This window comes from Bradyrhizobium sp. CCBAU 45394 (genome assembly GCF_028128655.1).
In the GTDB taxonomy this organism is placed as follows: domain Bacteria; phylum Pseudomonadota; class Alphaproteobacteria; order Rhizobiales; family Xanthobacteraceae; genus Bradyrhizobium; species Bradyrhizobium diazoefficiens.
In genome coordinates, this window is record NZ_LBIX01000160.1 from 1 (window position 1) to 55,564 (window position 55,564).

Sequence of the window (55,564 nt, forward strand, 5' to 3'; positions counted from 1 at the left end):
ACACCCGCCTCGATACGCCGCCTATCTCACTCCGTCATCACCCAGCTTCCCGCATAGCTCTGCGCAGGCTGGTTCACTCCTCTCCCCCCTCCTCCATTACTAGAACGTTTTTGCTTGTGAGCGATGTGAGCCTCCCCGAATGTCATGGTTCCAAGGTCAGGATCATCGTTCCGCAACTCCTCCGGCGGCCATGACGATTCTCTCCACTCGAACATCATAGGTCGACGGCCCTAAAGCCGCGCCAAGCCTCTCAGAGGGCCAGCGGAGGCCGTGGAGTCGCGTTCTAAAATGTCTGGGGCGGGGGGTGAGCCGCGAGAAAGACGCATCAGCGGACTCCGCAGGAGTCTGGAAGGGGCTGCGTAAGATCTCAGTCGAGGTCATTATCTGCCGTCCTGCATCGTGCGTTTCACCGGCTCAGAAGGCTGTGCAAGCATCGGCCCTACGATGCTCGCGCCACACAGCAAACGACGCGCCGACGGGATCACCCTCTTTCACACTGCTCATGGCCCTGATACATAGCCGAAAAGAGCGATACGATTTCGGTGATCCGTTGCGGCACTGTGCGGGAAAACCGCTCCGTTCGGGGGCCATCTGGCCATTCCAGCACATGCTGCCGTAGCTCAGTGGTAGAGCACTCCATTGGTAATGGAGAGGTCGACAGTTCAATCCTGTCTGACAGCACCAGTTTTTCCCCGAAAGATCAATAGACTATTGAAGGTCTTGAGGTTTTCGGACCGCTCCCTGATACACAGGGATGCTGCATCTATGGTCCTGAGAATGACGTCGCCGACAAGAAGAAAGGCTCCGACAACTGGTACTACCGCCGCACGATCCCCACAGACATCCCGCGATACTGGAGAAGCTGCCAAAGGGTCGCAGGCCTCGTGGTTGGTACAAGACACACAAGACACACATCACTCTCTCACTGGGCACCGCTGACAGGACAGCGGCCAAAGGCAACTACGCAGACGTTGCAGCGCAAGTTGAGCGACAGCTGAAGGCTCTTCGCGATCCGCGCGTTCAGCCCAATCATGCGTGGTGATACACATTCAAGACCTACGGGCACGAGGCGGGGTTGAGCGAACTAACGCTCGATGCGATTTGCGGACACGCCGCCAAAACAAAAGGACAGGACTACACGAAAGTCACCCTGAGGACGCGCAGCGAAGCAATGAGTAACTTCCCCCGGTACAAATTAGGCAGCACTGAGACCACTTCCTGAACGGCGCCCCTGCACTGATCATCGTGTAGCATCTCCTCCAACCCACTACCGACATGGCAAAGAAGTATTCGACTGAAGAGTTCATTATCCTCGCGAGAGCCGTTCACGGCGATCGCTACGATTATACTGCGACACAATACAGAAACCGAAACCAGCCCGTTAAGTTTCTATGCGTCGAGCACGGGGAAATCTCTCAGAAGCCCCAATATCACTTGCGCGGAAGCGGCTGCACTGCATGTGGCTATGCGAGCAAGCGGAGCAAGACCCAAGTTTCGACAGAAGAATTCGTGTTACGAGCGAAGAAGGTTCACGGAGAAAAATATGACTACTCCGACACCACTTACGTGATCAAACGCCAGCCTGTTACGATCAGCTGCCGCCAGCACGGACCGTTCACGCAAATGCCGGGCAATCACTTGTCTGGTCACGGCTGCCCCGCGTGTCACCGGGGTACTGCGAACAACCACAAACTAAGCAAAGCTCAGTATATCGCCAGAGCCAAGAGCGTTCATGGGGACACATACGACTACTCCAAGACCGAATACGTGCACAGCCAGACGTCTCTAGCGATCATTTGCCGGACCCACGGCATCTTCCAACTGAACGCCGCCTATCATCTGCAAGGAAGAGGCTGCAAAGCGTGCGCCCAGCTCCGCAGACGGCCTCCAACGAAGGTCGACATTGAAGAATTTATCAGGCGCTCCAATGAGCGACATAACCGCAGATATGACTACAGCCGTGTGCAGTTCATAGCTGTGAAGGACCTCGTTACGATTGGCTGCCCAGATCACGGCGACTTCGTTCAATCTGCACGGTCCCATTACCAAGGGAATGGATGTCCACAGTGCGGCCGGATGCGAAAGAACTTGATCAGCATCTATCGCGAAGAATTCGTCCAAGAGGCACGTGCGATTCACGGGGAGCAATTTGACTACTCCCGCGTGATATTCAAATCGAAGAGGAACCACGAAAAGGTCGAAATAGTCTGCCGCCACCATGGCGTTTTTCTACAGAACCCAATGAACCATCTTCGAGGTAGCGGGTGCCCTCAATGCGCAGGCAACGCTCCAGGAACGACGAATTCATTCGTCAAATCGGCCCGACAAGTTCACGGCGAGAAATATGACTATGGAAACGTCATCTACATTACCAGCAACTTTCCTATACGCATCACTTGCCGCAACCATGGGGATTTTGTCATGGGGCCCGCGATGCATCTTACGGGCAGGGGATGTCGACAATGTAGTGACGAACGACGCACTGAGCTGAGCCGCACGACAACCGAAGAATTTGTCGCCGCAGCAAGGGGAGTGCATGGAGATACATTCGACTACTCCGACGTCAAATACATTAACAACAACGAAAGAGTGATCATTCGGTGCCGCTCTCACGGGGTGTTTGACCAACTGCCTCGGAGTCACCTTTCTGGGATTGGTTGTGCCCGCTGCTCGTCGTCAAAGGGCGAAGGAAAAATTCGCACCATCCTTCAACAGCTAAAGATCGACTTTCGAGAGCAGGTAAATTTTCCCGATCTGATCTTCCCTGAAACCGGAGGACGACTTCGGTTTGACTTTTACGTAGATGCGACGCGAACGGCCATCGAGTTCGATGGGGCCCAGCATTTCGAACCAATTAACTTCACCGGCCTCGACGAGTCAGACTTGCAGCTGTCGTTCGAACAACTGCAGAAGCGCGACGCATTCAAGACCCGATACTGTGAGACGAATGGTATCAGGCTAATCAGAATTCCTTACACGGAGATTGAGGCGATTGGCGAACTCCTAGAGGAGCTATTTGGACCGAACCTTGTGGTCGCCGATTAGCGCTTATCCTCTCGTTGCCACGCAGCAGCAAGCTCGGCGGCCTGTCGGCGAATTGAACGACTTCGCCCCTCCCTTGCTAAAGCCGACAGCCGAGCAAACGTCTCCTTTGCATCAAGAAACCGCCCAACGACTTCGTCGCGCAGCGGATGCGTCACACCCGTATCGGAACTATTCTGCCACCCACGCATCGCCTCAAGTGCTTGCAGAAGCCCCTTGTCATCCTCGACAGCTGCAGCAACGTGCTGCCTCACAATTGCCTCATCGCCAAGCTGGACCCAGCAATGGAGTGCATCAAGAGGGCTGGGGAGATTGAATATCCTTTTCACTCCAAAACTCTCGTACCGAGTCGTCACCTGACGGATTGATTCATCAAGATCGTCCCGACTGAGCCACTGGCTATCGGGATAACTACGATCTCCCTCGGGGAGCCCATGCGCGAAGCCCTGGTCTCGGATCACATGTGAGATCCAGTTGATAGCTCTGGCCTTCGGAACGACATCGACAAACTGCGACGGCCTTTGTCTCTGCAATAAAAGGCTACCCTTTCGCCAAAGCTCACTCCTTCCGAATTCTTCAATGCCCTCTGACTTACGGGCCAAATCATCCATCGCCAGTGAAAATGCAGCGAGCATGCCATCTGCGGCCGTCAAGGAAAGTGACCCCGCAGGCAGATCAAGAAGCCGATCCAATAGCAAATCCACGAAGTGCCCCGGTTGCTCATGGGGACGCTCTAGCAAGCCCCAAAGAACTGCCTTCGCGTTTGTGGCGCCCTCTACACAGGCCTTGAGAAAGGCGCCAATGTCGCCATCCTTAAGCGCGTACGAGGGCGCTTCAAATGAGAAATATTGTCGCCAATGGCTAGGACTCCCTAACCTGCGACTAGCTTCGAACATCGACAATTCATCGCGAGAAAAGTCAAAGACCTTTCGCTTCTTCTCGTCATCGAGCGCGAATGAACCAACACCCGGAAGAAAGCTATTAATGCCAGTGATATAGGCTCGGCTGGACCAACCATACTTGCCCATCAATTTTGCGAGTGATCTAGCCATCTCTCCCGGTTGGGTATCTCCGGCCCGGCCACCGTCGCGGTAGGCGCCAACGTTTTGGAGATACTCACGGGTCCACACGTAGAGTTCGTGTGATTTAAGCTTCAACAACTGAAGCCAAAGAAAGTCACAGAAATCCGAGCGCGGTGGCAGCAATGGCCAATTCAAAATCACCGAATCGAACAGCCGCGAAACGTCTCTAGGCGTTGTAAGAAATTGTCCGGCCCAGACATCAAACAGCAAGTGCTCGCGATACTCGGCATCCCGATCGCCTCGAATGCTCTCGAATTCCCGAGGAAAGGCTCGCTTAAGCTTCGCCTTTAGTGCCCGACGCAGAGCAAACGGCTCTTGTGGCGGGATGTGAATCACCTCCTGAAAAATCTTTTCGGTGTAGCGACGACCGTCTTTGAGCTGAAGCGAGCGACGTACCTGCTCGGACAAGACATTAGAGTCGTGGCAGATCAAGTAAGTGATGCAGGGAAAGTCAGCTACCTTCTGAACCATTCGCAAAATTTCGACAGCCTCCTCCGGCGGCAGACGATCAACATCGTCGATAATCACATTGAACCTTATGTCGGGGTTCGTTCGCTGCAATTCCTTCAGTCCCGCCACGATTTCGGACTTTAGCTTTTCGAGAGGCTCAGTGTTACCGAACAGGCCGGAAAGCCTTCCCAGACTAGTAAACCCGGTTGCCGCGAGCCCAACCGCGCCTGTAGGATCGAGCGAGGCCGCCTTGTCCACCGAGCCTGCAAGAGCAGCAGTGTACTTTCCATACTTCCGAATCGCGCCAGAGAGCTTCTTCTTTGCTCGGAGCCGCTGCCAAGGCGTGAACGATGACCCGAACTCAGATGACTGCTCAATCTCGTCAATTTCGGTCGCCAGTAGACTAAAGAAGGCGGCAATCAGCATGCCTTTGTCGCCGATCAGCCAAGGCTCGAAGCGGAGCACGTGTTGACCGGACACCTTCTCCAACTTCTCTGCTATGAAATTGACGAACGTGGACTTACCGCTCCCCCACGGCCCTTCTATTCCCAGGGCGTACCCGTCACCACGTATCATTTTAGCTAGCGCATCTGACAGTCGTGAAATTGTCTCCCCGAGGCCAAACTCGTCGTCATCTATGGAAAGGAGCGCTTTATCGCCATTCAAGGCTAGATACGCTCCTCGCACTTCATCCCTCACATTCATGAGCAATCTCATGCGCCTAGTTGGTCAATTCATGATTTGAAATCGCGTCACGCGGCGACAAGTGAAAAATCCCGCGCACTTCTAGTGGAGTGGCAGCCACCCCTCCGAAACTGATCTCTGGGGAGGGGGACGGTACCCACTGTCGTAGAAGCTGATAGCAACGGGCTTCACCGCACCCCAAACCAATTCGACGATCTCTGCGAAGTCGTTCCTCATCTGTTTGTAGTCTGCCGCTGCGTTGGGAGGGTCAACGCTATCGAACTTGGCTATCCTATTTGGATACGGAGGATGCCTTTTTCGCGGCTCAGTGGCGTCGTTTCCACTTTCCAAAGTTGCTCTAGTACGGCGCACGAGATCGAGCATCCCTAGCATTACGACACCTCCAACACCGCTACTCGCGTAGAAGTTAAAGGGATCGTCTTGTCCGCCGAGAACCATGCATACCACACGAGCAAAGAGATCGGCCTCTTGCTCATCTTGGAAATGATTGCCTTGATCTTCAGATGACTCGGAAAGGCCATGCGCCAAGACATGATGTCCATATTCATGAGCCACGGCAAATTCCTCCATCGCCTTTAGAATAAGAAAGCGCGTGAGCTGCCCGGCGCGTTCGGGCGCTGGAGTGGGGCGACCCGGAGCACCAAACGAGGCGAAGTGAATTAAGATGCTCGCCCATTCGGCTTGCAGCTCGGGAGACGCCTGGAGACGAGCCCTTATTTGCATCGGATCGAAACAAACCTTGACCTGAGGCTCTGGGCTGACAGGGCCGGGTTCATGGATGAGGGTTCGGGCAAGCACCTTGCTGATCAGGTTGCAGAAGGTCACGAAATGAAGACTGAAGCTTAAGATGCTTACATCCGTCATCATCACGGAAGTTTGGGTTGCGACTACTCCCATTTCCGGTGCGATCCCGAAAACAACGCCACTGCGAATTTGAACTCTGAGGGCTTTACAGACCTCTTCGACCCGATCGATGATCCCCTTAAGGATCGTTCGGGCATGCAGGTCATCTAATGGCGATCCTACTGGCGTCCGCTTAATTGTCGTCTTGTAAAGTTCTATGAGAGCGGGCGCTTTCTCCTCACTAACCCCATTGGCAATCGCGATACCAAGTACTTTCTCTCGATTCTTATCCATCCATTGGTACACATCCGTAGGGTTAGGATAGGAGAATCCGCTTTTTTGGGCATCGGCCGCTTGCCGATCTTGACGGTATTGCTCGGCCGCCTCTCTCTCTTCGTCCTGCATACTAGGCGCTCGCTTTCGAATTCGATCACACTCAATTCACCTTTGGAGCTGCCCGCAGTACACCGCGACTACTTCCAATACGCTTTCTCAAAGAGCTATCGACGCAACCGCATAGTGTTTCTTTTTCTCAATTTGTGCTGATCCGACGCCTAGTCTCTCCATTTTTTCCGTTAGCTCTTTCAAGGCCTGATTACTTGCACTCTTCCGGGTATTCTTCGCTTCCACGACGACAATCTCGAGCAAGCCTCGGTTGAAGCGGAGAAAGACGCCGTCAAACTCAGCAATCGTTTTGTGGTTGGCATCCTCGACGATGACAGCACGAGTGGCGACCATTACCGTTCCGACCAAAGCGCCGCGTACCTCGCGCCTTAAGCACTCGATCTCCCACGCTCTATCTTCGTGTATCTTTCGTCTTCTTGTCTCCCAAGCAGCCTCCCTGGACCAACTGCTTCGCTTGGCTTTCTGGTTGATTACGTCGATCGAATAGTCCGAAAATCCACCTCGCCCATCGAGCCGCAAGCGTAGGGCCTTTGGCAACCCCCGGGAGAGCAAATATCTAAAGAGATCTGACGTAGACTCGTCGGAAATCCACGCGAAGACTAGTGGTAGTCGGAAATGAGTCGCGTAGCAGCGCCTAATGAAACTAAGCAGCGCCTTGGCAACGCGCCCCTCATCTGCTCTTTTGATGGTATCGTCGCACTCATATAAATCGACGAGGCAGTTTGAGCCCTGCGGCCCAGCATAGCTGGTGACGAAGATTTTCCAGTGAGAGCCGTTCACTTGGTCCGCAAATCGCGTCGCCTCTGTCAGCGGCTTTATGGCGTCGGGCCCGAAGTAGCCATCAGACAAAAAGCGGAGACGAAGTCGATGGTGCCAATTCAGTGTGCCTGCTCGGTAGCCCCAGAATTCGGCGGCTTTCGCGCCAAGTATCCAATTTACAAAGCGTGATTTTGAACTGGCAGGAGTTCTGTTTGCGTTCTTCAAACTTTTGTCGAGACTCTCAATCAGCCCGCCTATGCGATCAAGCTTGTACTTGTTAGCGGATTCGGACGCGTAGATTTCTTCTTGGAGATAATCAAGCAGGCTGGAGATCAGGCGCGTCGCGGAATTCGAATCACTCTCGATGAAATCAGATGGACGCTCGATGATCCGCTGCAGCAACACCGCTGGGTGAAATTGAACGTAGGTGGGCAGGTTGGTTAGATCGAGGTAGATATGAGCCAAACGTCGAATCTTAGCGAAGTATGTCCTGGCTCTTAGCAAAGGCTCATTCTCTGAAGGCGACACCAGTGCATTCACGAGTTCGACCGAAAAGCTAATGGTCTTTGCCTCGCACTGGTACTTGCTTAGGGACCCATATAGGTCGAGCGAAAGCCAGCTAATGGCCCTATGCAGAGACGGAACATTTTCATCACGAATGACCGATTCTGCGAACTCTTTGGCTCGTTGCTCAGAGAAGCTATTGACGAACAATTGGCGCAATGGCGGACGAGAAACGAGAGCTTCCAAGAGAAAGCGTTCTGCTTCGTAGGTCCCCTTCAGGTGACCGAACTCTTCCAGAAACGCCCAGCACTTGAGTAGCTCTTCGCCACTTGACACGCTTAGCGTCGGCGTGAGCCAGATTTTTGAGGAGAGGCCGAAACCTTTGGCTCGGTCCTTGAAGAAATGCACGAGGTAAAGTTGTAGAATAAGATATTCATATCGAGAGTGCTGACCGCACCGAAGCACTCGCCTGAGTTCCCCCAGATGATCAAGCCTCTGCCAGTGTTCGGGCCCGGACATCGGAAACCAGCTCAGGAGCTTGAATATCTCGGCGCTCTCGGCATGGAGGGGAATTTTGACCCGCCCTATGACGGGAAACGAGTGCTCTAAGACAGTTCGTGCACTCGCTGGCCCGGCGATCACGCTGCCAGCCTGCGAAGCATTCAACCCGGTCATCGCCCGCCCCCCCTAGTGTTAGCATTAGGCGGCACAACTAGAGCGGAGGCAACCCCACCCTTCGTTGACGGCTGAGCCGCGAGGCTGAAAATCCAGCAAAAATGCGAGGCGGTGGAGCGAGATCGCTACCGTCAGTTTCCCCCATATGGGCGTCCTCAGATTCCGGTGCGGAAAACGGCGTTCTAAGCCAGGTCCGAATCGTCATCGCGTGGGGGCTTTGCAAGCTTCACGTTGCTCCGGTCCTTCCGTCTTCGTCGTTCGCAGAGCACCGTAGCTGCCGCGCGGTCCAGACGTTGCTTGAGCGAGAGCAACTCAAACTGCTTCCCCGCTAAGCGCTCGATTTCCGGAGAAATGGCGTACTAGACCAATTCGAAGGGTACAAAGCATCGGAGAAAATTTGGTTCTCCCGCAAGGTGCGCGCCTCTCAGATGCGGCGGCGCCGCCTAACGTTGGAAATGGTTGTCGTCCAATCCGTCCCATGAGACGTTCACTGTTGATGGTCTGGCTACGCGCACTAGCTCGTTTGTTACCTCACCCGTTACTTTTAATGTGGGGGCCTAAGGTTGGATCGACCTAAGTTATTGATTTCGCTGGTACAGTTGGGTGGGCTCGAACCACCGACCTCCTGTTCCACAGACACAGCAACAACTCCGCCGGTGCTACGCCAGCCTCGCCATTTCTACTATAATCTCAATATTATCAACGAATAAGCCCGCCGCCTCTCGCCTTACCTGCGCTACAATTGGCGCTATGGTGGTAGCTACGTGGTAGCTACAGAGATGATCTATGGCTGTTTCGAGTATTACGATCCGCGCAGTGCAAGCCCTTAAGCCGGGCGAGACTCTTTGGGACGCAGGCCACCGCCAAGCGGTGCGGGGCTTTGGTGTTCGGCGTCAACGCGATCAAGCGACTTACGTTCTCAAGTACCGAGTGTTCGGTCGGCAGCGCTTCGTGACCATCGGTCCTCATGGTGCCCCTTGGACACCAGAGCTTGCACGCAAGGAAGCCAAGCGGCTTTTGGGCTTGGTTGCGAATGGTAAAGACCCGGCGGACGAGAAAGCCAAAGCACGACTGCAGGCGGCCGACACGCTCCGGACAGCCGTGGATCAGTATCTCCGGAACGCCAAACAAAGGCTGAAGCCCCGGACCTATTCGGAAATTGAACGATATCTGTTGGTCAGTTGGAAACCCCTGCATCCGGTTTCGGTCTTCCAGATCACCCGCCGTCATATCTCGGCTCGTGTCACTGACATTGCATCAACTCACGGGGCGGTCTCAGCAGCCCGCGCCCGGACAGCCCTGTCCTCAATGTTCAACTGGGCAATACGCGAGGGCCTCGACATTGCTGCGAACCCGGTTCTCGGCACCAATCGACCTGCGCAGCCGGGAAGCCGCGAGCGGGTCCTAACGGAGACCGAGCTATCAGTGATCTGGCGGGCCTGTGGCGATGACGATTACGGACGCATCGTGCGTCTGTTGCTGCTCACAGCCCAACGCCGCGATGAAGTAGGTAGTATGCAATGGGCCGAACTTGACACCAGTTCGGGGCTCTGGACACTGCCAGGCACCCGGACCAAGAACCATCGCGAGCATTTGCTGCCATTGGTTCCCGCCGCTCTGGCCCTACTCCCACCCCGCCGAGATGGTCGAGACTTCCTCTTTGGTGACGGACCCCGACGCAGCGGTGACCCGCATCGCGGGTTCTCCGGCTGGTCAAAGTCGAAGTCGGCGCTTGATGCCCGCATTGCAGAAGCCTTGGGTGAACCCCTACTGCATTGGACCGTTCATGATCTTCGCAGATCGGCATCCACTGTGATGGCCGACCGGCTGGGCGTGCTGCCGCACATCGTGGAGGCGATCTTAAACCACGTCAGTGGCCACCGGGCGGGCGTTGCTGGTGTATATAACCGCGCGCGATACGCAGCCGAGATGCGCGAGGCGCTCGAACGTTGGGCAGAGCACATCGCGGCCTTACCAGCGCAAAAGGCAGGGCGTGCTGGCGCCGGCTCTCGTCCGGATTTCTACCACGAGGCAACCGGGTTCCATTCCTAGTTCAAAACAAGCTGCCGGAGGTGTGACGCCGACGAATACGACAACGACGCCGAGAAGATCGCCGGCCTGCTCCGTCGCTTGTGTCAGGTCCCCGATGGCGCCATCCAGGATCTCACCGCGCTGGTCTAGAAAGCCGGCATCCTAATGGTACACGACCTGGGCGGCTCGAACGTCTCGGGCGCGCGCTTCTCCGTGCCGGGCATGCCGCACATCATCGTGCTCAACCGGCAGCAGTTTGCGGACCGCATGCGATTCACTCTGAGCCACGAGCTCGGCTACGGTCATGCACGGATATCCGACGCCGAACATGGAGGAAGAGGCTGATACCTTCGCTTCGTGTTTCCTGGTTTCCACCGATGACGTCAAGCCGTACTTCGCCGAGCGCCGTGTTGATTTGCGCCTGCTCGCGGCGTTGAAACCAGAATGGAAGGTTTCGATGGGCTCGCCAGTGCTCGCCGCCAAGCGTGCGGGCGTCCTGAACGAAACCGAGGCCCAATACATCTGGAAGCAATTCAACATACAAAAAATAAGGCTGCGCGAGCTGCCAGAACTCGACGTCCCGGTCGAGGAGCCGCGTACGCTCTCCGACCTTATCTCGCTGCAAGATATATTCGATCGATCTCCCCGGCCAAGAGAAAGGGCCGTGCATCCCACTTTCGCATCATACAATGATGCGGCTGACGCTAGTCCCAGCCTGCTTCGGCTTAGCGAGTTTTGCGCTCGCCGCCCGGCGCTTTTTTCGGTGAGGTAGGTATCAAGTCATCGTGAATATGCTGATTATCCGGAAAGCATGCGTGCGAACGAAGGTGGGACCGACGCCATCGAACTCGCGTGCAAGAGCCTGAATATTTCTTTCGACGAAAAGCTGGCGCGTATTATGAGCTTTGAGTGGCAGACGGCCGCTCAGATCCAGCGTTTGTCGGGTGGAGGGACGCTTGAGGTTGTCAAAGCGCTCGATCGTTTATGGGATGCCGGTCGGATCGATCGGGAGGCGCAGGCGCTAAGCATCGGGGTGCGCCGCAAGGGCGGAGGAGCCCAGTTCCATCGCATCAGGTATCGGCGTAAGCCCACCGTCCCGTAGTGCAGAGCCAGGGGCCAACCCACAAGATAGAGGCGATTGCCCAACATATCGCCTTGCGGGAAAATACTCCTCAGGCATCATGGGCCGCGGGTCCTTGGGGCGACACCGGCGTCGCACCGCCGCCTCGCCCCATCCACCTTCAGCCCCGTCGATCCGCTTCGGCGGGGCGAATGTTTTCCGGACAGCACCGCTTCGCTATCCGGCTATCGGAGCCGACAGCGTCAGGAGTCCCGCTTCGATTGCGACTATGTCCTGCTCGACCTGGGTGATCGACGCGCGACAGTCGATGCCTGTCCTGGCCTTGAGATCGACCGCAAGCCGCCTGCGGTGCATCCTCAGCTCTTCGAGCGACTGACGGTCCTTCAGCCGGGCGTAGCCCTCTACAATTAACTCAATTGCACTCGACATAACGTCACCCCACATGAAATGCATTTCCCAATGAGCGGCAGTCTAAGGCAAACCGTTACGCTTATGGAGTCATACGATCGGCCAATTTGGTCCCGTACCTCGCCTCTCCATCTGTCGCAGCTTCGCCCTGAAATAGCGCAGACGGTCACGAACGGCCATCCGCGACCCGCGACCTAAGAGATGAGCAATCCGGTCGGTCGGGATCCCGCGCCTTGAGAACGATCAGCTTTAGGTCGTCTTCAGGGGTCCAGCGTACGCTTCGCATCGGTAGCCTCCAACGGGGATGCCGGCCAATCAATAGGTTTGCAATGACGTCCCCGGCGGTTGATCTCGCCAAGTAAGCGTTCCGCGCGCTGCCGTGCCGGTACACCTACCAGCCGCGTTCCGGCGGCAACGTCAGCCATGACCTGATCACGGATGAACTCATCCGCAAGATGAAATGATCGGACAGGCCTTCGAAACCGTCCGTGGGTGGTTTGGCGTTCAATGAAAAACCCATGTGATCAGACTCCAGGTCACCCAGACTATCGCGGCGATCCAGGCAATCATTGCGGTGCCCGCGGCGCCAAGGAATGCCACAGGCAGGAGGTAGTCGCCGATCCGGCGATGCTCGTCGGCTGCCAGGGGAACGTCGTGCGTTCTACCAAGCATGACCGTGGGCATAGCGGACAAGGCCGACCACGACAATTGACGGCCGCGGTTAAGTCAGCCGACCGTGACCGGACGCCGCTTTTCCAAACACGCGCTAAGATTTGGCGCTTACCGGAGTTTGTGCGCAGCGATCTCAGCGCTTTAAGCCTCGTTTAGGCGGCAACGCATGAACTTCCGAATGGCGGAATCAAAACCTGCTTGATTATATAGTGATTTCAAGGCGCATTTGGAAAAAATGGTCGAAACACGCTCCAGTAATTTCAGTAGGTTGGCTACTGTTTCCAAATGAAAATGGGGCAGCTAGCGATCGATCGAGCGAACGTCACCGTCGCCGTGAGCCGATTTGGTTCACCGCAGCGTCCCATGGCGTCGGCGATGCGAAGACATCTGCGAGATGGGCAATGAAGGCCTTCACATTGGGGCTGCCCCGCCGGCTCTCGGGCCAGAGGGCCGTGATGCTGGAGCGCGGCCGTAGAAATTCGCTCAGAAGCGGAACGAGCTCCCTTCGTCGCACATAGGGCGCGGCCACGAAGGTAGGCGTGATGCCAACGCCGCCCTCCGCGGCGATTACGGCGGCTACGGCGTCGCTATTATCGGTGACAATGCCGGCGTCCGGAATGAATTCCAGCGGACGCTCACCTCTCATGAAGGGCCAGCGGAAGGCTTGACCCGAACTCTTGAATCGGAAGTTCACGCAGTCATGTTTCGTGAGATCCTCGGGACGCTGCGGCGCGCCACGCCGCGCCAGGTAACCGGGCGCGGCAAAGGCACAAATACTGTGCGGCGCTAGTTGTCGGGAAATCAGCCGGGAATCTTCGAGGTCTCCGACGCGGATCGCCACGTCGACGCCCTCGCCGATCAGATCGACGAACTGGTCGCCGAGGCGCAGGTCGACGGAAAGCTTGGGATAGCGCTCGCGAAAGCGTGGCAGGGCGGGTGCAACGATGTGAACGCCGATCGGCAGAGGAACGGTCACCTTCAATACGCCGGCCGGCTCCGACCGCGCTGCGACCGCGGCCTGCTCGATCGCCTCCGCCTCCTGAATCAGCCGCAAGGCGCGCTGGTGCAGTTCGCGCCCTTCCGGGGTCAGCGTCAGCGAGCGGGTCGTGCGGCTAAAGAGCTTCAGACCGAGGTGCAGCTCAAGCCGCTGCACGCTTTTGCTCACGGCGGAGGGAGAGACGCCGACCGCTCGGGCTGCGGCGGTATAACTGCCGAGCGATGCGGCGCGAGCGAAGGCAATGACGCCGGTGAGGCGGTCGAGGCTGATTTGTGCCATGGTGGAATAATAAAATCGAATATGAGCCGCATTATCAACCAAAAATCCGCGAAGTAGGGTCCGTTTCAGCGGCACCACAAGAGGGCGGCGCCTCACGGAAAGGATCCGACAGCCATGACCGGCTTTGCTTCGAATTTGCTCAAGGACCGCAGCGTCGTCGTCTTCGGCGGCACCTCCGGCATTGGTCTCTCGGCCGCCCAGCAGGCTAAGGCCGCCGGCGCCCGCGTGATCGTCGTCGGCTTCGACCCCGTCGGCGCCGAGCGCGTCGCGGCCGAGAACGCCTTTGCCGGCTGGCGCGCTGCCGACGTGACCAGGCCCGAGACCATCACCACGGCGCTTTCCGACATCCCCCATGTCGATCATCTTGTGCTGCTCGCCGGGACCTTCGTCGCCGGGAAAGTGCTGGAGGCGGATGTCGGCCATCTGCGCCGCGCCTTCGACGAGCGCGTATGGGCGGCAATCCACACGCTGCGGGCGTTGGGCGATCGTCTCGCCGCCGACGGCTCCGTCACCTTCATTTCGGGCGTGCTTGCCGATCGTCCGAACGCCTACGGCACTGCCGTGCTCGCCTCCGCCTCCGCTGCGATGGAGGCGCTGGCCCGAGGTCTGGTGCTGGAATTGGCGCCGCGCCGCGTCAATACCCTGTCTCCCGGCACCACCGATACGCCCCTGCTCGCGCGCACGCTCGGCGAGGGACGCGATGCTTACGTTGCGGCGCTGAAGGAGAAGCTGCCGCTGCATCGGCTCGGCACCCCCGAAGAAGTCGGTGCCGCCGTGGTGTTCCTGATGAGTAACGGCTTCATGAACGGCGAAACCCTCCACGTCGATGGCGGCTCTCGCCTCATCTGATCGGCCTTCTCGCGGAAAGGAAGGGCATCATGCCAAGTCTCTTCTACCCTATTCAGCTCGGCGGCGATGGCTGAGGCCGTCGGCGCCGATCAGAATGGTATGTCGATTACCCCGCCATTGCGGACCGTACCGGTTCGTTCGCCTACTCCGCCAGCGGTTCAACCCGGCTAGGCTCGGGTATCAAGAAGCTGCGAGACGACGGCAGCCAATTGAGCCGGCGCAAAGGGCTTCTCGTTTAGGAGGCTGCCGTCGACACCCTGCGATTTCCAGTCCGGCGCGCTGGCGCTCATCATGTAGACCACGGGAAAGTCAGGCGTGATTTCCCTGATCTGCCGCGCCAGCTCCCATCCGCTGATGCCATCACCTAGGTTGACGTCCGTCAGCAGCGCCCGACACTGCTCCCGGCCGTCCCGAAATGCGGACATCGCCGCCTCTCCCGAATGAACCGAGCAGGCCTCTAAGCCGCCGTCCGACAAGGCGTCCTCGATGAAGCTGCAAATCAGAGCTTCATCCTCCACGACCAGAACACGAACGGCATTACTCACTTTGCAAGTCTCCTCGACAACCGATGCGGGCCGTCCGGCATGACGGCGGGTGCGTTGCGCCGCGAGGCCGTGCTGGATCAAGCCACCGGCACACCGTAGTAGGCATTCACGGAGCGTGCGGTCGCGGGATCGCTCCAATTCCAACTGCTCTCGTCGGCGTATTTGGGGGCGCCGCGGAGCTGGTCCTGGGTGATGCCGGTGACGTAGCCGCCGAGGTTGGTGTCGTATTTCAGTGCCTGCCAGGGCAGCGGATAGTGATCGTCGCCGATGCCGAGCAGGCCGCCGAAGCTGAGCACCGCGTACGACACCTTACCGCTAGTCTTGTCGATCACGACGCGCTCGATGGAGCCGACCTTTTCGCCGTCGGCCCCGTAGACATTCGTGCCCTCGACCTTGTCGCTTCCGAGGAGTAAATGTTCACATAGGTTTCGCCGATGTCACCATCCGATCCAGTCGCACACGATCGACGCCAACGAAGGCTGCTGATCCTACTGGCTTTGGGATTTGTTGTTTTCGGCGCAGCCGCCGCCCTCTTCTACGTCTTGCAGCCCGAGACCCTCCGGATCGCCGTCGGGCCCCCAGGCAGCGACGACCATCAGGTGGTCGAAGCGATGGCCTAGGCTTTCGCCGAGGAAAGCAGAACGGTCAGGCTGTCCCCGATCACGACGGGAGGAGCGGCCGAATCCCTAGCCCTGCTGGGCGCCGGCAAAACCGAGCTGGCAATCGGTCGCAGCCACCTTGGCATGCCGGCCGACGCGCAGACAGCGGCCGTCCTGCGGAAGAACTACGTCATCCTGTGGTCGCACTCCGTGCGTTCGGGCAAGGACTCCAAGAAAAGAACCACCGGTAAGATCGGAGAAATCGCCAACCCTAGTCTCTCGCTGATAGGCGCACCCGGCAGGCTAAAACCTCATCGCTTCTGCAACACGATCGAGAGCGCCGAACCGTCGTTCAAGATCGAGAAGACCTCCCGCGAGGACAGATGCTCTGCGGCCTCCTCGAAAGTATCGCTCGCATCGACCTTCGCGCGGCCGACCGCCAAGTTGGCGTCGACCGTGTCGGGCCTGGCGGCTCGAGGGGGCGGCAGCTGCGCGAGGTGGAAGGCTAGGAGCGCGGGGTCTTCGCGCAGCTCCACCAACGCGGGTTTGATCCCTCCGTCTGCCGACGCGCTCAATTCGTTCGCTCTACGCAGGACCGGAGGCGGCTCTCGTTCTTCGGGGGTGACAAACAATTTGCCGGAGGCGGGCATGGCGGTCAGCGCGCCTATGGGAACGGCGAACAGCAGCCCAACGATGACCGGCGACATCCAGAGCAGAAGGGGCAGTGAAACGGCGCACGCGCTTGCCGCCATCGCAACCCCGCACAAGGTCGGAATGCCGTATTTCCGATAGAGCTCGCGGCGCTCCACCGTGCCGTCGTCGCGCCTCTGCGTCTGCCAGCCGGCATCGCGGCCGGCCAGAATTTCGACCACGGCTATTGATTGAAAGATCATCATCACGGGCGCCATCAAGGCGGAGACGACGATCTCTGCGAAAAGTCCGGCAGTGGCACGCAATGCACCGCCGAATTGGCGCCCCGCCGAGCGCCGCGTCCAAAGAAGGACCAGGCTGAGCAGCTTCGGCAACAGCAGCAGACCCATCGTGGCGACGAACACCCAGATGGCGAGCACGGGATCCTGGGCCGGCCAGGTCGGAAACAACGAGAACCCCTTCGGAAAGTACTCCGGACGCACGAAGCGGGCCTGCAGTGAGATCAGCATCCCCAGCAGCAGGAACAGCAGCCACAGCGGCGCCGTCAGATATGCTCCGATTCCTACCATGAAATGCAGGCGCGACACCCAATGGAGGCCCCGCGCCGGCACGACAGCGAGATGCTGAAGATTGCCCTGACACCAGCGTCGGTCGCGCGCCGCGAAATCAAGCAGCGACGGGGGCACCTCTTCGTAGCTTCCGCCGAGCGTCGGCAGCATGTAGATGCCCCAGCCGGCCCGCCGCATCAGCGCGGCCTCGACGAAATCGTGGCTGAGGATGTGCCCGCCGAATGGCTTGCGCCCGCGCAGCTGCGGCAGCGCGGCCGATTCGGCGAAGGCCTTCACCCGGATGATCGCGTTGTGGCCCCAGTAATTGCCTTCCGAGCCGTGCCACCAGGCGACGCCGGCGGCGATCATGGGGCCGTACAGGCGGCCCGCGAATTGCTGGACTCGGCTGAACAGACTTCGCGCGTTGACGACCATGGGGAGCGTCTGGACGAGCCCGGCGCTCGGATTGCTCTCCATGGCATGGACCAGTCGGACGATAGTCTGTCCGCTCATGAGGCTGTCGGCATCGAGCACGATCATGAAGTCGTAGACGCCGCCGAACCGCGTGATCCACTCGGAGATGTTGCCGGCTTTCCGGGCTGTGTTGTTGACGCGGTGGCGATAGTACAGCCGTGGCGTTCCGAGGGCCTGTCGCAACGTGAGGAGGGCTTTTTCTTCGGCGACCCAGATGTCGGGATCGGTGCTGTCGCTCAGAACGTACCAGTCGAACAGCCTACCCTGCGAGGTCGTCTCCAAGGATTCGATGATCGCGCGAAGCCGCGCCGTCAATCGGTGCGGGTCTTCGTTGTAGGTGGGAAGCAGCATGGCGGTACGGCTTGCGATGGCCGGCAATTCCAAGCCAGGCGCAATGGCGTCACCCTCCCGACGATGGCCCAACAGCGCAAAGAAGCCTGCCACGGCGGAGGCAAACGAAAACGCGACCCAAGCGAGCAGGACCAGGAAGAGCGCCAGCACCATGCCTTCGAGGACGGTGACGCCGCCGACCTGCAGCACGCGATACATCTCATAGCCGCCCGCGCCCGTGAGACCCGCCGTCGAGAGGAGGATGAGGCCGCGCCGCCAAGCCATCGTGGAGGCGACCGGCGCAGGAACACGGTGCGATACCCGGTCCTTTCCGAGGTCGCCAGGAGCCATCGGAAGGGGGGACTCTCGTGGCAGCAGGCGTTGGGTCGCGATATCGCCGGCAGTCGGCCGCGGTGCCGTGCTCAGGGTGCCCATCGGTAGACCCAGACTTCGGATAAGGGCTTGTCACCTTCTGCCAGAAACGCACGCAGCTCGATCGGCTCGCCCTTCACCTGGCACTGGAAGCTCAACCGCCACCCACCTGTGTAGGGATTGGGCTGCGTGACGATGTTCTTCACCTCGGAATTGTCCGCCGTCACGACGCCTTTGACGCCGGCAGGATCTACGCCCTTGAGGTTGTCGCCGAGCAGATCGAGGACGAAGAGGCGCGCGTCCTCGCCCCTCGCCCCGATCCCGCTTCGCGTGAATCTAGCGAGCGAGTGAGGTTTCGGGCTATCCGGTCCCCAATGCAGCCGGTAGGTGTAGTTGTGTTCACCTTTCGCCTGCAGCGGGCTTTTAGGCCGCCAGAATGCGGCGATGTTGTCGTGGACCTCCTCCTTGGTCGGGATCTCGAACAGCATGACCCCGCCCTCGCCCCAATCGCCGATCGGCTCCATCCAGAGACTTGGACGTTTTTCGAAGCTGGATTCGATGTCCTGGTAGGCGAAGAAGTTTCTCTCCCGCTGCATCAGGCCGAACCCACGGGGATTGAGATCCTGGAAGGTGCTGATCTGGAGGTCGCGGGGATTGCTGAGCGGCCGCCAGAGGCTTTCCCCCTTTCCGTTAAAGATCGCAAGACCGTCGGAATCGTGGACCGACGGACGGAAATCGTCGACGTCGTTGCGGTCATTCGGACCGTAGAAGAACATGCTGGTCATGGGCGCGAGCCCAGCCCGCTGCATTTCAACCCGCGGGTAGACCGACATCTCGACGTCGAAGACCGTCGTGTCCCCCGGCCGCACGGTGAATCGATAGCTCGCTGCGCAGCTTTTGCTGTCGAGCAGAGCATGGATGACCATCGAGGTCGCACCCGGCGCCGGCCGCTCGAGCCAGAAAGCCTTGAAAAGCGGAAATTCCTCGCCCTTGGCTTCGCCCGTATCGATCGAAAGTCCCCGGGCGGAGAGCCCGTACGTCTGCCCCTTGGCCACGGCGCGGAAATAGCTCGCGCCCAGAAAGACGCAGACCTCGTCGTAATAGTCGGCACGGTTCATGGGCGCATGTATGCGGAAGCCTGCGAACCCCAGATCGATGTCCTCGAATGGCGGGACCTTCTCGTCCACGGAAAAGTCCGCCTTGCGGTACTTGAGCCTGGTGGCCTTTCCGTCCGCGACCTCGAAGATGTCCACTCTGTTTTTGTAAAAGAAGCCGCGATGAAAGAACTGCGCCTCGAACGGAAGATTCTTGCCGCGCCAGAGCGCGCGTTCCGGCAAAAAGCGGATCGAACGATACTGATCGTAGTCGAGGTCCTTCAATCCGCTCGGGAGCTTCTCGTCTGGTGCCTCGTACGGTTTGCCCGCCAGCATACGGGCCAAGTCCCTCACCGTGGACGGCCCGAACGCGTCATCCGACGCCGCGGCGAAACCACTGCGCGAGGCAAGCAGCAACGCCGGCAGCGCCGCCGACCCTTGAACAAGCTGGCGTCGGTTCACGTGCTCTCCTACTCGCTACTGCTGCCGCGGTCATGCAACGACCGCCGCGCCCGCGAGTTCCACTGGCCGGCCGCCACTAGCGAGGACAAGCGCGCAACGGCCCGATCGACCACGCAACGGACGGAATTCGGTGGGCCGCGAGCTTTCCTTCGCCATGGCCAGAACCGGGGACCGCCCGCGGAACGTCTTGGCTTCGTGCGCCTTCTCTGGTCGGAGGATCAAATGGCGCGCGTTTGGAATACACCGATCTTCGCCATCGCTACCGTCTATTTTACCGTCGATGCGCTGTTCCCGGCGGTCACGGGGCCGATCATCGCATGGCTCAGCAGAAAGAGGCTGCTGGGCGCTGGGTGACGTCATTAGGCCCACATCAGTCCTTCGCCCTGTTTGCGGTACCCGTCATCATACTGGAGCCCGCAAAGCCCCTGAGCGCCTATCTGCTCGGTACCCCGAGCAGCACTGCAAGACATCGCGAAGTATCTTCGCCCGCTCTAGTTCATGGTAGTGAGCTTTTCTTTCCCGATCTGTGAACTAGTTCGCATTCGCGCCGCCGGGTCGTCGGCTGCAACTCGCTTGCCCTTTACCAGACCACTGACTGCTTCGAAAACACTGCTCGACCTTCGCGCGCTGCGGTTTTTTGCTTGTCAGTCCCAAGACGGTCGACCTAGGCTATGTTCATTGTGCAACCGGGAGGCGGACGTGGCGACAGGTATTGTGAAGTGGTTTAACGCAACCAAAGGATTCGGTTTCATCCAGCCCGATGACGGCGGCCAGGATGTTTTCGTGCATATAAGCGCAGTGGAACGCGCCGGCTTATCGGGCTTGGCGGAGGGGCAGAAGGTCTCTTACGAAATCCAGGTTGATCGCAAGCGCGGCAAGAGCAGCGCGGAAAATCTTCGCGTCTGATGGCTGCCGCGACCATCGCGCAGCGGTGATCACTGCACCTTTTGTCCGAGGTCTCTCAGGAGCGCGTGGAGAAAGTCACTGGCATGGTCGTATCGCGCGTTGCCATCTGTGATTTGACGGGCGCGCGGCTCTATTAAGCGGCCAACGGTTTCGGAGCCGAGCAGCTCAACTCTGTCTGACCACTGCAGCAGCAAACTATCGGGAATGCCTTCCGCAGATCCGAATAGCTTCAAAAGGCAATGTTCGCCCTCGGGTTTATGGTCATGATGAGCCTTTGCCGCATAGAAAGCGAACAACCCGCGAAAGGCATCACGGGAAACGGCAGGTTTTCCCATCGTAATGTTCCTGAAAAATTAAGTTCTCAATGGGAGCAAGTCTGAAGCCATCGCGCGGGAAAAGCTAGCAAAATATTCAATCTCGCACTGCACCCAGGTAAAGAGTAGAGGCCGCCTTTCGGGCGGCCTCAGTTGTTCATTACCCTGACCAAAGTCGCAATTAGATCGGCCGCTGCAGCGTTTGCACCTCTAGGCGTCGGGGAAAAAGTTGCAATAAAGGTACCAGCCCCGGTGCGGGGAGGACGGGCGAGGTGGCTTATCTCTGCCCAGCAAGATCTGACAAATCTCTGGGAAAAAGATGCAATTTCTACCCAGATGCTGCGCCTGATTAAAGCCCTTGCACGAGGAGGAGCTGGCGAGAAGCGACTGGAGCCGACGCGGCGCGGCGTGGGATTCCTGGGGGTCGGAGCGAACTGGCCGGGCATGCTCCTTATGGCAATCGGTGCCGTTCTGTTGGTGGTGGGGCCGGCCTCTAGCCTCAGCCACCCGCCGAGCTGCCGCCCTGGATGACAAGTTGGTATCGTCGCTTCAGCTGATGGCTCGTGGTAGTAGCGGCGTTTTGGAGGCGATCGAGGTCCGCACCTTCTTTAGCAATCACGAGCAGTCGCCAATTCAGGCCATCGGGTTCCGCGTCGCCGTGTTCAATCTCGACGGAGATAACGAGCTCCCCGCCGGGAACGTGCTGGATCTCCCGAAGAGCGATCAGTTCGAGATCGGACTTGGACACCAACGTTCTTGCCACCGGTCTCCTCCCGGCCGGCCTAACGCAGCCTCAATTGTTCCGCGACTGCTTCATGAAAGCGGCCCGCTCGATCATGTCAGCGGGCTCTTTCTTTTCGCTTCTATTTTCCTTTCATCATCGGGTCATGGTTGCCCCCGGATTAGCCGAACTCGGGCTGCTCGATGCCCCTTGACCGCTGGTCGCGGCTGGCGAGTTGCCGCCGCCTCCAGATCCCGCACCTGCGCCGCCGGATCCCCCGATCCAGCGCCCGCGCCGGCCCCTGCTCCGCCCGCTCCACCGGCCCCGCCCCAGCTGCGCGGAGGCGGCAGCCATCGATCCGAACAAAAGTGCAGCTGCGAGCGGTCGTTTTCTCCTGTTTAAGGTTTGCTTGCAACCGACCGCTGTAACCTTCGTTCCTAAGCTGGAGCATGACCAAACGCGTCGAGGTGCCGCATGGGCAAGTGCCGCGAGAGAGCGACGCGATCAGCTTGGTGGCGGCTTCCGTTTGAGGATCAGCCGCGCGCGCTACAGACGCCACCGCAATGTCAAGAGCTTGGCGTCGTTCCACGTCCCACGGCCATACCCGGGTCAGGCGAGGCTTGAGGGACCTCTCCCGTCCTTGGCGGCTTGAACGCGCCCTTCTCTTGGCCCGATCGGTTGCCTTGAAGCCGTCCGTCATCGTCGACACGGGCAGGCTCCTTCGTGAACCAAACAATCGCTCTTGCCGTTGTGCCGCATCCGAGGGCCGTCGACTGCGTGCGCCGAGAGACAATCATGAGGGCCAATTCACGCCAGCATCTCGATTCAGGCGGCGCTTGGGACCGGACCTACCTCGAGTCCCTGATCCGCGAGGATTTCGAGCGATGCCATCCCGGCGAGACGCTGGACGATCTCAAGCGGCGCGCGTCCTTTTCGAAGGAGGACAAGGGCCTGCTGCGGGATTGGACGGTGGTAGCGGTGGCTCGCACTGCGGCCGCATTCACGGCCAAGGCATCGCCCACCACGCTGACGATCTGCGGATCCGCCGCCGACCATTGCGGGCCTGATCGAAGGATCGGAGTCTCACAACGATCCCGGTTCGATCCGGCTAGGCCCGGGGATCCAGTAGCTGCGAGACGGCGGCAGCCAATTGCGCCGGCGCAAAGGGCTTCTCAATCAGGAGGCTGCCATCGACACCCTGCGATTTCCAGTCTGGCGCGCTGGCGCTCGTCATGTAGACCACAGGAAAGCCAGGCGTGATTTCCCTGATCTGCCGCGCCAGCTCCCATCCGCTGATGCCATCACCTAGGTTGACGTCCGTCAGCAGCGCCCGACAATGCTTCCGGCCGTCGCAAAAGGTGGACATCGCCGCCTCTCCCGAATGGACCGAGCAGGCCTCGAAGCCGCTGTCCGACAAGGCGTCCTCGATGAAGCTGCAGATCAGAGCTTCATCCTCCACGACTAGAACACGAACGGCATTACTCACTTTTCGAGTCTCCTCTGCGACCGGGGCCGATCGTTCCGCGTGACGGCGGCGGGCATGGGGCCGCGAGTGCCGCGCCGCCTCAAACCACCGGCATACCGTAGTAGGCATTCACGGAGCGCGTGGTGGCGGGGTCGCTCCAATTCCAACTGCTCGCGTCGGCGTATTTGGGGGCACTGCGGAGCTGGTCCTGGGTGATGCCGGTGACGTAGCCCGCGAGGTTGGTGTCGTATTTCAGTGCGTGCCAGGGCAGCGGATAGTGATCGTCGCCGATGCCGAGCAGGCCGCCGAAGCTGAGCACCGCGTATGACACCTTGCCGCTGACCTTGTCGATCATGACGCGCTCGATGTAGCCAACCTTTTCGCCGTCGACCCCGTAGACATTCGTGCCCTCGACCTTGTCGCTTCCGATCAGGCTGAAGGTCTCGCGATCTTCCATGGCCATGTTGACATCCCGGATGTTGTCTTCTGGAGTCAACGGGAGGACGATGGCTCCGTTCCTGGCTGAAGCCTCCGTGGCCTTGTTCTGGATGAGCGGAGTTCGAGCATGGAACTGACCGATCTGGAGCGCGAATTTTTGAGGAAGCTGCTCGGCGAATCCTGGGTCAGCCCGCCGATGTTCGACCATGAGATCGTGGCACGGCTGGTGGAGTTGGGTCTCGTGGAAACCGAACCGCTTCCATCCGGCGATATCGAATACCGGATCACTGACGCGGGCCGAGCGGCGGCCGCGTAACCGCGATTCGGCCAGTTAAGGCTGGCGCCGTTCAGCTATCTGAACGGCTGCGACCCAAGCGACGCCGGCTCTTATCCGAATCACAAAGCCGGACCGATCCGGCACCGGCGCCGAGCAGCATCTGAAACAATGCCCGGTTGGCCCTGTATCTGGCGGCGGGCCGGCTGACTTCCGAACTCTGGATCAGCAAGCGGCCGTCGGCCGTGCACAAGTACCACGTCCATCTTCGGCCGCGCTTTCTCAAGTGGGTCTCGAAAACAGCGAAGTGGTCTGCCATCGCCACCGTCAAACCGTCAGGGGGACTTCCATTGTAATCTGTCTTGCCATCTGGCCGCAGGTTCAATCGGCAGTGAGCTGCACAGAGACCGCTTAGAGGAAAAGATTTGAACGCTGGAACAGTTGGAGGTAACCTCTAGCGTTGAGGCTCAAATTTCCGGACGAAAGCGATATTGTGAGCCTAGCCAGCTCACCATAAGCTATTTCGATGACCTGAGCTTGTGCGGAAGCGCGTCCCTCCGCATCGCTCAAATTTACGGCGGCGCCCCAATGTCATCCGCCCCTGAAAAAATCACGCTTTTCATTGATGGCGCCAATCTGTACGCCACCGCCAAGACATTGGGATTCGACATCGACTACAAGCGCCTTCTGCAGGAATTCGAGGGCCGCGCCACGCTGCTGCGCGCTTTCTACTACACGGCGGTCATCGAGGATCAGGAATATTCCTCGATTCGACCGCTTATCGATTGGCTTGCCTACAACGGCTACACCGTCGTTACCAAGGCTACGAAGGAATTCGTTGACGCCTATGGCCGCCGCAAGGTGAAGGGCAACATGGACATCGAACTGGCGGTCGATGCCATGGAGCTCGCCGGGCATGTAGACCAGATCGTGCTGTTCTCGGGCGACGGCGATTTCCGACCGTTGGTCGAGGCGCTGCAGCGCCGCGGTGTTCGCATCACGGTGGTCTCGACCATCGCCAGCCAGCCACCGATGATCGCGGACGAACTCCGCCGCCAGGCGGATGTCTTCATCGACCTCGTCGAGCTCCGTTCCAAGGTCGGCCGCGATCCTTCCGAGCGTTCCGGCCAGCGCGAGCGCGGGACGGTGTCGACCGCATAGTCGCCTTCGTCGCTCCCTCGGATTTGATCCACGCTACACCGCCACGTCGGCGCCGTCGCGACGGGAAATCGGTGCGGCCGGAGTTCGCGCCAGCGGCTTCGGCATCAGAACATCCCGAGAAGGGCAAAGAAGACGACCTCGGCTATGAAGGCGGTGGTCATGATCACGACCGTGAGAAAGACGTCGCCTATCGGCATAAGGGGCATGACAAGACCCGCGTCCGACGCAGCCCCATCCTCAATTCACGAGGGGGCGAAAAATGTTTCCGGGACCGGGTTCCCGATGTATCCTGCCTTGGGCAGGGCCCTCGGGGGCCGTTTCATGCGAATACTCGAACTGTCCTGCTGGTGTGTGACCGGCGCAGGCCTGGTGATGATCGCGATTTTCGCGCTGCACTGATCGCCTTGAGTGAGATCCTTGCAAACTGTCGTCTGGTGTGCGCGGGGGGCACACCGATGTTCGGAAGCTGCGAGATTGCCGTGGGCAGTCGCGCCGGCGCGAACGGCGTCTCGATGAGGGTCGGTGCGGCAGTCCTTGCGACTTCCAAGCCTCCGCATGACCGCCGGTCATGTACGCGGTGGAACACATGGCTTCCGGTAGCTAACGAGGCTGCGCGCGCAGCCGCACGCGCAGGCCGGATTCGAGCCGTTCGTACGTGAGCTGCCCGTCGAGCTGCTGAGTCAGCAGCAGAACGATCCGCGAGCCCATGCCGCCGGGATCGGCGTCGCTGCGGAGTCCGACGCCGTTGTCGCAGACGGATAGCTCGATGCCGTCACTGGTCGAGAGTGTGACCGCGACCTGCCCTGGCTTTTCGCCGGGAAAGGCATACTTCAGCGCATTCGTGACGAGCTCGTTCGTAATGATGCCGACGGCGAGCGCCTGTTGGCTCGGTAGATCTATCTCGTCGCAGACCACTTGAAACGCGACGGGCCCGGAGGGCGCCAAGGATTCGAAGACTTTTTCGACGACGTTGTTGAGAAAGTACCGCATGTTGACGAGGCGTGAGTCCTGCTTGAGGGAAAGATGATCGTAGACCTCCGCCATGACGTGCAGGCGGCGCGCCGTAGCCTCCAGCGCGGAGGCGGCCTCGGGGCCGCCATTCCTCGCCTCCAGCCGGATCATCGCGCTGAGCACTGCCAGGTTGTTCTTCGTCCGGTGCGCCAATTCCTGCAGCAGGATGGTCTTCGTCTTGTCCGCCTGCATGACGCGCTCGAGCTCGGCGCGCTCGAATTCGGCGACGGCCGCGGTGCCTGCGGCGGTGATCGCGAACAGAACGTTCGGCGCGAAATAGTCGACGCCGTAGGTGCCTGGGTAGCTGAGGTAGGCTCCCACGCCGACGGCGATCACCGCCGCGAAGATTCCGGAGCCGCGGTCGAAGATAAGGCCCGAGAGGAACACGCCCGGCAGTAGCAGGAAGTAGCCGGATGAGCCGGTCTGCATCTGCAATCCCATCTGCAGCACCGAGCAGACCACCATGATGCAGGCGGAGATGCAGTAGCGGACGAAGGCGGGAAGCCGGTGCTCCAGAATTAGCGGATAGAGCCTATGCATGTATCTGAAACCGACGGGTTCGCACGACCGTTCCGCCTTGATCGGCCGAAAAGTGCGCGGAACGAAACTCCTTCAGCTCCAGATGTACATCAGCAGATCAGCCTCGGCGTGCTCTTCGCTGCCGGGACCGATCGCTTCCGTCGGGCTTCGTGGCGGGGTCGAGGCAAGGAGCTCACGGAGCGGATTTCTTGAAAACCCCTCTCAACGGGCCGTGGCTCAGCCCTCCGTCGTCGCTCGCGTTGCGTGGGCGCAGCCCTGCGTTGGGTTTCTTGGGGACTTGGGGGCGGAGCCACGCAGGCCGCGCAATTACGCGCGGACCCGAAGGATCAACCCAGTCCTACCGGGCTCGTTCCTCCGAGTCGTCCCGACCCACCGTTGGGCTACTGCAATGCTGCCGCCCGCCGAGCACCGGACGGCCGGGAGCACGGCGCTCCGTTACGAGGCCTTGGCCCTTGCCCGCGCTGCGACCAGATCGCGTCGACACCGCTTCCGGTTCCTCTTGCGTCGGCCCGTCGCGACTGGAGATGCCGCCGGTGTCGCCGCAAGCGTCGAGTCACTGGTCACCCGGATGGGAGGCGGCTCGGTAGCCGGCACGGCAGCCGACCGCGCCTCCATGATCTCGAGAACCGTGCGCCCCTTGTCGGTGATGCGCCAGCCGCCGTTGAGCCTCTCGACGAGACCATGCGAAAAGATGTCGAGGTCGGGCACGCGCGCCGCCAGCCGCTTGGTGCGTTCGGCCCATTCACGTCCGCTCGTCGCCAGGATCGCCATGTCGCGCTTGAGGTCGGCCATCACGGCAAATCCATCCGGGTAGCTCACCAGGATTTTCAGCACCGTGACCTGGAAATTCACCCGTGCCTCCGCGGCCGGTCAGCGCCACATGGTCGGCGCTTGGGAGAGGGCTTGGCGGCCGACCTGCTTGAGGTGGTCCGCAGACGTCTCGCCTCTGGATGCGGCTTCCAGGATCTTCGAAGCCACGTGGGTACGGGCGCCGGTCTCGGTCCGGGAAACGCTTTCGCAGACCTCATCCAGGACCGCGCGCAATAGCGCGGTGGTAGCAGGATCGAGCATGGGAAACCCCCAAAGGAAAATGATCGTAGCGCAATCTCACAGGTAAATATCCCACCAAGTTTACACTCGAAGTGCAGCTCGGCAAGCTCCGAAAGTTGCCGCACCGCACGCGGATTGAACCCGTCTTCGGTCGAAATGCTCGTGCTCCAAGCTCGAAAGTTTTCGGCGGGGGAGCATCCCATTGCTCGCGGCACCGGGGCAACCAGCAACCATTGCCTAATTTTCCCGTTGTCTGGCCGGGGCCAGAAACGTGGAGAGGAGGAATCCGATGAAGAAGATTGCAATGGTGGCGGCGACGATCGGCGCTCTCGGTCTCGGCTCGATCGCGGCGACGCCGCCCGCCGAGGCTCATTGGCGAGGTGGCTGGGGACCGGGTATAGCCGGCGGCCTGATCGCCGGCGCGGTGATCGGCGGGCTTGCCTCCTCGGCGTATGCCTGGGGGCCGGGCTACTACGACTACGGTCCGGGTTATTACGGCGCCGGATACTATGGCGGACCCTACGCCTATGACTATGGGTACGATGCGCCCTACCGCTGGGGCGGCGGCTACGCCACGACCTACTACACTGCGCCGGTGTCCTATGGCTACCGGTACCGTCGCGTCGTCCGGCCCGCCTACGCCTATTACCGCGGCGCCTATCCGGTCGTGCGGCACCACTGGCATCATCACCACTGGTGATACGGCGCCGTCCCTTGAGGCCCCGTCAGGCCGCGCTCCGAACGGGCGCGGCTTTCTCGTTTCGTAGAGCAGGATATTGCAGGTCACCACCATCCGCCGGTGAAGAAGTCGTGCCGGTCGAACGCCAGCCGCGGTTCGGCTGGCCTCCCCGTCCACCGCTTCGCCTGCGGACGAACTTCTGGGCGTTTGCGCGCCGGCGGCTCTTTCTTGGCGTCGGAAGCAGGTGTTGCAGCCATCGATGCCATCGCCTCTCGCGCTGATTGCTCCGGTTCTTGCGGCATGGGATCAGCCTCCGCGCCATCTTCGGAACATCGGTGCGCAGGCGTGTGTCGAAGATAGGTCGGCTTTGCCCCCAACTCCAGACAAACCGCTGCATCGGACTAACTGACGCGATGGGCCATGGGCGATGTCAAGCAGCGCCGGATTGCTTTTCACGAAACGCTTGGCTTCGTTGACGGCGGATATTGCGCCGACGGCGAAGCGGCCGCGCACGCTGAGCGGGATGAAACTGTCAAAGATCGGCTCGTAGTCCGGGCAGACCAGCAGCTTGTAGTCGTACAAGCCAATGCCAAAGTCGAAGGCGCGATAGCTCTGACTGGCAAAATGATCGATGACATAGCGCATGAGAATCAGGCCAGGGCTAAACTTCGCTTTCCGCGACATGGTATAGGTGTTGAACATCGTCGAGAAGCGGTGGTCGTCGGCCACACCGGCGAAGATCGCGATCACCTCCTCGTCGCATTCGAGCGCATGGATCTCGATCGCGCGGCCGCCGTCGGCTAGCTTTGTCATGCAGGCGCTGCGGATGAATTCCTGCACGCCCGGGTCGGCGAACACGCTTGGCAGCTTCTGCTGCGCCATTCGTTGCGGCTTGACCTGGAAGAACCAGTCGAGCAGGCGGCTGATATCGACGTCATCAGACGCGATGTAATAGCGGTAGCCGGCAAGCGACTGCAGCTTGCGCTCCTTGCGCTGCAGCCGGCGGCGGAGAGATTCGCTGATCAGGGTCACCGTTGTCGCGCCCGGCTCGATCGTCCGCACCGGGCAGTGAACGGTCGAGGGCTCATGAGGCAGCAGCCTCAAGGGGTTTTGTAGGTCGCGCCAGTAAGTCGGCTGGCGGCGCAGCACGAGCACGTCGGCTTCGTCGCGCGCGGAGAGCATCGCCGTCAGCGACTGGAGATCGTGTTCGGTAGCGGTCGCCGCGACTTCGCGTTGCCATAGGCCCATGTTGAAGGTTGAGTGGGTGCCTCCCATGAAGCTCGCGGAGCGCACGCCGAAGGCTGTTCGCGAGACAAGCGGCAGCAACCCAAGCGGCCGGCCATCGTCGTCACGGGCGATCACGAGGAAGGGGGAAAGCCCCGCGCGCTGCCCGACTCGACGCTGCCAAGCGGCGAGGGAATCGAACCGCTGATAGGGCGTGGCAGAATGGTTCGGGCTCTCAAGACTGCGCCAGACATCCGGTATGCCGGAGACGTGATCGGAGTGGAAGTGCGTGAGGAATAAGACGTCGATCTTGCCGAGAGGCACTCCGATCTGTCCCATGCGGATCGGCACACCGCGTCCGGCGTCGAACAGCAGTACCTGCCCGCCAACCTCGACGAGAGTGCTCGGTCCAAAGCGATTGGGGCGCGGTGCAGGCGAGGCGGTAATAGCGTCACCTTGAAGTCGCTCTCGGCCCTCGTCTGGGTAGGCAACGTTGACATCAAGACCAAACAAGAAAAGCCAACAAACAAACATGTCGATTTCATCGCTGTCAAAAGCATGGACCTGATGGTCGGCGAGACCGAGTTCGTCGCGGTGGTAGGCCCGACCGGTTGCGGCAAATCCACCATCCTCAACACCGTCACCGGACTGCTGAAGCCCGCCGCCGGTGATGTCCGCATATTCGGCAAGCCTCTCTCCGGCCTGAACGATCAATCCGGCTACATGCTGCAGCAGGAAGGACTGCTGCCCTGGAAGACTGCGCAGGACAATGTCGGCCTCGGCCTCGTGTTTCAGGGAAAATCGGTCGAACAGGCGCGCGCGCACGCACGGCCGTGGCTTGCCAAGGTTGGACTCAGGGGATTCGAGGAGCGCTATCCGCATCAGCTCTCGGGCGGCCAGCGCAAACGCGTGGCGATGGCCCAGACGCTGATCATGGAACCGCGGATCGTGCTGATGGATGAGCCGTTCTCGGCGCTCGATGTCCATACAAGGCGGCTGATGCACCGCATCCTGCTCGATCTCTGGCAGGCGGATCGCCGCTCGCTGATCTTCATCACCCACGATCTGGACGAGGCGATCACGCTCGCCGACCGCGTCGTCGTCATGTCGGCGGGGCCCGCAAGCCGCATGGTCGGCGACGTCAGGATCACCCTGCCCCGGCCGCGCGATGTGTCCGCGCTACAGACCGCTGACGAATTCGTCGCCCTCTACCGCGAGATCTGGTCACTGCTCGGCGCCGAAGTGGAGAAGAGCTATGCAACGCAGAAGTAAGGTCGTTCTCACGCAGGTCGCGATCGTGCTCGTGCTGCTGGTCGCCTGGGAGCTCGGCGTAAGGGCCGGCGTGATCGGCTCCTTCTTCTTCCCGGCGCCATCGGCCCTGATTGCGCGAATGAAGGAGTGGATGTCGACGGCCGACTTCTGGACTGACGTCGGCATCACGCTGCTGGAGACCGTGCTGTCCTTTGCGTTCGGCATCGCGATCGGCACCGCGCTGGGCATCTGGCTTGGCCTCAGCCCGTTCGCCGCAGAGGTGGTGCAACCCTTCATCAAGATGTTCAATGCGATCCCGCGCATCCTGCTCGGGCCGATCTTCGTGATCTGGTTCGGCCTCGGGTTGACGTCGAAGGTCGCGCTCGGTGTCACGCTGGTGCTGTTCGTCGCCTTCTTCAATACCTTCCAGGGCGTGCGCGAGGTCAACCCGGTGGTGCTGGCCAACGCCCGGCTCTTGCGCGCGTCGAAATCCTCGCTGCTGCGCCACGTCTATCTGCCGTCGGCCACGACCTGGATTCTCTCGAGCCTCCGGGTCTCGGTCGGCATGGCCGTGATGGGCGCTGTCGTTGCCGAATATCTCGGCTCGTCGGCTGGGCTCGGGCATCTGATTGCACAGGCCGAAGGCGTGCTCGACGCCACCGGCGTGTTCGCGGGCATCGTCGTGCTTTCGGTCTTCGTCGTCGCGCTCGATGCCATGGTGGATCGCGTCGAACGCCGCCTGCTGGTCTGGCGCCCGGCTCCCGCTCACGAAACCTGATTTGAACGACAGCTTCACTGGAGGAACAGACATGCGCGTCCTGACACGACTGATGCTCGGTATCGCCGTCGCTGGCTTGGCAATCGCGTCCGCCAAAGCGGCGGAGCCCGAGAAGACGAAGCTGAAGATCGCGGTCGGCTCCCAGATCCTCAACTACATGCCGCTCGAGCTCGGCGTGAAGCTCGGCAACTTCAAGCAGGAGGGGCTCGAGGTCACCGTCGAGAATTTTCAGGCCGGCGGCTCCAAGGCGCTGCAGGCGCTGATCGGCGGCTCTGTCGATGGCACTGTCGGCTTCTACGACCACACCATCCAGATGCAGGCTCAGGGCAAGGCGATCTCCTGCGTGTTCCTGCTCAACGACACACCGGGCGTGCTGATCGGGGTCCGCAGCGACCTCGCCGACAAGGTCAAGACCGGCGCCGACTTGAAAGGACTCAAGCTCGGCATCACCGCACCGGGCTCGTCGACCGACACGATGGCGCGCTACTACATCAAGAAGGCCGGGCTCGGCCCCCGCGATGTCAACATCATCGCGGTCGGCAGCGGTGTGCCAGGCATGGTCGCGCTGGAAGCCAAGAACATCGACGCGCTGGTCTATTTCGATCCGATCGCCACGATGCTCGCGCGCAAGAAGGCGGCGGTGCCGCTGTTCGACGCGCGCACTCACGAAGGGTCGAAGCAGGCGTTCGGGGGCGTCTATCCGACCGCCTGCCTCTATTTGCAGCAATCCTTCATCGACAAGAATCCGGAGACGGTACAGCGGCTCGTCAACTCCTTGCTGAAAACCCATCGTTGGATCAATTCGGTGCCGACCGAGCAGTTGGTCGAAGCCATCCCGGCCGGCTACAAGACCGACAACACCGAGGTCAACATCGAGATCCTCAAGGCGTCGAAAGACCTGTTCTCGCAAACCGGTCTGATGGACCCGGAGTCCGCCAAGGTGCCGCTCGCCGTGCTGCGCGACTACGATCCCAAGATCGCAGCGGCGGAGATCGACCTCTCCAAGACCTTCACCAACAAGTTCGTCGAACAGGCCGCAAAGCAATTGAAGTGATGAGGCGCTGCACTCGCCTCATCTTCTGGAGTTGATCAGATGTCCCTGCCGCTATCAGGCATTCGTGTCCTCGACCTGTCGAACGTGCTCGCCGGTCCGTTCTGCGGGTATCACCTCGCCCGCCTCGGCGCCGAGGTGATCAAGATCGAAAATCCCGAAGGCGGCGATCTTGCACGCCGGCTCGGCGCCGACCCCAAAATGTCTGAGCGCCTACAGGGGCTGTCCTTCGTCGCCGTCAATGCCGGCAAGCAGTCGGTGGCGATCGACCTGAAATCGAAGGATGGAAAGGAGGTTTTCCTGCGCCTCGTCGCCACTGCGGATGTCGTGCTGGAGAATTTCCGGCCGAAAGTGATGGAACGGCTCGATCTAGGCTTCGAGACGCTCGCAAAACACAATCCACGCCTGATCTATTGCGCAATCTCCGGCTTCGGCCAGACGGGGCCCTGGGCCGGGCGCCCCGCCTACGATCAGATCGTGCAGGGCCTGTCGGGTGCGATGAGCGTGACGGGCGATGCGCGCTCCGCGCCGTTGCGCACCGGCTTTCCGATCTCCGACACGATCGCGGGCCTGACCGCGGCTTTCGCCATCGCCGCGGCGCTGGTCGAGCAGCGCCAGACCGGCCGCGGCCGGTTCATCGATGTCTCGCTGCTGGAATCCACGATCGCTGCGATGGGATGGGTCGTCTCGAACCATCTCAATGCCGGCATCGATCCGCAGCCGATGGGCAACGAGAACTTCACCGCGGCACCGTCAGGCACCTTCAGAACCGCGACCGGGCCGCTCAACATCGCCGCCAATGAGCAGAAGCAGTATGAGACCCTCTGCAACCTGATCGGGCGACCGGAACTCAAATCCGATCCGCGTTTCGCCGACCGTCAGGCCCGCAAGACCAATCGGGGCGCACTCAGCGACGAGCTCAACCGCGCGCTTGCGGCAAAGCCCGCCGAGGAATGGGAAGCGCAGTTCAATGCCGCAGGCGTGCCGGCCGGATGCGTGCTCAAGGTCGCCGACGTCCTCACTAATGCGCACATCGTCAGCAGGCATTTCATCGAAACGCTGCCGGCCAAGCGAAGCGACGGCGAGGCTTTGCGGGTGACACGGCCGGGCTTTCGCCTCGAAGAGGAGCTTCCGTCACCGCCTGCCCCGCCCGCACTCGGCGCCGATACCGTGCACTGGATGGCACGGCTCGGCTATTCGCGGGAGGCCACCGAACGCCTCGTGGCGAACGGCTCCGTTGGCCTGCCGCCGACCGCGGAGACCGCCACGAGGAATGCCTGACAAGGGGCCCGTGACATTAAAGGACCGACGATGACCGAGGCATCCACACTAGAACAGGCCGCCGCGCAATGGTGGCGGACATCAATCTGCGATATCGCTCCGGGGCGCATCGCCTATCGCGGATATCCCATCGAGGAATTGATCGGCCGCATTTCGTTCCCGGCGATGATCTGGCTGATGCTGCGCGGTGAACTGCCGACACCACAGCAGGAGAATCTGCTGCAGGCCGCGCTCGTCGCATCCGTCGATCACGGGCCGCATGCACCGTCGATCGCGATCGCGCAGATGGCCGTGAGCTGTGGCCTGCCGCTGAACGGCGCGATGGCATCAGCGATCAACACGCTCGATGACGTGCATGGCGGCGCTGGCGAGCAGGCAATCGAACTCTATGAATACGTGCTCCGCCGCAGCCAGGAAGAAGAGATCGACTCGGCGGCGGCAGCCGCTATCGACCACTTCACCGCGACGCGCAGCGAATATCTGCCCGGCTTCGGTCACCGGTTCCATCCTGTCGATCCGCGCGCGGCGCCGCTTCTGGCGCTTGTGGATGCGGCCGTCGCAGATGGCAGCGTCGAAGGCAATTATGCCAAGGCGGCGCGGGCGATCGAACGCGTGATGCAGCGACGCAAGGGCAGGCTCATTCCGATGAACATCGACGGCGCTACCGCAGTCATCTATGGCGAACTCGGCTTTGCCGCGCCGCTGGCTCGTGGCATCTTCTGCCTGTCGCGCGCCGTCGGTATTCTGTCCCATGCCTGGGAGCAGACCGGACGCAAGGACCGCAACAAGGGGCCGATGCCCAAGCTGTTCGGTTATCAGTATGAGGGCCGGCAGCGCCGCCATCTGGATGTCGCCCCATGATGTATCTCGAGCAGCCACCGAAGCTCGTCCGGACGCGGCTGTTCTCGGCCATGCCAGAAGAGTTCCGTCGCCGCGGCGTACGTTCCGTCTGGGCGGACGCCAACAAGGGCGGCGCACCAGTCGATTGCTTCATCGAAGGGCCCGCATTTGATCGCGACGGCAATCTCTACATCGTCGATATCCCGTTCGGACGCATCTTCCGGATTTCGTCCGACGGGGCCTGGTCTCTCGTCGTAGAGTATGACGGCTGGCCCAACGGGCTGAAGATTGCCCGTGACGGACGCATCTTGGTCGCCGACTACCTGAACGGCTTGATGGAAGTCGATCTGCAAGCGGGCGCGATCCGACCGCTGCTACGGCATCGCAATTCGGAATCGTTCAAGGGATGCAACGATCTCCACATCGCTTCAAACGGGGACATCTACTTCACCGACCAGGGACAGACAGGGCTGCATGATGCGACCGGGCGCGTCTATCGCCTGCGCGCCGATGGCCGGCTGGAGTGCCTGATTGCAAACGGACCAAGCCCCAACGGCCTCGTGCTCGATCGTGAAGAAGCGGTTCTCTTCGTGGCAATGACACGCGACAATAGCGTCTGGCGCGTTCCGCTGACGAATGATGGTGGAGTCGCAAAAGTCGGCCGCTTCCATACCTTCTTCGGAACGAGCGGCCCTGACGGATTGGCGTTGGACACTAACGGCCGTCTGTTCGTAGCCCATGCCTCGCTCGGTCACGTCTTTGTCTTGCAGGCGAATGGCGAATGCGTTGCCCGCGTCAAATCCTGCGCAGGTCCGGCCTGTACTAATGTCGCGCGGAATGCGGCCAATGATACATTGGCAATAACCGAATCCTCGACGGGTTCAGTGCTTGTCGCCGACATCGCGCATGTTTGATTTTTCTTCGGCGAAGCTCAGCTTTTTTCCCGTCGCGACCCCGGCCTGCGAGTTTACCAATCGCGCTCTTGGTGGAGCGGACCATCTGCCAAAAGCAAGAGCGCACCTTTCCGCTGCTCGTCCGTTTTCCTCGCTGCAACATCCTATTCTACGATGGGCACCCAACGGAGCTCCACCGACTAGCTGCGCGGCCTATAGTGGATGAAGGCCCTGGAGATAGGGCGACAGGCCCGGGATCACCTGCATCGTCGTAACCCTCTCCATTTCTAAACGCGCCACAAAGATTCGGCGGAATGGAGCTACTTACACAATAGACCCAGCAGCTTAAGTGCTGGGTGGGGCGCGAGGGGTCGAACCTCCGAATGGCGGAATCAAAACCTGTTTGATCATATAGTGATTTCAAGGCGCATTTGGAAAAAATAGTCGAAACACACTCCAATAATTTCAATAGGTTGGCTACTGTTTCCAAATGAAAATGGGCCAGCTAGCGATCGATTGAGCAACGCAGCTGCCTTTCGGATTCGCTTAGGCATGGCTCGCGCTGTCACGCGTGCATCTGCCCTGTCCGCTAACGCGCTCGCGGCAGTGCTCACGCACCGGGCCAGGGCCGTCCGCCGAGAAGGCACCTGGGAGGGCCTTCAGGGGCCCCCTCCGCGCCTGGTTTGGAGCCTCGCAGGCCGCGATCGCCTCCAAACCGGCAGTAGATGCGAGCGTGTAACGTGGGTACGGGCCGCCGAGCAACGTAACGCCAGGACGGCTCCGCCGCGGATGGCTGATCGGCAAAGCAGTCTTGATCATGCCCGACGAGCTGCGGAGCTCAACCGATAACCATACACCCGCGCGGCCAATCACGACCATCCCATCCGTCTGCCCTGCAGTCGTGGACTTGGCGCGTCAGTGTCGTTTGAAATACTGCACGTCGCGCTCGTGCTTCTCAGCTGCCGCGCGACTTTTGAACGTGCCGAGGTTGCGCCGCTTGCCGGTCTTAGGATTCACTTTGCGCGAGTAGAGCCGGTACTCGCCGGATGCAAGTTTGCGGATCATGATTGCGCCTCCTGCTTACATGACTTCAACGGCGCTATGTTCGGGCAAGTTCCTTTTCGAGATGCCGACAAGGCTCGCTGACAGTCCGATCCCCTCCCCGCGCTCTCTGCGCACTTCAGCGACGAAGCCCCCAGAGCACAAGGCCGGTGCTCGCGAGCATCAGCACGCCAACTGATATGAAGCCAGATGTCACGAGCAGTTCTTGCCATGCCGGCGCGGAGTGGTTCGCGGCTGTGATGGGCGACATTGCAGCTGTGCCCAGGACGGCAGCAAGCGTCGTCGTTGCCCAATTGCCGTAGGTTCCTGCCAGCAGGCTTATGAACGCCGCACGTTCCAGCCCGGTCGATAGCCGAACGTGCTCCCAACAACCTCCGAGTGCCAAAAGGAAGATGCCGTTCATGAGGCCCTCGAGGTGAGCCGCAAGTCCCATCCTAATGTTCGAGAAGTGTTGTTCGGCAAGACCGGTGAGCAATCCCAGCAGAAACAGAAGCATTCCATGCCATAGCAGGCGGCGTCCAATTGCTTGCACTTTTTGCCCTCCCTCTTTCGGCTCTGGCGTCTCCACCGTCGCGAACTATATGACGGAGTATCGTCCCATCGCGCGCGCCCTTGAAGAAGCACTTGCTCATCCTTCTATTCCTGCTCTTAGCGCCGATCGCAGCATCGGCGGCGCGTTATCTTTGGCTGGGCGACGGCCGAGGGAACTGGCAGACCGCGGACCGGTCCAGCGCAGGCCTTTTGCCGCCGGCAAGCACTCATCCAGAAGCAATGATCCGGGTCTTTGCTGCGCGAGCGGTGCGATGGCGTAGCATTTTCGCCGTCCACACATGGATCGTTGTGAAAGAGAAGGATGCGCCGACCTACACTCGCTACGATTACACAGCGTGGGGTGATCCCATCCGAAGCAACGGCTTCGCTCCGGACGGCCGCTGGTTTGGCGCCCTGCCCGAGGCAATCGTCGCCGTAGACGGCGAACGGGCCGAGGTGCTCATTCCAAGGATCCGCAAAGTTATCGAGAACTACCGATTTCGTGCATACGGTGACTATAGCCCGTGGCCAGGTCCCAACTCGAACACCTTCGTGCAGGCTGCGGTGGATTCCATCCCCGAGCTACATGTGGTTCTACCGCCCACGGCGATCGGCAAGGACTTCCCATATGATGGCCGCTGGATCGGAATCACGCCATCGGGGACCGGCGCCTTCGCTACGCTCGCGGGATACGTTGGCCTCACCGTCGGCTGGGTCGAAGGGCTTGAACTCAATTTCTTCGGCGCAGTTCTGGGGCTCGACGTACGACGTCCCGCAGTAAAGCTCCCCGGCCTTGGTCGGTTCGGATTTGCTGCCGGGCTTTGACCGCTTACCGCCCTTCCGAGACGCAGCGACACTGGTGCAGTCAGAGCAGCGGCCACCGAGCCGCACCGGAGACCACACCTTGTGCAACCTCTACAGCATCGCTACGAACCAAGCTGCGATCAGCGCGCTGTATGTTGGCAACCTGGCCCCGATGCCTGGCGTCTTCCCTAATTACAAAGCGCCGATCGTCCGGGCGGGCGCCAATGGCCGAGAGCTCGCTACCGCTCGATGGGCATGCCGTCGTCGGCGCAAGCGCTTATGGAGGCGACCAAGAAACGCGCCGCGAAGCTGGAAGCCAAGGGCAAGACCGTCGATTTTAAGCAGCTGCTCCGGATGGAGCCCGTCCCAGGCGGGCTCTCCCTCATCAACTCCAACAAATATTAAGCGACCTAAAGATCTCTCGTGGAGGCGGAACTAATTGACGTTTGCCGGAACGTCCCGGTGGAAGTTTCGTGCTGGGGCTAGTTGCCTTTAATCTTTCCACCCGGCATTTTTGACACGGGCTGCGGCGGTCGTCGCTGCTGTGGGCGTCGCCCCGCCAGAATGCAACAAGGGCCCCGCTCCTATCGCTTACCCAGGGGGGCCTGATACCTTGTCGCGCGCCAACTTTTTTTGATGGATATTTTTTTGAAGACGCTGCAAATTCGACCGTCCCCCGGTGGGGAGTTTTTCCATGCAAAGCGATTTAGTGTGCGCCGAGCGTAACGCGGCGAATGCCGCTGAGGTGGAATAGTTCGCCGCCGAGCCTCTAGCGACCGGCAGACCTGTAGCTGCGAACGATAACAATGAGGACGGGCCCTGGCCGCTCATTCCATTCCCTGACGATTGGTACGCGACGTGTTGAAACTCGGTCCAAGGTCGGTGCCTAGCGCCTTGGCACGGGTCGCGTCGCGGGCGAGTGGCGCGCGGTGCCTTCCTGTCTGGCCCGCGTCGTCGTCAACATCGCAAGTCCTTTTCGCCCCGCGCCCGGTCGTGGCACGCTAATAGACAAACTCCACCCCGGCGAAAGGATCGCGATGCCATACGAGGCGGCAGGCGAAGCTCGTTCGAAATTGGTCGAACGATAGGTCGAAGTCAGTCGACGGGATCAGAGTATCTTTTAGCAGAATGCCGGCGCCAAGAACCGAAAGGTTTTGCATTGCGCAGGGCGTGACTGTTGCACCGCCTGAGAGCGAGAGCATAACTGTCTGGTCGACCGTCTTGCGTGTGACGCGTCGCCGTTCAACACCTGCCCATTCAACAGACACTTTGCCTCCGGACGTTAGCAGCATCACATGGCGGGGGTCACCGACCAAGGGGGCGGCGACCCCCTCGCCGCGAAGGCGTCGATACGCGAAACGAGGACGACTTCGCGACTGCATCCAGCATCGGCACCGGGCCGGCCGGTGCAAGGACCTTCTTGCGTTAGTATTACTTGGGTCGCTTAACGAGGCCGGGCCGCTTCGTGGATCGGCTTCGTGAGACCATTTCCTCGACGCTTCGCAGCGTCCGAGCGAATTCGGACCGAATATGTCGAACGTGCGCCGCATCTTTTGGCTCTGAGAGAAAAGCAATCTTCACGAGGAAGCGGTTCAATCGCGATGTGACGAGAAGATTGTCAGAGTGCTGCGAGCGCAAGTTCGTGATCTGTCGTCGCATCTCAATGAGGTCGAGCCGGTCATCGTCGGGCATATTTGCGAATTGAAGCTTGTGTCGGATAAACGAAGCCGCCGCGCCGAATATCTTGGCGCGACGGCTGCGCCATGGTGAACCCGAACGGGGCAATGTCCGGTGCAAGAGAGGCTAACGCTCTGTATTCCAGGTGCAACCGAAGACGCGGATTAAGCTTGATGTGGCTGCGGAAAGTTAAATCTGGAACAAGGGCTGCTGTCGCGCGGCAGCATGCCAGCATGGCGCCGGCATGTCTTGCAAGTGCAATAGGGCCGATGGGGCCTACCTGCCCGACGTCGAGGGGATCATTGAGAGGTGAAGGTGCGCCGAGGGACTTCCGGCATTAGCGTGCCATTGACTTCAACCGTTGCCGGGGGCGGCGCCTTTCTTGCAATCCGATTTCTAACTGGACGTCATGATCGTCTGCCTAGGAAGCCAGCCGAAGATCGTATCGGCGCTTCAACCGATCGCTGGTGACTTTGGCGGCATATTGAATGCGGTCGAGATCGCCTCCGTCGTTCGCTATGACACACAATTTCCAGTTGATGCCCTGTGATTGGTGGGCCTCGTATTCGACTTCTACTGAGACAACATGTTCGGAGCCGGGGAAACTACGAATGTCCTGAAGCGCAATGCGTTCGAGGTCCGCCTTTGAAAATTAAAGCTTTTGCCACCTTCATCTCCTGAGTTGGCAAAGGGCCGCCGGGCCCTAGCCAACCGAACGTGCGTGGCTAAGTCCTAAGGGGCTGCAATGCCTCAGTCCTTAGGCCGCGTCGCAGAGCGCGCCTACTGTTGACGATCGCCGATGCCGAACGCGCCCAGGCGGTGACCTGCCCTAATGCCGGGCATCTTTCCGGACTATCCCGCGCCGATCGTGCACGACGCTGCGGACGGGCGCGATGGCGCGCTGGGGCATGCCGAGCTCGCAGCGAGCGCTGATAGACGCGACCCGCACGCGCTGGAGCGCGCCTTCGACATCGCCCGCCAGGATACGCCAGCCGGTATTTCTCCGGACGAAGCCGTCGCCGAAATCAATCGCAGCGGCCATGGACATCACGATTTAGAAATTGCGATCCGGGGCGAGAGGGGCCGCTATTCCACGTAAGAAGGCCGGTAAAAGGCGCCGGCGGCATTGTGCCAGACTGGCCAGTCTAAAAAAGAAAAAGCCGCCCGGAAGCGGCTAGTTCTAGGTCTTCTCTTCTGCTTATTTCTTTAGGGCGTCAGCGGCGTCCCGCGCGGCGTCCTTCACGTCTCCCACCGCGTTGTGGGCGGATCCCTTAGCCTTATCAATCTTGCCTTCGGCTTCCAAATCCTTGTCACCACTGAGCTTACCGGCCCCCTCTTTGATGGCGCCTTTTGCCTTATCGGCAGCGCCCTTAACATGTTCGCGGTCCATGATCGTGTCCTTTGCAGTTGGAAGATAAAACAATGAAAGCGTTGCTCTGTCGTTCCTCCAGCGGACGCTCGGCGTTCCACAAAGTGAAGGTGGAACCCATCGATATCCATGAACCGCCCTTGAGCTATCGCGCGAGGAAAATGGCGGGTCCGGCAGAGTAGCTAGATGCGTACCCCAAAGCCCCAGAGCCGCCCGCCACAGGCCCGGCGGTAGCGATCTTCGAGAGAGGGCGGCCCGCCTGCGCGGGCCGCCCCAGAACTCAGCGTACTCAGGCTCCGTAGAGTTGGCGCTCTCTCCGAACCTCTTCGGCGTTATATGGTGGGCGGAAGGATCGTAGCTCTTCCACCCGGCCTTCTGCCAAGCCACACTCCGGTCGCGCAGATTGACGGAGGACTGATTGAGGAGAGCTTCGTATCGCGTCCGATCCTCATCCGGAACGCGGGCGGAAACCAGCGTGCCGCCACGCCTCACGCCCTCAGCGTAGAGCGGTGCTTCCTCGTCGGAGACGCCAGCCTGCGTCAATGCCCCGACTACGCCACCCGTGGCAGCGCCGGCAGTCGCACCCAAAGCGGTCGACGCCAGCCATCCAGCGGCGACGACCGGACCCAAACCCGGAATCGCCAACAAACCAAGGCCCGCGAGCAGACCGGCGGCACCGCCGAGGCCCGCACCAATGCCCACTCCCGTTGCCGCACCTTCGGCACGATCGTCGACCCCGTCGCGGTCACGATCGACTTTCTTGTCCGTGCTGTACCAGTTGACGATCAAATCATTGTGAAGGTTCTCAGAGACGAGTTTTCTTTGCGCGGCATTCGGTCGTTGACCGCCGAAAAGTCAGAGGAAATCGAACAGACTACCGATCTCGAACTGGAGCTTGCCGCGCGGGACTTCGTCGCCACCAGCCGCCTCGTCCGATCGGCCCAATCCCGGCCGCTGGTCGCCAGGATCGCCATGTCGCGCTTGAGATCTTCCATCACGGCGAAGCCGTCCGGATAGCTCACCAGGATTTTCAGCACCGTGACCTGGAAATTCACACCCGCCCTCGCGATCAGCGCCACATTGTGGGCGCGCGCGAGAGGGCATCGCGGCCAAACTGTCTAAGCTCCAGCCGGAGTGGGTAACCGGCAGCGGGGATCTGTGGCGACAGCATTAGCGCAATCACGTGAGTGCGCTCCCGCATTCTGCAACCGCGGGCTGCCGGACTGCGCCTTCAATTCAGGACCGGGATCTCGCTGCCGACCACAATGAATCCATGGCGCCGCCAGATTTGAGCCGCATGGCGGCCCATGTCGCCGCGAAGGGTCGTTTCGGGTGGGGGCGCAACACCGGGGTTTTCCATGTCCGGCTATTTGCGATTGTGCTTCGCCGGTTTCGCTCTTGTTGCAATTCTTTCGGCGACGCCCGCGTCCTCCGACCCTCTTACCGACTTTTTCAATAGCGCTCGTAGCGAGCCCGCTGCAACCTCTTCGGCGCAGGCAGATTGCTTGCCGCGCCCGGGCGACTCCACCGGCGAAGGACAGCACTGGGTTTATCGGATGGACGGTCACCGCAAATGCTGGTTCCTGGCCGAGGGCATCCCAACGGTGAAGAAACCGGTTCGTCGTCCGGACGAGAACAAGAACGCGCGGCGTGGGCTGAGCGCGGTCGGTGATGCGCGCGCCGAGTTGTTGCGCCCTGCACGGGCGGAGCGGTCTCAGCAGACGTCGCCTGCACCGGAAGTCAAGGTAGCTGATGCCGCTTCCGGTCTCGCTACCGGAACGGCACCCGCGCTATCGGTGCCGCCAGTCGCCGATCTTCCGAGCGGCCAGCTCATGCAAGAGCGGTCCGTGCCGCGCCAAGTCGACGTCGAGAAGCTTCTCGCTGCCGCGCCAGCGGCCAACGATGCGGTGACCGCCGGCGCACCTCCAGCTATGCCGATCGGCGCGCGCATTGCGGAGGCGCGCGACGAGGCGTGGAGCGGGACGGCAACCTGGTTAGGTGTGTTGCTGTTGACACTGGGGGGCTTCTCGATCTTAAGCTCGAGCCGCACGCTTCGACACGCGGCATATCACGTCGGCTCTTGGCCCATGTGCGAATCACGGCGCGTCTCTGGGAAAGTCGACTCGTCACGCTGAACTGGAAGTCGTTCAGCTCCAGCCCGACCCCGAACGAACATTCCACCTCGTCGGTGTCTGAGACAGGGCGATCTGAGGCTGCTATAGTTCAGCGAGACGCCCGCGGCCGCCGCAAGGTCAAGGGCAACATGGATATCGAGCTTGCGGTGGACGCTATGGAGCTCGCCAGGCACATTGACCAGATGGTGCTGTTCTCCGGCGATGGCGATTTGGGTCAACAGTTGCCAGCCAGCCGCCGATGATCGCCGATGAGTTGCGCCGCCAGGCCGACTTGTTCACCGACCTCGTCGAGCTGCGATCCAGGATCGAGCGGCCCGCCTCTGAACGCGCGCCCCCGCGCGAGCGTGAGGCGCGTCAATCCGCGGCGCAATTTTACAGCGCGTGACGGCCGTGGCACCGAAGGGAATGATAGCGTGGAATGATCTCGAAGTGCCAGTGAGCAGCGTCAGGCAGTTGGCTTTAGCCGCCATCCGAATTGACCAGCGAAATGTCTGCTCACATGCACCTCGCAGGCATGGTGCTTATCGTCGGCGTAAGCACGTTCGACCGTCTGCTTGCTGCATCGGCTTCGATGAGATGGCCGACACCCTGTTCAAGGATGAGGACACCGAAGACGAGTTCGCCCTACACAGCGATTATTGCCTTAAGCACAATGGGTGCGAGAAAAATCCAGTTGCCGCGGCAGCTCATTGGTTAGGGGTGCAGAAGGGTCAACGATAAATACTCACCGTACAGTATTAGCTATCTTTTGCTGCTTTCGTTATTGCAGGTGTCACAGCGTTTTTGACGATCTTGCACAAGGTCGACACTCGCAGCGCCAGCACGGAAGCGTCGGGCACGATAGTTTTGGCTCGACCCCATCCGCCGTTGCCAACGCATGCCGGCCCGAAATAAATCGTGCCTTTCTATCGGCGGCTCTGAATTCGGGCCGGATCAAATGAATTCACCGCGTTGGCTGAATTTGGGCCGCATAGCGAGCTACGTCACGGCCAAGCGGCAGCAAGAAGCCAGCGGCCAAGCCGCCGCAGAAAGCAGCCTAGCTAGAACCGCTCCGCTACGGTCTGGGGCGAGGTCGAGCTTAACCGAGAGGCCCTGCTTGCCTGAAATGGAAACGGTTGGGTGCGAACCTCCGGGCCACAGTGCGAACCTCACCCTCGCATGTTTCCAGCGCGATCTTTTGGGCGAGCATGACGTCTCCGATCGGCAGAGCACCGATCGGCATGAAACACAACCCCATCTGTAGGCGACCTCTTTCGTCTATCTCGCACACGTTGACCGAGGCCCCGGCGTGGATCCTGTATCGAATGCCGCTGTCGCTCCCGATCACCTCGAAGTAGCCCTTCCTGGCGAACTGTTCACGCTGGGCTGGCGACAGCCATTCCCGCAAGAGTTGCAGCGACCTGCCCTCCGCCGTGCCCTCGGCGCCGTGGCGGATGAAGAGTGCTCTCGCCGCCTTCATATGGGACCGGCCGCCCCGCGAAGGTCGAAATCCGAACATGACCGTCTCGGTTATCCACCGACCAATCTGGGGAAGAAGACGGTTTCCTTCGCAGTTGGGTCGAACGATCGGATCTGCGAGACCTGACCTGGACCCGTCCGGACCGACGCGGTGAAGCCGGCATCGGTGAGCTCGTTGAACCGCTGCTCCGCTCTTGCTAGATCTTGTTCGTCGTCCGCATTGAAATGATGTCGGCTGTCGCCGCTGCGATCCATCACGATTTGGATTGCCACGATTGTCCTCCTCGGATTGCTGGTGGCTAAGGATCTCAATCAAGTATCTGGCCGAAGTCACGAACTTTCAAGAGTTCGTTTCAACGGCGGCCTTACCGCGAGCGAGCCTCTGCCGCCGCGGCGTCAGCATGATCCCCAAGTCTAAGCGGCGCGATCGCCAGCCCAGCCTTTCGACAAGTGGCAGTGCGTCAAGCAGCCGGCGGACGTTCAGGAAAAGTCCATCGACACGCCTCGTTGCCTGGCGTCGCCCCGAATACTGTCGAGGCCCAGCTCACGGGTGGGTGTTGGTTTTCTGAATAGGTCGCCATGCGACGGCCGATCGTGGAAGGTCTCCGAACTCGGATGAGGCGTAGTCCCGACCTTCTGGGGTGATGATATGAACGTCGTAACAGCCTATCTTGGCAAGCTCCCTGGCTTTCGTAAGGGCCGCTTCGGCGGTTTTCCTCCGGTGCGCCCGCTCGCCGTGCCTGCACATGCCTCTGACGGTGAAACTCATTTCTTCTTCTTTTTGTTCTTTTTCATGGTCTCGGCCTGGGCCAGGAATGCCTCGGCCAAGGTCTTCATCTGATTTGCCACAAAGGCGTCAGCAGCGCGTGCGGCTGCCTTTTCGGCCACCTCAGCCTGCTTGCGGATGTCCTTTACAGCTCCCATGGGGGCTTAATTTCGAGGCCACAGTGTTGTTCCGCCTTATAGGGTCGATTCCTGGCGGCTTCCTTTTTGTTCAGACTTGAAAGCTTTGTGCGGCGCAATCTGCGCCAGATCGGATGGTTTAGTCGGCGATATCAGCGATCAGAATGCATGGCGGATTACCTGTGCCGCATGATCTTGACGCGCCTCGCCGGAGAGCCGGATCAGGTGGTCGTCGTCGACTGAGTCGCCGCGCACGATTGTCGCCTGCAGTTGTTCCGCGCGTAACGCGAGCGCCGCGGCCTGCCGGATAAGCCCGCGCTCCAGCTCGCTTTGCTGTTCGCTGCCGCGAATGCCTGTACCAAATCGCGGAATCTCCGCGCGGCAGGCGATCGGCCGTCGAATCGGAAACGTCCCACTCCCCGGCACCAATAGCGTCGGAGCCGCAGCCTCATCGGGAACGCCGGCCGCAAATGCGCAAGCAACCGCGCCTGCGGGCGGAATCGGCCGGCCAACAACCACCGATCAAAGCGACAGCGATGCGAGGATAGATCAAGAGAACAACAAGGCTGACAGAACGGTAGGAAAAATTTGCAAAAACTGTTGAAACACGTCTTGTTATTGGTAGTTGTCGCATCCCTTCCGACAGTGGCTGCGAACGCGAAAGGCTGGCGGCACGACCATCGCACATCCGCTGCTCCGGTAGCAGAGCGACAGGACCGGGCAAAAATTACGGCCGAGCAGAACCGCGATCCCGCTGACAAAGCCTTGGACAAGAAGTCAGGAGTATCTGCCGTGGGTGCTAATTGACGGCCCTACCATTGCGCGAGGTCAGAACTAGGATGCGCCCGCCGTCGGGCGCTGCGTCCGAGCGCCCTCGTCGATATCAATCCGCTGTCTTACGCGTGGTCGGCCGTGAACCTCGATAGGGGCAATCTGAAAAATGACTTCGCCTTAGCAGGAAATGGACCATACTCGCGGGCCCGCCTCACTGCCGTGGGTGAACCGTACGCGGTGCCGGCCCGAAGGTTGCAATATCGACGGGCCGGTGTGCTCGTCCGGCAAAACGGCGGAGGTTGACCGAGCAGGACGACCACATCAATCCGGCAGGTGTCAAGGGCATCGGCGAATTGGGTAACGTCGGTACCAATGCCGCTGTTTGCAACGCGATCTTTCATGCCACGGGCCAGCGGCTCCGGAAACTACCCATCAGGCTTGAGCACCTGGATGTTTGATAGATCCTAAAGCGTCACGGAGGGCACGCCGCGGTCTAAGACTGGCCGCGGCATTCCATCGACTCAGAGGAAGTTCTTCCCAAAGCCCGTAGGGATCGGAAAATCGGCTCGCAGCTCGGCGGGCGCGAGGCTGGCTGCCGGAATTTGCTCTGTGACGATAACGACCTTGCCCTGGAACCTTTCAGCCACGCGAGCCCCTTCTGCCAGCCTCTCATAACCTTCGTCCCGGCGGTCGGAATCTAATTCTCGGCCGATCTTAAGAGGCTTGGAGGGATGCGCGAAATATAGGCGGAAACCAATTTCAAGGGCGTACGAAGCACTACTGAAACAAACTAGGCGCAACCCTATCGATACTAGCCCGATGGGGATCGGGTCATGTGGACAATAGGGGCGGAGTCATCTCCACTAAGGAGCAGCGGCACGGCGCCGGCCCTCAGAATAGACGCGGTTGTGGAGGAAATTAGCGATCGATTTTCCACCGGCGTCACCGGATTGGTCGGAAGATCGCCAAGATCAACCGCCCGTAGTCCCACTGGTATCAAAGGGCCATCCTGATCAAAATCCCAGCGTGAAGGATCTTCGGCAATCTGGCGTGTTCTTTCCCGAAGGGCTGAGGGAGCGCCGGCTGCGTGGCTGGCGCAGCCTGGCACATGAGGCGTCGCGTCCGGCGCGCCAAAGATCACGACATCCGCGCAAGACACTGAATCCCGCTTCGCCGCTGGGACGCCGAGATAGGTTGCAGTGTTGTTTTGCGGGTTAGTCATCGCGTTCGGCAGACTGCACTCCATTGGCATGGGCAAAGGCACTCAAGCCGGGATCGGGCCCTTGTCTTCCCGATCCCGGCGTTACCGACAGCGCACGTCCATGCTCTATTCGGTTTGCTCGACCGTGCGGCGGGCATCTTCGCGACCGACATCAGCGACCGAGCTACCTGGTTAAGCAACTGATCGGCATTTTCCTCCTCCGCCAGCGACTTCGACAACAGGCTGACGATGGCGCTATGGCGTAGCTGCTGGGCGAGGTTGCGTGCTGTGGTGTAGCCCGCAATTTCGTAATGTTCGACCCGCTGCGCCGCACCGATCAGTGCCAGGTCAGCGGCAGCATCTTCCTTCTCTTCGCCCTCCGTCATGATTTCCTGACCTTCTTCGACAAGTCCCATCATGCCCTTGCAGGGCTTGGCCCGCGCTGATTTGCCAAGCAGTTCAAAACATTCGTTGATGCGCTCGATCTGGGTCTCGGTCTCGCCGAGATGCTGTTCGAACAGCTCGCGCAATTGGTCGAAACGCGCCGCTTCCGCCATCTTGGGAAGTGCCTTCGTCAACTGCTTCTCGGCGTGCAGGATGTCGCGTAATTCGTCGAGCAACAAATCGCCCAAGCCCGCCTCATCCGCCGGTGGCAAGCTTTCGGTCACGATCGCCGTCGCCGGACCGGGTTCTCCAGCCTGGAGATCAGCGGATCGGCCTCGGCCGCCTGGCGGTCGAACTTCGCCGGCTTGAGGTGCATGCGGGCCAATGTGCCGACGACTTCCAGGTGGCTCAGCTCTTCGGTGCCGATATCCATCAGGAGGTCTTTGCGATCGGGGTCTTCGCAGTTGAGGCCCTGTATCGAATATTGCATTGCCGCGGCAAGTTCGCCGTTGGCGCCGCCGAACTGTTCAAGAAGCATATTGCCAAAACGCGGATCCGGCTCATCGACGCGGACGGTGAACATCAGCTTCTTGACGTGGTGATACATGGGAGATCCTCGGGCCTAAAGGGTGATCAATCCGAACGGCCAGGCGCTGCAGTCGTTCCTATCCCCATCGAAGTGTCGCGGTGGAAGCTGCCCGGCCCAAGTCCGGTGCTCTCACGTCGCCGCTCAAGTCATTGGATCCGCGCCTCCTGGGCTGCAGGAACGGATAGCTGCCAAGACATTTGTTGTGCGGGAGGCCGGTAGGAGGAGCATCAAATGGACAGCGAAGACGCCATGGCGAAAGTGAAAGAAGTGTCGGAAGGCGTGCGGGAGACCGCCCGCACTGTGCGGCAGAGTCTCGAGGAGGGTCAGCCCCCGGGCCAAGCGCTCGGCTTTCTCCGCGAGGTGGTTCGTGAGGCTCCGCTTCCCTCATTACTCGTCGCTTTCATGCTTGGCTGCCTTGTCGCCCGCCGTTAGCCGGGAATGTCACGGTCGATCGCAAAGTCATCGAGCAGGGGCGACGATCCTCCCGAAAGAAGCGAGCCGATGAGCTCCGCGGCGAGGAGGCTGAAGGTGATCCCGTTACCGCCATAGCCAAAGGCCGCAAAGATATTCTTGGAGCCGGGCACTGCGCCGATGAGGGGCAGCCCATCGCGGGTGGTGTCGAAGGCCCCTGACCAGGCGAATGCAACGTGGCTAGAGGTGCGGGGCCAGAGAGCTCTCAGGCGTTCCTTGAGCACCCTCACCTTTGTCGGGGTCGCCGCGTCACGAACGTCAGGCTGAATAAGCCCCTGATCATCCTCACCGCCGAAGATGATGCGTCCATCGGATGTCGTACGGGCATAGTGGTAGTTCTGGGTCGCTTCCCAGATGAGCGCCTGCCCCGGCCATAGATTATCCGCCTGCGGCGCGGTTGCGATCGCCCAACTGGAGGCCGGTTGTTGAGCCGTGGGCCGCACGACGTCCGGCATGACATAGCCTGTCGCGAGCACCACATGGCGCGCTTCGATCGAAAACCCGTCTTCGAGGCCGACGGTCACGGTCGAGGCGGTGCCGTCATAAGCAACCGCGTTGGCCTTCAGAAGGCGGGCGCCGCGCTTGAGTGACAGATCGAGCAGGCCGCGCGCGAGCAGAACGGGATCGGCGTCGGCTGCGTCCCTCGACAGGATGGCGCCCGCGCGGGCGATCGCGAAGCGTTGGAGAAGTTCGGCATGTCCCAGTAAGAGGGACGGCAGATCAACGCGGCTTCTGACGCTATATTCGTCTCGGATGAGCTTCGGACTGTCATCGGCAGCAAGGTAGAGCGAGAGACGCGGCCGCATGTGACACGCGACTCCGTACTGCGCAACCAACGCCCGTAGTCCCCGAGCGGCCTGGTGACTGGCGCGGTAGCAGCGGACTGCCTTCTCGAAGCCGTAAAGCTGGGTGAGTTGGAAGAGCGGACGGTCGATTTCCCAAAGTAGCATTGCGGTGCTGGCGACCGTGCTGCCGAGGCTTGGAACCTCGCGATCGATGATGACGACCTGCCGACCCTGCCGGCTCAGACGCTCGGCCACCAGGGCACCCGTGATACCGGCGCCCACGACCAGGACTTCGCAGCGAAAGCTGTCGGTGATCGGCTCTATGGACGGCGGCGGCAGAACCGCCCATGGTGTTCGGGCGCTGCGCAGGTCGTCCTGTTCGATATCTTCGTCTTTGAAGATGGAAAAGCTCCCAAAAACAGGTGAAGTGAGTTCTTCACGCAGGCTTATCTTTGAACGGGTCGCAAGGCCGAAACGGCCGGCGCATTGATCGGCTGGCCATTGGGCGCGAAGATCGAGCCGTGGCAGGGACAGTCCCAACAGGTCTCGAAGCTGTTCCAGTGCAGATGGCAGCCGATATGGGTGCAACTTGCCGAGTGCAAATGCAGCTCGCCCGCTTTGTCCCTGTAGGCAGCGATCTTCTCGAGACCGCGACGCAGGATGGCGCCCTCGCCTGGCTTAAGCTTCTCGAGCGAGGCGATTTCACCCGGCGTCACATACTCGGCGAGGTTTTGCAGGATCGTCATGTTCTCGCGCAGGAAATTCCTCGCCGCTGCGAAAGGTTTACGATCCGGCGCATAAACAGACTTCCAGAGGTGATCCTCGCCGAGAATGAGAGACGAGTTCAGCATTGCTCCCATCACACCATGGGTCAGACCCTGACCGGAGTCGCCCATCGCGAGGTATATGCGCTCGCTGCCGGGCTCGCGGCCGATGAAGCCGGCATAATCGATGGTGTCGAGTACCTGTCCCGACCAGCGGTGCGTGACGCTGCCAACTGCCGGGATCAATTCACGCGCCCAGCTCTCCAGCCGGGCAAAGCGCTCCTCGGCGTCATTCGCCTCGCCGCTTTTGTGGTCTTCGCCGCCGACAAGAACGAACTCATGATCGTCTGGACCCGTTTGCAGCCGCACATAGTGGTAGGGATCCTCGGTGTCCCAGTAGAGCGCGTCCGGAAGTTCACCCCGCGCGATCGCAAAAGCGAGCACATAAGTACGGTAGGGCGCGACCTTGGAATGCAACTGGAAGCGCTCGGCAATCGAGGCGTTGGTCGCGATCACGGCGTGACCGGCCGTGATCTGCCCTTGTGCTGTTCGCAGCGTGACGGCGCCGTCCCGTTCCGCAACCTCTTCGACAGGACTGTTGGCGAAGAAACGGACGCCGTTCGCCTCACAAACCGCGGCAACTCCAGCAAGGTACTTCAGCGGATGGAAGGTCGCCTGCCGGGGATAACGAAGCACGTGGCGGCTTTCACATCCCTTGAGCGGAACGCCGACCAGTCGATGCACCGGCGCGCCGACTTCCTGCACCGCTTCCAATTCCTGGTCGATGATGTCGGCCGGCATGCCGTGGCCCTGAAAGAGGTACCCATCCAGCCGCCGGAAGTCGCAGGCGATCTTTTCGCTCGCCTGGATCTCCTCGATCCGGTCGACGCCGGCGGCCTGGCTTTCGTAGAAGAGTTTCGCGTTCTCAGCACCACGAAGCTTTCTGAACTCGCTCATCAGATCGTCGCAGAGCGGCGCCAGGTGCGCCGAAGTCCGCGCCCGCTCGCGATGCCCTGGCGGTCGATGACGATCACCGACTGGCCCCGCTTGGCGAGTTCGTAGGCGGACGACAGGCCGGCGATTCCGGAGCCGACCACTGCCACATCACAATGGGCATCGCCTTTGAGCGCACCCGCCTCCGGCAATATCTCCGTCTCCATCCAGAGCGAGGTGCTGACCATGCAAGACTCCATAGAAAGGCAAAACGCCGGGCCTGCTGCCGAGGTTCCCTCCCGCCGCTCAGTAGGCTTTGCGACCTGCTTCTCGCGAACGGGTTCGCCAATTCGGAAGGCGCGCGCGGGACCCGCGCAACCGGCTGCGGCAAGGCGATGAGGAACAAAGCCCAGTTCGCGCCGTTCCATCGCTTTAAGATCGAGGAGCGAAGTCATGGGACTATTCTCAAAAGACATCAAGACGATGGATGATCTGCTGCTGCACGGCTTGCAGGACATCTATTATGCCGAGCAGCAGATCCTCAAGGCGTTGCCGAAAATGATCAACAAAGCCACCAACCGGGATCTGGTCACGGGCCTCAAGAACCATCTCGAAGAGACGAACAAGCAGGTCGAGCGTCTCGAGAAGGCCTTTGAGAAACTGGGCAAGTCGGCGAGCGGCACGCAATGTCCCGCCATCGACGGCCTCATCAAGGAAGCGGATGAGACGGCCAGCGAGATCGAAGACAAGACGGTACTCGATGCGGCGATCATCGCTAACGCGCAGGCGGTTGAACATTACGAGATTTGCCGCTACGGCACGCTGATCGCCTGGGCAGAAGAGCTCGGCCATGACGATATCGTGCGTTTCCTGACCACGAACCTGAACGAGGAAAAGGCAGCGAATACCAAGCTCAACACGGTTGCGCTGCGCAAGGGCGTCAACAAGAAGGCTTCCACCGCCGCCTGATCGCCGCGGGCCCGGCGGATGATTTCGCCAGGCCCGCACCCATTTATCGATGCCAATGCGTGATCAACTGTCGCCATGACCAATCTGACAAAGCTGCCGAGCTGGGCCGACGACGACAACATCTTCGCCGTTGTCGAGACGCCACGCGGAAGCTCGTGCAAGCTCGACTTCGATCCCAAGCTCGGTGCTTTTGCCCTGGCAAAGCCGCTGATGGCGGGTCTGACCTATCCTTACGATTGGGGCTTCATTCCCTCGACCAAGGCCGAGGACGGCGATCCGCTGGATGTGCTGATCCTGCATGATGCGCAGACCTACCCGGGCGTCGTGTTGCGCTGTCGCCCGGCCGGCATTCTCGAGGTCGAACAAAGGAGCAAAGGCAAGAAGGAGCGAAACGATCGCATGTTTGCAGTGCCTGACCGGTCACCGCTCGAAACGGATCTCAAGGATATCCGTAATCTCCCCGCCCATGCGCGCGACGATCTGGAACAGTTCTTTCGGGCGACGAACGCGCTGGAAAACAAGGAGCTAAAATTCCTCGGCTGGCATGGCCCGAACCGTGCGATCAAGACCATCAAGCGCCTCTCCCGCTAGTCGGCCCCGGGACGACGTCGGACTTGCTGAACACGGCTTGATGTTTCCCATCAGGGTTCGCCGTCATCCTTTGCCTGCTTCGCTTCTCTGGAAGCACTGAGCGCCACCGCACGTCGCTCATAGTCGACAGCCAACGCCTCGATTTTCGAAGCCGCTTCTCGATCATTGATGGAAGCAGCCAAACGTCGACATCGCGACGCCTCCTCAATCAAGCGGTTAATCAGTTTCCCCGCCAGACTACGCAGGAAGGCAATTGACCGGCCGTCAATCGTCGACGCTCCAGCTCGCAAGGATGCCGGCAACGGGAGCCACCTCGATCTGCAAGCTGAACCGCTTGCTGTAAAGATTGATGAGCGCATCGTGGCTTTCATCAGACGAGCTGCAGAGCGCATCTTCGGCCAGGATGACACGGTATCCGATATCGACGGCAGCCAGCACCGTTGCGAGCACACAGACATCGGTCTCACCGCCGGACACGATCAGCGTATCCACCTGATGCTCATCCAGAAAGCCCTGCAGCCGGCTATTAGTGAATGCGCAGTAAGTTTGGCGGTCGATGACTGTGGCAGGCGGCACAAAGCGTGTCAGGTCCGGTATCAGTTCAAGCAACGCCGGATCGACCTTGTCGCGTGTCACGCATTCCCATTTCTCATAATAGGCTTTCCAGACGCCGCGCGCTTCGGCCTTGTTGCGGACCGGAATGAAGCGCGTAAAGACGGTACGTTGCGGCGCGTGCGCAATCAGCCTCACTGCCTCAGGTAGCGCACTTTCCAGCCAGGGCGTTGCCCAGGGGGCACCCGGCGCGAATAACCTTTGCATGTCGATGCAGAAGTGGACGGCATGCGGACCGGGGGGTGCAAGAAGCTGGCCCATGACTAGGCCGAGCCCTGACGACCAAATCCCGTCAGTCGTCTTATGACGCGCTCGAGCACTGCACCGATCGCCAGACCCGCAAGCACATCGCTTGCCCAGTGGGCCAGCAGGAGAATGCGCGTCGACACCAGAACGGCGCCGAGACTCCACGCAAGATTGCGTTTGGCGGGCGGCAGGACCGCGGCGGCGGATGCGAGGGCGCCGACATGCACGGCGTGCCCCGAGGGGAACGCATCCAGCGCGCGGCCGGAGAGTGGGATGCCATGCAGATGGCCGCGCACGGTGCGCCGGTCCGGCCGCACCTGGTCAAATTGTGTTTTGAGAAGGTGTGGCAGCAGGACGGAGGCGAGCGTCGTCAGCAGCACATGATCGCTCGCGCGCCGCTGCGGCAGTGGCTTGGCGCGACACCAGAGCCACCATCCGACGGCAAGCGCGGTCAGAATATGCTCATCCGCTCCCCAAGTCAGCGCGCCCGAAATCCGCTCCGGCAGCGGACGGGTGTGCCGCGCAGTGGCACGCGCAAGTTCAATATCGGCGGACAAAGGATGCACTCGTATCGTCATCGACTGCCTTCTCTCGCAGATGTCCTTACGTCCTGCAGCAAACCGTAAAAACGCAACTGGAAAGCAGAACAAGTCGTCCTGCTCTTTCAATCAACCGCCTCGAAAACCGTTCCCCGGCGAGGAACTGTGCGCCGGACGGACGCGTTGGATGCGAGGGACAGATCAATGGAGGAGAGAGCCATGGGCTTTGGACGAGGCGCATTGTTGTGGCTGCTGGGCATACCGCTGCCGATCATTCTGCTGCTCGCGATCTTCTGGCACCATTAAACCGGCGGCACAGGTCAGGCGAGCCTGTCGGCCAAAGGGACTGTCGAAGTGCCCTGAGCAACCGGCTTAGCGTAAATATTAGTGCTGTACCTTGCGTGTGCGGGCGTCCCGCATCAGGCGTTGAGCCCGACCGATGAAGCCCTCATTGCTTCTTGACGTTGCAAACGGGACGCTCGGCGCCAGTCCTAACCCCAAGGAAGCACATGGCAAGGGCCGACGCCAAAAAGCCGGATCGAAGGACGGGCCTTTTGAAGCGGCTCGGACCCGGCCTGATCACGGGCGCATCGGATGACGATCCGTCTGGGATTGGCACTTACAGCCAAGCGGGCGCGCAACTTGGTTTTGGCATCGGCTGGACGATGCTCCCGAGCTACCCCCTGATGGTGGCGATCCAGGAGATTTCGGGCCGGATCGGTCGGGTGACGGGGCACGGGATCGCAGGCAATGTCTGCCGCAACTATCCCGGCTGGGTGATCTGGGCGCTAGTCGGTTTTCTTTTTATCGCCAACACAATCAATGTTGCAGCCGATCTCGGAGCCATGGCGGATGCCGCAAAGCTGGTGATTGGCGGATCGGCGGTCGTGTACGTCGTTGTCTTTGCGGTCATCTCGGTGCTGGCGCAGATCTTCATCGCTTACAAGCGCTATGTCGCGATCCTTAAATGGCTGACGCTGGTGCTTTTTGCCTATGTGGTCGCTCTGGCGGTCGTCAAAGTGCCCTGGGCTGA

Annotated in this window: 51 protein-coding genes, 1 tRNA gene and 10 pseudogenes (1 of these 62 cut by a window edge); 29 read left to right on the top strand and 33 right to left on the bottom strand. The window is 60.5% G+C overall.

All coding sequences use genetic code 11. The features are described 5' to 3' along the window. Positions 1-609: 609 nt before the first annotated feature. A tRNA-Thr gene (locus WN73_RS19025) sits at positions 610-684 on the top strand. A gap of 591 nt (positions 685-1,275) precedes the next feature. Next, positions 1,276-3,045, top strand: a complete 1,770-nt coding sequence (locus WN73_RS19030) for a hypothetical protein (protein ID WP_271554278.1) — start codon at positions 1,276-1,278, stop codon at positions 3,043-3,045. Here WN73_RS19030 and WN73_RS19035 read toward each other — a convergent pair. From WN73_RS19035 to WN73_RS19045, 3 genes are all read right to left on the bottom strand, one after another. Beyond that, on the bottom strand, positions 3,042-5,279 hold the full coding sequence (locus WN73_RS19035) for a KAP family P-loop NTPase fold protein (protein WP_271554280.1): 2,238 nt from the start codon (positions 5,277-5,279) through the stop codon (positions 3,042-3,044). The genes WN73_RS19030 and WN73_RS19035 overlap by 4 nt on opposite strands. An 81-nt stretch (positions 5,280-5,360) precedes the next feature. Next, positions 5,361-6,527 (bottom strand): ImmA/IrrE family metallo-endopeptidase, encoded by a 1,167-nt coding sequence (locus tag WN73_RS19040; protein ID WP_271554282.1) that lies wholly within the window; start codon positions 6,525-6,527, stop codon positions 5,361-5,363. An 87-nt stretch (positions 6,528-6,614) separates the two neighbouring features. Beyond that, the gene (locus WN73_RS19045; protein ID WP_271554284.1) at positions 6,615-8,465 is read right to left on the bottom strand and encodes a hypothetical protein; all 1,851 of its coding nucleotides are present in this window, start codon (positions 8,463-8,465) and stop codon (positions 6,615-6,617) included. A gap of 786 nt (positions 8,466-9,251) precedes the next feature. Here WN73_RS19045 and WN73_RS19050 point away from each other — a divergent pair. From WN73_RS19050 to WN73_RS19065, 3 genes and pseudogenes are all read left to right on the top strand, one after another. Then, positions 9,252-10,517 (top strand): tyrosine-type recombinase/integrase, encoded by a 1,266-nt coding sequence (locus WN73_RS19050; protein ID WP_245448821.1) that lies wholly within the window; start codon positions 9,252-9,254, stop codon positions 10,515-10,517. Positions 10,518-10,718: 201 nt separating this feature from the next. Further along, a pseudogene (locus WN73_RS19060) lies at positions 10,719-11,268 on the top strand (ImmA/IrrE family metallo-endopeptidase). A 39-nt stretch (positions 11,269-11,307) separates the two neighbouring features. Then, positions 11,308-11,598, top strand: a complete 291-nt coding sequence (locus tag WN73_RS19065) for a hypothetical protein (RefSeq protein WP_097668855.1) — start codon at positions 11,308-11,310, stop codon at positions 11,596-11,598. A gap of 195 nt (positions 11,599-11,793) precedes the next feature. Here the strand turns inward: WN73_RS19065 and WN73_RS19070 are convergent, their stop codons facing one another. Further along, on the bottom strand, positions 11,794-12,006 hold the full coding sequence (locus WN73_RS19070) for a hypothetical protein (protein WP_097668887.1): 213 nt from the start codon (positions 12,004-12,006) through the stop codon (positions 11,794-11,796). 973 nt (positions 12,007-12,979) lie between these two features. After that, positions 12,980-13,933 (bottom strand): LysR family transcriptional regulator, encoded by a 954-nt coding sequence (locus WN73_RS19075; protein WP_271554419.1) that lies wholly within the window; start codon positions 13,931-13,933, stop codon positions 12,980-12,982. A gap of 114 nt (positions 13,934-14,047) precedes the next feature. Here WN73_RS19075 and WN73_RS19080 point away from each other — a divergent pair, with 114 nt between their 5' ends. Then, positions 14,048-14,782, top strand: a complete 735-nt coding sequence (locus WN73_RS19080) for an SDR family oxidoreductase (protein WP_097668857.1) — start codon at positions 14,048-14,050, stop codon at positions 14,780-14,782. A gap of 167 nt (positions 14,783-14,949) precedes the next feature. Here the strand turns inward: WN73_RS19080 and WN73_RS19085 are convergent, their stop codons facing one another. Together WN73_RS19085 and WN73_RS19090 are read right to left on the bottom strand one after the other, a co-directional pair. After that, positions 14,950-15,327 (bottom strand): response regulator, encoded by a 378-nt coding sequence (locus tag WN73_RS19085; protein WP_271554292.1) that lies wholly within the window; start codon positions 15,325-15,327, stop codon positions 14,950-14,952. A gap of 77 nt (positions 15,328-15,404) precedes the next feature. Further along, positions 15,405-15,737 (bottom strand): annotated as a pseudogene (locus WN73_RS19090) (PRC-barrel domain-containing protein); the annotation flags it as partial. Between the two features lie 24 nt (positions 15,738-15,761). Between WN73_RS19090 and WN73_RS19095 the strand changes: the two are divergent. Next, positions 15,762-16,229: pseudogene (locus WN73_RS19095) on the top strand (TRAP transporter substrate-binding protein); the annotation flags it as partial. 8 nt (positions 16,230-16,237) lie between these two features. Here the strand turns inward: WN73_RS19095 and mdoH are convergent. Together mdoH and WN73_RS19105 are read right to left on the bottom strand one after the other, a co-directional pair. Then, the gene (mdoH, locus tag WN73_RS19100; RefSeq protein WP_271554294.1) at positions 16,238-18,364 is read right to left on the bottom strand and encodes a glucans biosynthesis glucosyltransferase MdoH; all 2,127 of its coding nucleotides are present in this window, start codon (positions 18,362-18,364) and stop codon (positions 16,238-16,240) included. Next, positions 18,352-19,857, bottom strand: coding sequence for a glucan biosynthesis protein G (locus WN73_RS19105; RefSeq protein WP_271554295.1), 1,506 nt, complete (start codon positions 19,855-19,857; stop codon positions 18,352-18,354). Before WN73_RS19105 ends, mdoH begins: the two co-directional genes overlap by 13 nt. A 222-nt stretch (positions 19,858-20,079) precedes the next feature. Here WN73_RS19105 and WN73_RS19110 point away from each other — a divergent pair, with 222 nt between their 5' ends. Together WN73_RS19110 and WN73_RS19115 are read left to right on the top strand one after the other, a co-directional pair. Then, positions 20,080-20,211: a hypothetical protein gene (locus WN73_RS19110; RefSeq protein WP_271554297.1), complete on the top strand. Its 132-nt coding sequence runs from the start codon at positions 20,080-20,082 to the stop codon at positions 20,209-20,211. A 345-nt stretch (positions 20,212-20,556) separates the two neighbouring features. Next, positions 20,557-20,763, top strand: coding sequence for a cold-shock protein (locus WN73_RS19115; protein WP_097668860.1), 207 nt, complete (start codon positions 20,557-20,559; stop codon positions 20,761-20,763). A 29-nt stretch (positions 20,764-20,792) separates the two neighbouring features. On the opposite strand, the gene WN73_RS19120 is transcribed toward WN73_RS19115, so the two are convergent. Together WN73_RS19120 and WN73_RS19125 are read right to left on the bottom strand one after the other, a co-directional pair. After that, positions 20,793-21,098, bottom strand: coding sequence for a hypothetical protein (locus WN73_RS19120; protein ID WP_097668861.1), 306 nt, complete (start codon positions 21,096-21,098; stop codon positions 20,793-20,795). A 478-nt stretch (positions 21,099-21,576) separates the two neighbouring features. Beyond that, the gene (locus tag WN73_RS19125; protein ID WP_245448825.1) at positions 21,577-21,825 is read right to left on the bottom strand and encodes a hypothetical protein; all 249 of its coding nucleotides are present in this window, start codon (positions 21,823-21,825) and stop codon (positions 21,577-21,579) included. On the opposite strand from WN73_RS19125, the gene WN73_RS19130 reads away from it, so the two are divergent. Next, positions 21,818-22,012 (top strand): hypothetical protein, encoded by a 195-nt coding sequence (locus WN73_RS19130; RefSeq protein WP_271554299.1) that lies wholly within the window; start codon positions 21,818-21,820, stop codon positions 22,010-22,012. The genes WN73_RS19125 and WN73_RS19130 overlap by 8 nt on opposite strands. A gap of 894 nt (positions 22,013-22,906) precedes the next feature. Here the strand turns inward: WN73_RS19130 and WN73_RS19135 are convergent. Both WN73_RS19135 and WN73_RS19140 read right to left on the bottom strand, forming a co-directional pair. Beyond that, positions 22,907-23,284, bottom strand: a complete 378-nt coding sequence (locus WN73_RS19135) for a response regulator (protein WP_271554300.1) — start codon at positions 23,282-23,284, stop codon at positions 22,907-22,909. 79 nt (positions 23,285-23,363) lie between these two features. Then, positions 23,364-23,726, bottom strand: coding sequence for a PRC-barrel domain-containing protein (locus tag WN73_RS19140; protein ID WP_271554301.1), 363 nt, complete (start codon positions 23,724-23,726; stop codon positions 23,364-23,366). 102 nt (positions 23,727-23,828) lie between these two features. Between WN73_RS19140 and WN73_RS19145 the strand changes: the two genes are divergently transcribed. After that, positions 23,829-24,017, top strand: a complete 189-nt coding sequence (locus tag WN73_RS19145) for a hypothetical protein (RefSeq protein ID WP_028175462.1) — start codon at positions 23,829-23,831, stop codon at positions 24,015-24,017. A 546-nt stretch (positions 24,018-24,563) separates the two neighbouring features. Further along, positions 24,564-25,136: a LabA-like NYN domain-containing protein gene (locus WN73_RS19150; protein WP_271554421.1), complete on the top strand. Its 573-nt coding sequence runs from the start codon at positions 24,564-24,566 to the stop codon at positions 25,134-25,136. 600 nt (positions 25,137-25,736) lie between these two features. On the opposite strand, the gene WN73_RS19155 is transcribed toward WN73_RS19150, so the two are convergent. From WN73_RS19155 to WN73_RS19165, 3 genes are all read right to left on the bottom strand, one after another. Beyond that, positions 25,737-26,576, bottom strand: coding sequence for a sensor histidine kinase (locus WN73_RS19155; protein WP_271554423.1), 840 nt, complete (start codon positions 26,574-26,576; stop codon positions 25,737-25,739). Between the two features lie 546 nt (positions 26,577-27,122). Next, positions 27,123-27,539, bottom strand: a complete 417-nt coding sequence (locus tag WN73_RS19160; RefSeq protein WP_271554302.1) for a hypothetical protein — start codon at positions 27,537-27,539, stop codon at positions 27,123-27,125. A gap of 18 nt (positions 27,540-27,557) precedes the next feature. After that, positions 27,558-27,758: a hypothetical protein gene (locus WN73_RS19165; RefSeq protein WP_135179499.1), complete on the bottom strand. Its 201-nt coding sequence runs from the start codon at positions 27,756-27,758 to the stop codon at positions 27,558-27,560. A gap of 268 nt (positions 27,759-28,026) precedes the next feature. Between WN73_RS19165 and WN73_RS19170 the strand changes: the two genes are divergently transcribed. Beyond that, entirely contained in the window at positions 28,027-28,437 is a 411-nt protein-coding gene (locus WN73_RS19170; protein ID WP_271554305.1) for a hypothetical protein, read from the top strand. Positions 28,438-28,722: 285 nt separating this feature from the next. Here WN73_RS19170 and WN73_RS19175 read toward each other — a convergent pair whose 3' ends face one another. Then, complete coding sequence (locus WN73_RS19175; RefSeq protein WP_271554307.1) at positions 28,723-30,174, bottom strand: GNAT family N-acetyltransferase; 1,452 nt, start codon at positions 30,172-30,174, stop codon at positions 28,723-28,725. 24 nt (positions 30,175-30,198) lie between these two features. Here WN73_RS19175 and WN73_RS19180 point away from each other — a divergent pair, with 24 nt between their 5' ends. The 6 genes from WN73_RS19180 to WN73_RS19205 are packed head-to-tail and all read left to right on the top strand — an operon-like array spanning position 30,199 to position 35,755. Further along, positions 30,199-30,912 carry an ABC transporter ATP-binding protein gene (locus WN73_RS19180; protein ID WP_271554309.1) on the top strand — a complete coding sequence of 238 codons (714 nt, stop codon included), beginning with the start codon at positions 30,199-30,201 and terminating at the stop codon, positions 30,910-30,912. Further along, entirely contained in the window at positions 30,896-31,669 is a 774-nt protein-coding gene (locus WN73_RS19185) for an ABC transporter permease (RefSeq protein ID WP_271554311.1), read from the top strand. The genes WN73_RS19180 and WN73_RS19185 overlap by 17 nt, the downstream gene beginning before the upstream one ends. A 31-nt stretch (positions 31,670-31,700) precedes the next feature. Then, on the top strand, positions 31,701-32,723 hold the full coding sequence (locus WN73_RS19190) for an ABC transporter substrate-binding protein (protein ID WP_271554313.1): 1,023 nt from the start codon (positions 31,701-31,703) through the stop codon (positions 32,721-32,723). Between the two features lie 39 nt (positions 32,724-32,762). Continuing rightward, positions 32,763-34,001 carry a CaiB/BaiF CoA transferase family protein gene (locus tag WN73_RS19195; protein WP_271554315.1) on the top strand — a complete coding sequence of 413 codons (1,239 nt, stop codon included), beginning with the start codon at positions 32,763-32,765 and terminating at the stop codon, positions 33,999-34,001. A 30-nt stretch (positions 34,002-34,031) separates the two neighbouring features. After that, positions 34,032-34,862 (top strand): citryl-CoA lyase, encoded by an 831-nt coding sequence (locus tag WN73_RS19200; protein WP_271554316.1) that lies wholly within the window; start codon positions 34,032-34,034, stop codon positions 34,860-34,862. After that, positions 34,859-35,755, top strand: a complete 897-nt coding sequence (locus tag WN73_RS19205; RefSeq protein WP_271554317.1) for an SMP-30/gluconolactonase/LRE family protein — start codon at positions 34,859-34,861, stop codon at positions 35,753-35,755. Before WN73_RS19200 ends, WN73_RS19205 begins: the two co-directional genes overlap by 4 nt. 894 nt (positions 35,756-36,649) lie before the next feature. Here the strand turns inward: WN73_RS19205 and WN73_RS19210 are convergent. Both WN73_RS19210 and WN73_RS19215 read right to left on the bottom strand, forming a co-directional pair. Then, a complete protein-coding gene (locus WN73_RS19210) occupies positions 36,650-36,799 on the bottom strand; it encodes a hypothetical protein (RefSeq protein WP_084292415.1) in 150 nt (49 codons plus the stop codon). 115 nt (positions 36,800-36,914) lie between these two features. Beyond that, positions 36,915-37,199: a hypothetical protein gene (locus tag WN73_RS19215; protein ID WP_271554322.1), complete on the bottom strand. Its 285-nt coding sequence runs from the start codon at positions 37,197-37,199 to the stop codon at positions 36,915-36,917. A gap of 221 nt (positions 37,200-37,420) precedes the next feature. Between WN73_RS19215 and WN73_RS19220 the strand changes: the two genes are divergently transcribed. Continuing rightward, positions 37,421-38,152, top strand: a complete 732-nt coding sequence (locus tag WN73_RS19220; RefSeq protein WP_271554324.1) for a DUF3750 domain-containing protein — start codon at positions 37,421-37,423, stop codon at positions 38,150-38,152. A 79-nt stretch (positions 38,153-38,231) separates the two neighbouring features. After that, positions 38,232-38,521: pseudogene (locus WN73_RS19225) on the top strand (SOS response-associated peptidase); the annotation flags it as partial. A gap of 611 nt (positions 38,522-39,132) precedes the next feature. Here the strand turns inward: WN73_RS19225 and WN73_RS19230 are convergent. Beyond that, positions 39,133-39,399 carry a PilZ domain-containing protein gene (locus WN73_RS19230; protein ID WP_271554326.1) on the bottom strand — a complete coding sequence of 89 codons (267 nt, stop codon included), beginning with the start codon at positions 39,397-39,399 and terminating at the stop codon, positions 39,133-39,135. A 1,241-nt stretch (positions 39,400-40,640) separates the two neighbouring features. Between WN73_RS19230 and WN73_RS44690 the strand changes: the two are divergent. Beyond that, positions 40,641-40,761: pseudogene (locus tag WN73_RS44690) on the top strand (SOS response-associated peptidase); the annotation flags it as partial. Positions 40,762-41,006: 245 nt separating this feature from the next. Here WN73_RS44690 and WN73_RS19240 read toward each other — a convergent pair. Both WN73_RS19240 and WN73_RS19245 read right to left on the bottom strand, forming a co-directional pair. Next, on the bottom strand, positions 41,007-41,198 hold the full coding sequence (locus WN73_RS19240) for a CsbD family protein (protein WP_039146654.1): 192 nt from the start codon (positions 41,196-41,198) through the stop codon (positions 41,007-41,009). A gap of 268 nt (positions 41,199-41,466) precedes the next feature. Beyond that, a pseudogene (locus tag WN73_RS19245) lies at positions 41,467-41,957 on the bottom strand (hypothetical protein); the annotation flags it as partial. A 578-nt stretch (positions 41,958-42,535) separates the two neighbouring features. Here WN73_RS19245 and WN73_RS19250 point away from each other — a divergent pair. Together WN73_RS19250 and WN73_RS19255 are read left to right on the top strand one after the other, a co-directional pair. After that, a complete protein-coding gene (locus WN73_RS19250; RefSeq protein ID WP_271554332.1) occupies positions 42,536-43,312 on the top strand; it encodes a hypothetical protein in 777 nt (258 codons plus the stop codon). Between the two features lie 95 nt (positions 43,313-43,407). Next, positions 43,408-43,685 (top strand): annotated as a pseudogene (locus tag WN73_RS19255) (NYN domain-containing protein); the annotation flags it as partial. Positions 43,686-44,390: 705 nt separating this feature from the next. Here the strand turns inward: WN73_RS19255 and WN73_RS19260 are convergent. The 4 genes from WN73_RS19260 to WN73_RS19275 all read right to left on the bottom strand — a co-directional run bounded on the left by WN73_RS19260 (position 44,391) and on the right by WN73_RS19275 (position 46,192). Continuing rightward, positions 44,391-44,810 (bottom strand): hypothetical protein, encoded by a 420-nt coding sequence (locus WN73_RS19260; protein ID WP_271554334.1) that lies wholly within the window; start codon positions 44,808-44,810, stop codon positions 44,391-44,393. 11 nt (positions 44,811-44,821) lie between these two features. Then, positions 44,822-45,043 carry a hypothetical protein gene (locus WN73_RS19265; protein WP_271554336.1) on the bottom strand — a complete coding sequence of 74 codons (222 nt, stop codon included), beginning with the start codon at positions 45,041-45,043 and terminating at the stop codon, positions 44,822-44,824. Between the two features lie 492 nt (positions 45,044-45,535). Beyond that, the gene (locus tag WN73_RS19270; protein ID WP_271554338.1) at positions 45,536-45,694 is read right to left on the bottom strand and encodes a hypothetical protein; all 159 of its coding nucleotides are present in this window, start codon (positions 45,692-45,694) and stop codon (positions 45,536-45,538) included. A 138-nt stretch (positions 45,695-45,832) separates the two neighbouring features. Further along, positions 45,833-46,192, bottom strand: a complete 360-nt coding sequence (locus WN73_RS19275) for a hypothetical protein (RefSeq protein WP_271554340.1) — start codon at positions 46,190-46,192, stop codon at positions 45,833-45,835. Between the two features lie 554 nt (positions 46,193-46,746). Between WN73_RS19275 and WN73_RS19280 the strand changes: the two are divergent. Next, positions 46,747-46,905: pseudogene (locus tag WN73_RS19280) on the top strand (hypothetical protein); the annotation flags it as partial. 63 nt (positions 46,906-46,968) lie between these two features. Here the strand turns inward: WN73_RS19280 and WN73_RS19285 are convergent. The 3 genes and pseudogenes from WN73_RS19285 to WN73_RS19295 all read right to left on the bottom strand — a co-directional run bounded on the left by WN73_RS19285 (position 46,969) and on the right by WN73_RS19295 (position 48,639). Continuing rightward, complete coding sequence (locus WN73_RS19285) at positions 46,969-47,094, bottom strand: hypothetical protein (protein ID WP_271554342.1); 126 nt, start codon at positions 47,092-47,094, stop codon at positions 46,969-46,971. 164 nt (positions 47,095-47,258) lie between these two features. Further along, entirely contained in the window at positions 47,259-47,699 is a 441-nt protein-coding gene (locus WN73_RS19290) for an arginase family protein (protein WP_333937975.1), read from the bottom strand. 75 nt (positions 47,700-47,774) lie between these two features. Further along, positions 47,775-48,639: pseudogene (locus tag WN73_RS19295) on the bottom strand (DUF892 family protein). A 213-nt stretch (positions 48,640-48,852) separates the two neighbouring features. On the opposite strand from WN73_RS19295, the gene WN73_RS19300 reads away from it, so the two are divergent. Continuing rightward, positions 48,853-49,053: a hypothetical protein gene (locus WN73_RS19300; RefSeq protein ID WP_271554346.1), complete on the top strand. Its 201-nt coding sequence runs from the start codon at positions 48,853-48,855 to the stop codon at positions 49,051-49,053. Here WN73_RS19300 and WN73_RS19305 read toward each other — a convergent pair. Together WN73_RS19305 and WN73_RS19310 are read right to left on the bottom strand one after the other, a co-directional pair. Continuing rightward, entirely contained in the window at positions 49,050-50,135 is a 1,086-nt protein-coding gene (locus WN73_RS19305; protein ID WP_442870114.1) for an NAD(P)/FAD-dependent oxidoreductase, read from the bottom strand. The genes WN73_RS19300 and WN73_RS19305 overlap by 4 nt on opposite strands. Before the next feature lie 188 nt (positions 50,136-50,323). Continuing rightward, positions 50,324-51,822: pseudogene (locus WN73_RS19310) on the bottom strand (FAD-dependent oxidoreductase). A 205-nt stretch (positions 51,823-52,027) separates the two neighbouring features. Here WN73_RS19310 and WN73_RS19315 point away from each other — a divergent pair. Both WN73_RS19315 and WN73_RS19320 read left to right on the top strand, forming a co-directional pair. After that, positions 52,028-52,543 carry a YciE/YciF ferroxidase family protein gene (locus WN73_RS19315; protein WP_271554349.1) on the top strand — a complete coding sequence of 172 codons (516 nt, stop codon included), beginning with the start codon at positions 52,028-52,030 and terminating at the stop codon, positions 52,541-52,543. 75 nt (positions 52,544-52,618) lie between these two features. Beyond that, a complete protein-coding gene (locus WN73_RS19320) occupies positions 52,619-53,134 on the top strand; it encodes an inorganic diphosphatase (protein WP_271554350.1) in 516 nt (171 codons plus the stop codon). 264 nt (positions 53,135-53,398) lie between these two features. Here the strand turns inward: WN73_RS19320 and WN73_RS19325 are convergent, their stop codons facing one another. Both WN73_RS19325 and WN73_RS19330 read right to left on the bottom strand, forming a co-directional pair. Beyond that, on the bottom strand, positions 53,399-54,007 hold the full coding sequence (locus WN73_RS19325; protein ID WP_271554351.1) for a cysteine hydrolase: 609 nt from the start codon (positions 54,005-54,007) through the stop codon (positions 53,399-53,401). 2 nt (positions 54,008-54,009) lie between these two features. Beyond that, entirely contained in the window at positions 54,010-54,660 is a 651-nt protein-coding gene (locus WN73_RS19330; protein WP_271554353.1) for a phosphatase PAP2 family protein, read from the bottom strand. A 380-nt stretch (positions 54,661-55,040) separates the two neighbouring features. On the opposite strand from WN73_RS19330, the gene WN73_RS19335 reads away from it, so the two are divergent. After that, positions 55,041-55,564, top strand: the start of a protein-coding gene (locus WN73_RS19335) for an NRAMP family divalent metal transporter (RefSeq protein ID WP_271554355.1). It continues 772 nt past the right edge of the window; the window shows 524 of its 1,296 coding nt (coding positions 1-524); the start codon lies at positions 55,041-55,043; the stop codon falls past the right edge of the window.

What these genes read in the sequence shown, in the direction of transcription:
- WN73_RS19030 (WP_271554278.1), top strand. Translation starts at nt 1,276, where the DNA reads ATGGCAAAGAAGTATTCGACTGAAGAGTTCATTATCCTCGCGAGAGCC.
- WN73_RS19035 (WP_271554280.1), bottom strand. Translation starts at nt 5,279, where the DNA reads ATGAATGTGAGGGATGAAGTGCGAGGAGCGTATCTAGCCTTGAATGGC.
- WN73_RS19040 (WP_271554282.1), bottom strand. Translation starts at nt 6,527, where the DNA reads ATGCAGGACGAAGAGAGAGAGGCGGCCGAGCAATACCGTCAAGATCGG.
- WN73_RS19045 (WP_271554284.1), bottom strand. Translation starts at nt 8,465, where the DNA reads ATGACCGGGTTGAATGCTTCGCAGGCTGGCAGCGTGATCGCCGGGCCA.
- WN73_RS19050 (WP_245448821.1), top strand. Translation starts at nt 9,252, where the DNA reads ATGGCTGTTTCGAGTATTACGATCCGCGCAGTGCAAGCCCTTAAGCCG.
- WN73_RS19065 (WP_097668855.1), top strand. Translation starts at nt 11,308, where the DNA reads ATGCGTGCGAACGAAGGTGGGACCGACGCCATCGAACTCGCGTGCAAG.
- WN73_RS19070 (WP_097668887.1), bottom strand. Translation starts at nt 12,006, where the DNA reads ATGTCGAGTGCAATTGAGTTAATTGTAGAGGGCTACGCCCGGCTGAAG.
- WN73_RS19075 (WP_271554419.1), bottom strand. Translation starts at nt 13,933, where the DNA reads ATGGCACAAATCAGCCTCGACCGCCTCACCGGCGTCATTGCCTTCGCT.
- WN73_RS19080 (WP_097668857.1), top strand. Translation starts at nt 14,048, where the DNA reads ATGACCGGCTTTGCTTCGAATTTGCTCAAGGACCGCAGCGTCGTCGTC.
- mdoH (WP_271554294.1), bottom strand. Translation starts at nt 18,364, where the DNA reads ATGGGCACCCTGAGCACGGCACCGCGGCCGACTGCCGGCGATATCGCG.
- WN73_RS19110 (WP_271554297.1), top strand. Translation starts at nt 20,080, where the DNA reads ATGGCGCGCGTTTGGAATACACCGATCTTCGCCATCGCTACCGTCTAT.
- WN73_RS19120 (WP_097668861.1), bottom strand. Translation starts at nt 21,098, where the DNA reads ATGGGAAAACCTGCCGTTTCCCGTGATGCCTTTCGCGGGTTGTTCGCT.
- WN73_RS19140 (WP_271554301.1), bottom strand. Translation starts at nt 23,726, where the DNA reads ATGGCCATGGAAGATCGCGAGACCTTCAGCCTGATCGGAAGCGACAAG.
- WN73_RS19145 (WP_028175462.1), top strand. Translation starts at nt 23,829, where the DNA reads ATGGAACTGACCGATCTGGAGCGCGAATTTTTGAGGAAGCTGCTCGGC.
- WN73_RS19150 (WP_271554421.1), top strand. Translation starts at nt 24,564, where the DNA reads ATGTCATCCGCCCCTGAAAAAATCACGCTTTTCATTGATGGCGCCAAT.
- WN73_RS19155 (WP_271554423.1), bottom strand. Translation starts at nt 26,576, where the DNA reads ATGCAGACCGGCTCATCCGGCTACTTCCTGCTACTGCCGGGCGTGTTC.
- WN73_RS19165 (WP_135179499.1), bottom strand. Translation starts at nt 27,758, where the DNA reads ATGCTCGATCCTGCTACCACCGCGCTATTGCGCGCGGTCCTGGATGAG.
- WN73_RS19170 (WP_271554305.1), top strand. Translation starts at nt 28,027, where the DNA reads ATGAAGAAGATTGCAATGGTGGCGGCGACGATCGGCGCTCTCGGTCTC.
- WN73_RS19175 (WP_271554307.1), bottom strand. Translation starts at nt 30,174, where the DNA reads ATGTTTGTTTGTTGGCTTTTCTTGTTTGGTCTTGATGTCAACGTTGCC.
- WN73_RS19180 (WP_271554309.1), top strand. Translation starts at nt 30,199, where the DNA reads ATGGACCTGATGGTCGGCGAGACCGAGTTCGTCGCGGTGGTAGGCCCG.
- WN73_RS19185 (WP_271554311.1), top strand. Translation starts at nt 30,896, where the DNA reads ATGCAACGCAGAAGTAAGGTCGTTCTCACGCAGGTCGCGATCGTGCTC.
- WN73_RS19190 (WP_271554313.1), top strand. Translation starts at nt 31,701, where the DNA reads ATGCGCGTCCTGACACGACTGATGCTCGGTATCGCCGTCGCTGGCTTG.
- WN73_RS19195 (WP_271554315.1), top strand. Translation starts at nt 32,763, where the DNA reads ATGTCCCTGCCGCTATCAGGCATTCGTGTCCTCGACCTGTCGAACGTG.
- WN73_RS19200 (WP_271554316.1), top strand. Translation starts at nt 34,032, where the DNA reads ATGACCGAGGCATCCACACTAGAACAGGCCGCCGCGCAATGGTGGCGG.
- WN73_RS19205 (WP_271554317.1), top strand. Translation starts at nt 34,859, where the DNA reads ATGATGTATCTCGAGCAGCCACCGAAGCTCGTCCGGACGCGGCTGTTC.
- WN73_RS19210 (WP_084292415.1), bottom strand. Translation starts at nt 36,799, where the DNA reads ATGATCCGCAAACTTGCATCCGGCGAGTACCGGCTCTACTCGCGCAAA.
- WN73_RS19215 (WP_271554322.1), bottom strand. Translation starts at nt 37,199, where the DNA reads ATGAACGGCATCTTCCTTTTGGCACTCGGAGGTTGTTGGGAGCACGTT.
- WN73_RS19240 (WP_039146654.1), bottom strand. Translation starts at nt 41,198, where the DNA reads ATGGACCGCGAACATGTTAAGGGCGCTGCCGATAAGGCAAAAGGCGCC.
- WN73_RS19250 (WP_271554332.1), top strand. Translation starts at nt 42,536, where the DNA reads ATGTCCGGCTATTTGCGATTGTGCTTCGCCGGTTTCGCTCTTGTTGCA.
- WN73_RS19260 (WP_271554334.1), bottom strand. Translation starts at nt 44,810, where the DNA reads ATGTTCGGATTTCGACCTTCGCGGGGCGGCCGGTCCCATATGAAGGCG.
- WN73_RS19270 (WP_271554338.1), bottom strand. Translation starts at nt 45,694, where the DNA reads ATGGGAGCTGTAAAGGACATCCGCAAGCAGGCTGAGGTGGCCGAAAAG.
- WN73_RS19290 (WP_333937975.1), bottom strand. Translation starts at nt 47,699, where the DNA reads ATGCCAATGGAGTGCAGTCTGCCGAACGCGATGACTAACCCGCAAAAC.
- WN73_RS19300 (WP_271554346.1), top strand. Translation starts at nt 48,853, where the DNA reads ATGGACAGCGAAGACGCCATGGCGAAAGTGAAAGAAGTGTCGGAAGGC.
- WN73_RS19315 (WP_271554349.1), top strand. Translation starts at nt 52,028, where the DNA reads ATGGGACTATTCTCAAAAGACATCAAGACGATGGATGATCTGCTGCTG.
- WN73_RS19320 (WP_271554350.1), top strand. Translation starts at nt 52,619, where the DNA reads ATGACCAATCTGACAAAGCTGCCGAGCTGGGCCGACGACGACAACATC.
- WN73_RS19325 (WP_271554351.1), bottom strand. Translation starts at nt 54,007, where the DNA reads ATGGGCCAGCTTCTTGCACCCCCCGGTCCGCATGCCGTCCACTTCTGC.